At 63.8% G+C, this 57,671-nt stretch carries 48 protein-coding genes (2 of these 48 only partly in view); 35 read left to right on the forward strand and 13 right to left on the reverse strand.

Features of this window, described 5'->3' with window-relative positions:
- From LZC95_33600 to LZC95_33615, 4 genes are all read left to right on the forward strand, one after another.
- Positions 1-584, forward strand: the 3' end of a protein-coding gene (locus LZC95_33600) for an acyltransferase domain-containing protein (GenBank protein ID WXA91379.1). It extends 2,356 nt beyond the left edge of the window; 584 of the gene's 2,940 nt are visible here — the last part of the coding sequence; its start codon lies off the left edge, out of view; it ends in the stop codon at positions 582-584.
- A gap of 9 nt (positions 585-593) precedes the next feature.
- Entirely contained in the window at positions 594-6,443 is a 5,850-nt protein-coding gene (locus tag LZC95_33605) for an amino acid adenylation domain-containing protein (GenBank protein ID WXA91380.1), read from the forward strand.
- Positions 6,444-6,597: 154 nt separating this feature from the next.
- Positions 6,598-7,755 carry an acyl-CoA dehydrogenase family protein gene (locus LZC95_33610; GenBank protein WXA91381.1) on the forward strand — a complete coding sequence of 386 codons (1,158 nt, stop codon included), beginning with the start codon at positions 6,598-6,600 and terminating at the stop codon, positions 7,753-7,755.
- Entirely contained in the window at positions 7,752-9,851 is a 2,100-nt protein-coding gene (locus LZC95_33615; GenBank protein ID WXA91382.1) for an FkbM family methyltransferase, read from the forward strand. The genes LZC95_33610 and LZC95_33615 overlap by 4 nt, the downstream gene beginning before the upstream one ends.
- Here the strand turns inward: LZC95_33615 and LZC95_33620 are convergent.
- Positions 9,794-10,642, reverse strand: coding sequence for a phosphodiester glycosidase family protein (locus LZC95_33620; protein ID WXA91383.1), 849 nt, complete (start codon positions 10,640-10,642; stop codon positions 9,794-9,796). The two genes, LZC95_33615 and LZC95_33620, sit on opposite strands and share 58 nt — an antisense overlap.
- A gap of 948 nt (positions 10,643-11,590) precedes the next feature.
- Between LZC95_33620 and LZC95_33625 the strand changes: the two genes are divergently transcribed.
- Entirely contained in the window at positions 11,591-12,139 is a 549-nt protein-coding gene (locus LZC95_33625) for a hypothetical protein (GenBank protein WXA91384.1), read from the forward strand.
- A 3-nt stretch (positions 12,140-12,142) separates the two neighbouring features.
- On the opposite strand, the gene LZC95_33630 is transcribed toward LZC95_33625, so the two are convergent.
- Positions 12,143-12,937, reverse strand: coding sequence for a thioredoxin family protein (locus LZC95_33630; protein WXA91385.1), 795 nt, complete (start codon positions 12,935-12,937; stop codon positions 12,143-12,145).
- A 229-nt stretch (positions 12,938-13,166) separates the two neighbouring features.
- Here LZC95_33630 and LZC95_33635 point away from each other — a divergent pair, with 229 nt between their 5' ends.
- The 3 genes from LZC95_33635 (at position 13,167) to LZC95_33645 (ending at position 15,295) form a co-directional block, all read left to right on the forward strand.
- Entirely contained in the window at positions 13,167-14,030 is an 864-nt protein-coding gene (locus tag LZC95_33635) for a hypothetical protein (GenBank protein ID WXA91386.1), read from the forward strand.
- A gap of 108 nt (positions 14,031-14,138) precedes the next feature.
- The gene (locus LZC95_33640; protein WXA91387.1) at positions 14,139-14,528 is read left to right on the forward strand and encodes a MarR family transcriptional regulator; all 390 of its coding nucleotides are present in this window, start codon (positions 14,139-14,141) and stop codon (positions 14,526-14,528) included.
- Positions 14,525-15,295 carry an enoyl-CoA hydratase-related protein gene (locus LZC95_33645; GenBank protein WXA91388.1) on the forward strand — a complete coding sequence of 257 codons (771 nt, stop codon included), beginning with the start codon at positions 14,525-14,527 and terminating at the stop codon, positions 15,293-15,295. The genes LZC95_33640 and LZC95_33645 overlap by 4 nt, the downstream gene beginning before the upstream one ends.
- On the opposite strand, the gene LZC95_33650 is transcribed toward LZC95_33645, so the two are convergent.
- The 4 genes from LZC95_33650 to LZC95_33665 form a co-directional block, all read right to left on the reverse strand.
- Positions 15,292-16,449 carry a phytanoyl-CoA dioxygenase family protein gene (locus LZC95_33650; GenBank protein ID WXA91389.1) on the reverse strand — a complete coding sequence of 386 codons (1,158 nt, stop codon included), beginning with the start codon at positions 16,447-16,449 and terminating at the stop codon, positions 15,292-15,294. The genes LZC95_33645 and LZC95_33650 overlap by 4 nt on opposite strands.
- A complete protein-coding gene (locus LZC95_33655) occupies positions 16,442-19,066 on the reverse strand; it encodes a protein kinase (GenBank protein WXA91390.1) in 2,625 nt (874 codons plus the stop codon). Before LZC95_33655 ends, LZC95_33650 begins: the two co-directional genes overlap by 8 nt.
- A gap of 121 nt (positions 19,067-19,187) precedes the next feature.
- Entirely contained in the window at positions 19,188-19,430 is a 243-nt protein-coding gene (locus LZC95_33660) for a hypothetical protein (protein WXA91391.1), read from the reverse strand.
- Positions 19,427-20,149, reverse strand: coding sequence for a DUF899 domain-containing protein (locus tag LZC95_33665; GenBank protein WXA91392.1), 723 nt, complete (start codon positions 20,147-20,149; stop codon positions 19,427-19,429). The genes LZC95_33660 and LZC95_33665 overlap by 4 nt, the downstream gene beginning before the upstream one ends.
- A 58-nt stretch (positions 20,150-20,207) precedes the next feature.
- On the opposite strand from LZC95_33665, the gene LZC95_33670 reads away from it, so the two are divergent.
- Together LZC95_33670 and LZC95_33675 are read left to right on the forward strand one after the other, a co-directional pair.
- On the forward strand, positions 20,208-21,440 hold the full coding sequence (locus LZC95_33670; GenBank protein ID WXA91393.1) for a helix-turn-helix domain-containing protein: 1,233 nt from the start codon (positions 20,208-20,210) through the stop codon (positions 21,438-21,440).
- 10 nt (positions 21,441-21,450) lie between these two features.
- A complete protein-coding gene (locus LZC95_33675) occupies positions 21,451-22,092 on the forward strand; it encodes a PQQ-binding-like beta-propeller repeat protein (protein ID WXA91394.1) in 642 nt (213 codons plus the stop codon).
- Here the strand turns inward: LZC95_33675 and LZC95_33680 are convergent.
- Entirely contained in the window at positions 22,067-23,686 is a 1,620-nt protein-coding gene (locus LZC95_33680) for an inorganic phosphate transporter (GenBank protein WXA91395.1), read from the reverse strand. The genes LZC95_33675 and LZC95_33680 overlap by 26 nt on opposite strands.
- A gap of 113 nt (positions 23,687-23,799) precedes the next feature.
- On the opposite strand from LZC95_33680, the gene LZC95_33685 reads away from it, so the two are divergent.
- Positions 23,800-24,387, forward strand: coding sequence for a GNAT family N-acetyltransferase (locus LZC95_33685; protein WXA91396.1), 588 nt, complete (start codon positions 23,800-23,802; stop codon positions 24,385-24,387).
- Here LZC95_33685 and LZC95_33690 read toward each other — a convergent pair.
- Positions 24,336-24,941 carry a TetR/AcrR family transcriptional regulator gene (locus tag LZC95_33690; protein ID WXA91397.1) on the reverse strand — a complete coding sequence of 202 codons (606 nt, stop codon included), beginning with the start codon at positions 24,939-24,941 and terminating at the stop codon, positions 24,336-24,338. The genes LZC95_33685 and LZC95_33690 overlap by 52 nt on opposite strands.
- A 41-nt stretch (positions 24,942-24,982) precedes the next feature.
- Between LZC95_33690 and LZC95_33695 the strand changes: the two genes are divergently transcribed.
- The 5 genes from LZC95_33695 to LZC95_33715 all read left to right on the forward strand — a co-directional run bounded on the left by LZC95_33695 (position 24,983) and on the right by LZC95_33715 (position 30,657).
- Complete coding sequence (locus LZC95_33695; GenBank protein ID WXA91398.1) at positions 24,983-26,005, forward strand: alpha/beta hydrolase family protein; 1,023 nt, start codon at positions 24,983-24,985, stop codon at positions 26,003-26,005.
- Entirely contained in the window at positions 26,002-26,808 is an 807-nt protein-coding gene (locus LZC95_33700; protein WXA91399.1) for an SDR family oxidoreductase, read from the forward strand. Before LZC95_33695 ends, LZC95_33700 begins: the two co-directional genes overlap by 4 nt.
- Positions 26,809-26,829: 21 nt before the next feature.
- Complete coding sequence (locus tag LZC95_33705; GenBank protein ID WXA91400.1) at positions 26,830-27,201, forward strand: nuclear transport factor 2 family protein; 372 nt, start codon at positions 26,830-26,832, stop codon at positions 27,199-27,201.
- A 570-nt stretch (positions 27,202-27,771) separates the two neighbouring features.
- On the forward strand, positions 27,772-29,289 hold the full coding sequence (locus LZC95_33710; GenBank protein WXA91401.1) for a hypothetical protein: 1,518 nt from the start codon (positions 27,772-27,774) through the stop codon (positions 29,287-29,289).
- Between the two features lie 21 nt (positions 29,290-29,310).
- On the forward strand, positions 29,311-30,657 hold the full coding sequence (locus tag LZC95_33715; protein ID WXA91402.1) for an outer membrane protein transport protein: 1,347 nt from the start codon (positions 29,311-29,313) through the stop codon (positions 30,655-30,657).
- Here LZC95_33715 and LZC95_33720 read toward each other — a convergent pair.
- Positions 30,654-31,655 (reverse strand): serine/threonine protein kinase, encoded by a 1,002-nt coding sequence (locus LZC95_33720; GenBank protein WXA91403.1) that lies wholly within the window; start codon positions 31,653-31,655, stop codon positions 30,654-30,656. The two genes, LZC95_33715 and LZC95_33720, sit on opposite strands and share 4 nt — an antisense overlap.
- A 351-nt stretch (positions 31,656-32,006) precedes the next feature.
- Positions 32,007-32,549, reverse strand: a complete 543-nt coding sequence (locus LZC95_33725; GenBank protein ID WXA91404.1) for a TetR/AcrR family transcriptional regulator — start codon at positions 32,547-32,549, stop codon at positions 32,007-32,009.
- Positions 32,550-32,711: 162 nt separating this feature from the next.
- On the opposite strand from LZC95_33725, the gene LZC95_33730 reads away from it, so the two are divergent.
- The 12 genes from LZC95_33730 to LZC95_33785 all read left to right on the forward strand — a co-directional run bounded on the left by LZC95_33730 (position 32,712) and on the right by LZC95_33785 (position 49,644).
- Positions 32,712-33,317, forward strand: coding sequence for a 2-hydroxychromene-2-carboxylate isomerase (locus LZC95_33730; GenBank protein ID WXA91405.1), 606 nt, complete (start codon positions 32,712-32,714; stop codon positions 33,315-33,317).
- Positions 33,314-34,015, forward strand: a complete 702-nt coding sequence (locus LZC95_33735) for an SDR family NAD(P)-dependent oxidoreductase (GenBank protein ID WXA91406.1) — start codon at positions 33,314-33,316, stop codon at positions 34,013-34,015. The genes LZC95_33730 and LZC95_33735 overlap by 4 nt, the downstream gene beginning before the upstream one ends.
- 34 nt (positions 34,016-34,049) lie before the next feature.
- On the forward strand, positions 34,050-34,376 hold the full coding sequence (gene hxsD, locus LZC95_33740; GenBank protein ID WXA91407.1) for a His-Xaa-Ser system protein HxsD: 327 nt from the start codon (positions 34,050-34,052) through the stop codon (positions 34,374-34,376).
- A 116-nt stretch (positions 34,377-34,492) separates the two neighbouring features.
- Positions 34,493-35,833, forward strand: a complete 1,341-nt coding sequence (gene hxsB / locus LZC95_33745) for a His-Xaa-Ser system radical SAM maturase HxsB (protein ID WXA91408.1) — start codon at positions 34,493-34,495, stop codon at positions 35,831-35,833.
- 2 nt (positions 35,834-35,835) lie between these two features.
- A complete protein-coding gene (hxsC, locus tag LZC95_33750) occupies positions 35,836-36,996 on the forward strand; it encodes a His-Xaa-Ser system radical SAM maturase HxsC (protein ID WXA91409.1) in 1,161 nt (386 codons plus the stop codon).
- Between the two features lie 87 nt (positions 36,997-37,083).
- On the forward strand, positions 37,084-37,632 hold the full coding sequence (locus LZC95_33755) for a PEGA domain-containing protein (protein WXA91410.1): 549 nt from the start codon (positions 37,084-37,086) through the stop codon (positions 37,630-37,632).
- 5 nt (positions 37,633-37,637) lie between these two features.
- The gene (locus tag LZC95_33760) at positions 37,638-39,914 is read left to right on the forward strand and encodes a hypothetical protein (protein ID WXA91411.1); all 2,277 of its coding nucleotides are present in this window, start codon (positions 37,638-37,640) and stop codon (positions 39,912-39,914) included.
- Positions 39,915-40,237: 323 nt separating this feature from the next.
- Positions 40,238-40,708 (forward strand): hypothetical protein, encoded by a 471-nt coding sequence (locus LZC95_33765; GenBank protein WXA91412.1) that lies wholly within the window; start codon positions 40,238-40,240, stop codon positions 40,706-40,708.
- An 844-nt stretch (positions 40,709-41,552) separates the two neighbouring features.
- Positions 41,553-41,993 carry a CBS domain-containing protein gene (locus LZC95_33770; GenBank protein ID WXA91413.1) on the forward strand — a complete coding sequence of 147 codons (441 nt, stop codon included), beginning with the start codon at positions 41,553-41,555 and terminating at the stop codon, positions 41,991-41,993.
- An 87-nt stretch (positions 41,994-42,080) separates the two neighbouring features.
- Positions 42,081-43,937, forward strand: coding sequence for a dihydroxy-acid dehydratase (gene ilvD / locus LZC95_33775; protein ID WXA91414.1), 1,857 nt, complete (start codon positions 42,081-42,083; stop codon positions 43,935-43,937).
- 74 nt (positions 43,938-44,011) lie between these two features.
- Positions 44,012-49,057 carry a C39 family peptidase gene (locus LZC95_33780; GenBank protein WXA91415.1) on the forward strand — a complete coding sequence of 1,682 codons (5,046 nt, stop codon included), beginning with the start codon at positions 44,012-44,014 and terminating at the stop codon, positions 49,055-49,057.
- Positions 49,058-49,059: 2 nt separating this feature from the next.
- Positions 49,060-49,644: a hypothetical protein gene (locus tag LZC95_33785; protein WXA91416.1), complete on the forward strand. Its 585-nt coding sequence runs from the start codon at positions 49,060-49,062 to the stop codon at positions 49,642-49,644.
- Here LZC95_33785 and LZC95_33790 read toward each other — a convergent pair.
- Positions 49,641-50,552 carry a LysR family transcriptional regulator gene (locus tag LZC95_33790; GenBank protein ID WXA91417.1) on the reverse strand — a complete coding sequence of 304 codons (912 nt, stop codon included), beginning with the start codon at positions 50,550-50,552 and terminating at the stop codon, positions 49,641-49,643. The genes LZC95_33785 and LZC95_33790 overlap by 4 nt on opposite strands.
- A gap of 96 nt (positions 50,553-50,648) precedes the next feature.
- Between LZC95_33790 and LZC95_33795 the strand changes: the two genes are divergently transcribed.
- The 3 genes from LZC95_33795 to LZC95_33805 all read left to right on the forward strand — a co-directional run bounded on the left by LZC95_33795 (position 50,649) and on the right by LZC95_33805 (position 52,471).
- A complete protein-coding gene (locus tag LZC95_33795) occupies positions 50,649-51,563 on the forward strand; it encodes an NAD-dependent epimerase/dehydratase family protein (protein ID WXA91418.1) in 915 nt (304 codons plus the stop codon).
- Between the two features lie 27 nt (positions 51,564-51,590).
- Positions 51,591-52,007, forward strand: coding sequence for a MarR family winged helix-turn-helix transcriptional regulator (locus LZC95_33800; GenBank protein ID WXA91419.1), 417 nt, complete (start codon positions 51,591-51,593; stop codon positions 52,005-52,007).
- Positions 52,008-52,072: 65 nt separating this feature from the next.
- Positions 52,073-52,471 carry a 4-oxalocrotonate tautomerase gene (locus LZC95_33805; protein WXA91420.1) on the forward strand — a complete coding sequence of 133 codons (399 nt, stop codon included), beginning with the start codon at positions 52,073-52,075 and terminating at the stop codon, positions 52,469-52,471.
- A 60-nt stretch (positions 52,472-52,531) separates the two neighbouring features.
- On the opposite strand, the gene LZC95_33810 is transcribed toward LZC95_33805, so the two are convergent.
- On the reverse strand, positions 52,532-53,989 hold the full coding sequence (locus LZC95_33810; protein ID WXA91421.1) for a hypothetical protein: 1,458 nt from the start codon (positions 53,987-53,989) through the stop codon (positions 52,532-52,534).
- Between the two features lie 351 nt (positions 53,990-54,340).
- Positions 54,341-54,550: a DUF1918 domain-containing protein gene (locus LZC95_33815; protein WXA91422.1), complete on the reverse strand. Its 210-nt coding sequence runs from the start codon at positions 54,548-54,550 to the stop codon at positions 54,341-54,343.
- A gap of 159 nt (positions 54,551-54,709) precedes the next feature.
- Between LZC95_33815 and LZC95_33820 the strand changes: the two genes are divergently transcribed.
- The 4 genes from LZC95_33820 to LZC95_33835 form a co-directional block, all read left to right on the forward strand.
- Positions 54,710-55,402: a hypothetical protein gene (locus LZC95_33820; protein ID WXA91423.1), complete on the forward strand. Its 693-nt coding sequence runs from the start codon at positions 54,710-54,712 to the stop codon at positions 55,400-55,402.
- 422 nt (positions 55,403-55,824) lie between these two features.
- Positions 55,825-56,790 carry a hypothetical protein gene (locus LZC95_33825; GenBank protein ID WXA91424.1) on the forward strand — a complete coding sequence of 322 codons (966 nt, stop codon included), beginning with the start codon at positions 55,825-55,827 and terminating at the stop codon, positions 56,788-56,790.
- Positions 56,791-56,914: 124 nt separating this feature from the next.
- Positions 56,915-57,391, forward strand: coding sequence for a hypothetical protein (locus tag LZC95_33830; GenBank protein WXA91425.1), 477 nt, complete (start codon positions 56,915-56,917; stop codon positions 57,389-57,391).
- A gap of 209 nt (positions 57,392-57,600) precedes the next feature.
- Positions 57,601-57,671 carry the start of a fatty acyl-AMP ligase gene (locus LZC95_33835; GenBank protein WXA91426.1) on the forward strand. 1,618 nt of this gene lie beyond the right edge of the window, so the window shows 71 of its 1,689 coding nt (coding positions 1-71); its start codon is at positions 57,601-57,603; its stop codon lies beyond the right edge, outside the window.

Genomic DNA, 57,671 nt, shown 5'->3' on the forward strand with positions numbered 1-57,671 from the left:
GGATCCTCCTCGAGGTGGGCCCGGGCCGGACCTTGTCCTCGCTCGTCCACCCGCACGAGCGCGGCAGCGAACAAGTCATCCTCGCATCGATTCCCTCCGCCAAGGCGAACACCGAAGCGGAGTCGATGCTGCAGGCCCTGGGCAAGTTGTGGGCGGCTGGCGGCGCCATCGACCGCCGAGCCATTCTCGGGCACACCCGCCGCTCCCGCCTCGTCCTGCCGACGTACCCGTTCGAACGACAGCGCTGCTGGATTGACGCCGAGAACACGCTGGAGGAGCCGCCCATTGTGCCTCGAGAGAGCCCCGCCTTCGTGGAGGCGACGGAGATCAGCGACTCCCAACGAATCATCCTTCGATTCTGGCACGAGCTGCTCGGCACACCCACCATCGACCTTCATGACGACTTTTTCGACCTCGGTGGCAATTCTCTCTTGGGAATTCAATTGCATACGCGACTCAAAGAGCAATTCGACGTCGAAATCTCGCTCAAAGATCTTCTCGAAAAGACGACCGTCGCCGGCATGGCCGACCTGGTCGAGCTGACCATCCTCGAAGAAATCGAATCCCTGCACGTCCACGAATAGGTACCCGCCATGCTCGACCAATCCAACCGCATCGCCCAGCTCTCTGCCGAAAAACGCGCCCTCCTGCAGAAACGACTCTCGGGGAAGAAGCCTCCCGCGGCGAAGATCCCGCCGCGCGCGCAGCGCAATGTCGCTCCGCTGTCGTTTGCCCAGCAGCGACTCTGGTTCCTCGAACATTGGGATCCCGGTACGGCGGTCTACAACGTCAGCATTCCCTTGCGCATCTCCGGGCCGCTCGACGTTTCGCTTCTGGAACGCGCGCTCAACAAGCTCATCGAGCGGCACGAGGTGTTGCGCACCTATTTGCTCTCCACGTTTCGCGGAGAGCCGAGCCAGGTCATTCTGCCAAAGCTCACTGTGCAGATCCCCGTCGTGCCCATGTCGCTTCCGGAGAGCGAGAGGAATGCCTTTTTGGAGAACCTCATCGACGAGGAATCCAAGAACCCGCTCCCGCTCGACCAGGCGCCGCTCTTTCGCTCCCGCGTTTACCGGTTCGGTCCCGACGACCACGTTCTCTTCTTTCTCATTCACCACATCATTTACGATAGCTGGTCGCTCGGCATCTTTCTCCGGGAGTGGTTCCACTATTACGATGCCTATGCCCGCGGGGAAGAGGGCTCGTTGCCCGAGCTACCCTTTCAATTCGGCGACTTTGCGGCCTGGCAGATCGAGCAGATTGGCAATGAGCAGCACCGAAAGCAAGTTGCCTATTGGACGCGCCAGCTCGCCGATCGCGAGAACGTGCTCGAGATCCCCACGGATCATCCGCGCCCGGCCCATCTTACCTACCACGGAAAACTGCATCGATTCGTGATTTCGCCGGAGCTCAAACAGGCCATCAAAGATCTCGGTCGGGCGGCGGGCACCACGTTTTACATGACGACCCTCGCAGCCTTCAGCGTGCTCCTCTACCGGTGCACGGGCCAGACGGATGTCATCGTGGGCACACCGGTGGCGCATCGCCCGTATTCGGAAACGGAGCCGCTGATTGGCTATTTCGTGAACACGCTGCCTGTGCGCGTCAAGCCGCAGGGGCAGCTCACCTTTCGAGAGCTGCTCCGGCAAGTGCAGCATACCTTGCTCGGTGCGCTCGACAATTTGAGCCTTCCCTTCGAGCGGGTCATCGACGAGTTGCACCTCGAACGCGATACCAGCCGCTCGCCGCTTTTCCAGATCTTCTTCGCCGCCCAGAAAAGCCATATGCCTCCGTTTCATACGGAGTCGCTCACGTTCGAGTCGTGCCACCTGGACAATGGCACCTCGATGTTCGAGTTGAGCGCTTTTCTCTACGAGGAGGGCGATAGCGACGTTTTGCAATACAACTCGGACCTCTTCGACGAAGAGACCATTGCCATGATGGCCGAGCGCTTTCTCGTGATCCTGCGCGCGGTCACCGAGGATCCGTCGAAGCGTCTCGACGAGCTGCCGTTCCTCGCCGAGGGCGAGCGCGAGCTGCTGCTGCAGTGGAGCCATGGGCCGCGCCTGGATGTACCTGCAACATGCATCCATCGTTCGTTCGAGGAGCAGGCGGCCCGCACCCCCGAGGCGACGGCCATCGTTTGCGGTCGCGAATCCTGGACGTATGCGCGCCTCGATGCGCAGGCCAATCGCCTGGCCCGCGCCCTGCGAAAACGCGGAGTGGGCCCCGAGACGCGGGTTGGACTTTGCATCGAGCGCTCGCCGTGGTTGCTCGTCGGGCTCCTGGGCATTCTCAAGGCGGGGGGCGCGTACGTGCCGCTCGATCACGAATACCCACGGGAGCGTCTGGCGCTGATGCTCGAGGATGCGCAAGTATCGCTGCTTCTCGTCCAGGGGCACTTGCGGGACGCGCTGCCGGAGTGCGGGGCGCCCGTGATGCCGATCGAGCTCATGGCCGAGGAGAGCCCCGAGCCCATCGAGGATTTGAGCGCGCCCGAGCACCCGGCGTACGTCATCTACACCTCGGGGTCGACCGGCCGACCCAAGGGGGTCGAGGTTCTGCACGACAATGTCGTGAACTTCCTCGCCAGCATGCGCGCCGAGCCCGGATTGAACGCCGGCGATCGGCTCGTGGCGGTGACGTCGATCTCGTTCGACATCGCGGGGCTGGAGTTGTATCTGCCCCTCGTTTGCGGCGCCACGGTCTGCATCGCCACACGCGAACAGGCCACCGACGGCTACCTGCTCGCGGAGCTTCTCGAGAGCACGGCGGCCACTGTGCTGCAGGCGACGCCGGCCACGTGGCGCATGCTCCTCGACAGCGGGTGGACCAACGCGCAGGGCATCAAGATGCTCGTGGGCGGCGAAGCGCTGCCCAAAGATCTCGCGGACCGATTGCTGGCCACCGGTGGCGAGCTATGGAATCTCTACGGCCCCACCGAGGTGACGATTTGGGCCACGGCCGCGCGCATTCCGGCGGCGCCGGAGAGCATCACCATTGGACGCCCCATTGCCAATACGACGGCGTACGTGCTCGATCATGCGCTGCAACCCGTTCCCATTGGCGGCGTGGGCGATTTGTACCTCGGAGGACGCGGGGTGGCGCGCGGGTATCTGCATGCGCCCGAATTGACGGCGGAGCGCTTCGTGCACGTCCCTTCGGGCGAGCGGCTTTACCGCACGGGGGACCAGGCGCGGCTTCGACTCGATGGGAACCTGGAATTCTTGGGCCGCAAGGACCAGCAGGTGAAGTTCCATGGCTATCGCATCGAACTGGAGGAAATCGAGATTGCTCTGCGCGAGCACCCAGCCGTGCGCGAAGCTGCAATTGCACTGCGCGAGGATGCCCCGGGCGAGGCGCGCCTGGTGGCGTACGTGGTACCCGATTCTGCCTATTCACCGGACGAGCAGGCCACGCACCAGGAGCACGTCGAGGGCTGGCTTGCCCTTTACAATGAAGTTTACCAGCAGGCCGTTCCCGCGCTGAATACCATTGGTTGGAATAGCAGTTATACGGGGGACCTCATTTCGGCCGAGGAGATGCGTGAGCAGGTCGAGCACACGGCCGATCGCGTTCTCGCGCTTCGTCCTCGACGCGTGCTCGAACTAGGGTGCGGCGCCGGTCTGCATCTGACACGCATTGCCCCGCACACCGAGTATTACTTGGCCACGGATGGCTCGGCGAGCGCGCTCGCGTCTCTGCAAGGCCAGACGGATTTGCCTCCGCACGTGGAGCTGCAAGAACGGCAGGCGCACGACATCGCGGACTTGAAGGCGTCGCGCTTCGATTGCATCTTCATCAATTCCGTCATTCAGTATTTTCCGGATGTTCGCTACCTGCTGAACGTGCTGGAGCAGGCCGCGCATACGGTGGTGCCCGAGGGCACCATCGTCGTGGCCGACGTGCGCAATCGTCAACTCTTGGAGGCGTACCATACGTCGGTGCAGTTCCATAAAGCCCCCGACGCGTTACCGTGCGAGGAGCTACGCCGGCAAATCAAAGAGCAGATCCGCTTGGAGAACGAGTTGCTCGTCGCGCCGGACTTTTTCGAGGCGCTGCGCGAGCAGGTTCCCGCCATCGGGAGCGTGGAAATTCAATTGCGCCGTGGCCGCGTGCACAATGAGCTAACCCGTTTTCGGTACGACGTGTTCTTGCGCATGGGGCAAAGGCCCGTTGCGGAGAGCGGCCCCACGTGGAACTGGCGGCGCGATGCGCTGACCTTGGCGGGGCTTCGCGAGCGCCTGCAGGAGCAGTCGCCTTTCACCGTCGTGCACTTGGAGCACGTTCCCGACGCGCGTCTCGCCCGCGAGATGCGGATCATGGCGCTCCTTGCGGGCGGCACGGAATTGCAAACCGTGGGAGAGCTCCGCGCGCGGCTTCAGGCAGATCCACCGGTGGCCGTCGATCCGGAGGACATCTGGGCACTGGGAGCGCAACTCGGGTATGACGTGAGCATCGGCTGCTCCTCCCCGGACGAGGGCGCGAGCGGTACGTACCACGTGACCTTGCGGCGCACCCGCTTGCAATACGAGGCCGTGACACAGCCGAGTGACGCACCGGCGCCGCGTCCAACCTCGTTCTGGCAAGGCTTTACGAATCCGCCGCGGCAACTGCCCTTCGCGGAGCTCGCCCCGCGGATTCGCCATCACCTTCAGCAACGTCTCCCTGCATACATGGTTCCGGGCACCATCGTACCCATCGACGCGTTGCCGTTGACCCCCAATGGCAAATTGGACCGGCGCATGCTGCCGCCGCCGGAGAAGCTCCAGGAGACGCTGCAAACGATGTATGTCGAGCCCCAAACCGAGGACGAGCGGCGGCTCGCGCAAATCTGGGGCGAGGTGTTGCGCCTCGAGCGCGTGGGCCGCGATGACGACTACTTTGCACTGGGCGGCGATTCGGTGCGCAGCATCCTCCTGATTTCGCGGGCTCGGGAGGCGGGCTTCGTCTTCAGCTCCAAACAGCTGTTCGAGTTTCGCACCGTGGCGGCGCTTCTCGAGGGCATGGGGCACCGCGAAGAGGCTCCTCGGCAAGAGGCGGCTGGGGATCGCCTGCCGGGGCTCGAAGACATCGCGGGGCTCGTTCCCAACTTGGACGAGGTCGAGGCCGTGTACCCCACGACGTCGTACCAGCGATGGGGAATACGTCGCTACCAGACGCTCCAGGATCCCGCGCTGTACCTTACGCAGCCGCACTACCGCATTCGCAACGAGCAATTCGACCCTGCTCTTTTCGCGCAGGCCTGGCAGCAAACGGTGGCACTCCACAGCGCGCTGCGCACGGGGTTTCTCTGGGAGGGTCTGCCCAAGCCGGTGCAGGTCGTTTTCAAGCGGGCAACCCCCGAGGTCAACCAGGTTGACCTGAGGCATCTTGCATACGATGCGCAACAAGACGCACTGCAAGCGTTTCTCGCGGAGGACTTTCAGCGCGGGTTCGACTTCCACCAGGCGCCCCATGTCCGTATCGGCCTGATCCGACTGGACGAGGACGACTACGTTTTCGTCTACACGCTGGACCATTTGCTCCAGGACGGCTGGTCGATGTCCATGTTCTTGCGCGATGCGCTGCTGCATTATGCGGCGCTGCGGGAGGGGCGCCCCGCCGAGCTGAAATCGCCGCGGCCCTACAAGGACGTGCTCGAGTGGGCCTGGCAGCAGGATCGCAGCAAGGCGCACGCGTTCTGGCGCAACATGCTCGAAGGGTTTTCCAAGCCCAATCGACTCGTCACCTACGATGCGCCGTTCGAAGCGGAAAATGAGGCGCTTTGCCGAGAGGTGTTCCTATCGCCCAAGTTGTCGAGCGGGCTGTACGATCTATGCAAACGCCACCAGATGACGTTTTCGAACTTCATCGCGGGGGTTTGGTCGCTGGTCGTCTCCGCGGAGACCGGCGACGACGATGTGGTATTCGGCCTGGTCGTCTCGGGGCGTCCCGCCCACATGGAGGGCATCGAATACACAGTGGGCAATATGATCAATCTGCTGCCGCTGCGGCTGCGCGTCCGTCCGAGCGCGTCGTTCCTTTCCTGGATGAAGGAGCTGCAACCGGTCCTTTGGGAAATGAAGAATTACGAGTACGCCGAGGCGCTGACCATCTGGGAAGAAAGCCAATTGCGTGACGAGCCGCTCCCCTTCCAGAGCTACATCACGTACCAGAGCCAGCCACTCGACACCTACGCCCTCACCGTCGGCCGCCATTGGGCCCAAGGAAATATGAAGACCGCGCGCACCGGCATCCCATTGAAGCTGGAGGTGCTCCCCATCGCCCAAATTGGTCTTCGCTTTCAATACTACCGCGATTGTTTCGACGCCGACACCATCCCGCGCATGGCCGAAAGCTTCGCCTTCTTGCTCCAACTCATTCACGACAACCCCCGCCGCACCCTCACGGAGCTAAAAGAGCAACTCCGCCGCAAATCGAGCAACGGCAAGGCGGCCTAAAAAAAATATAGAAATTTGAACATGAAGGCGGGAAGACGGGAAGGGTTTGAGATTTTCAAATAAACACCTGAGACCCAATCAAAATACCTTCCCGCCTTCCCGCCTTCATGTGAATTCTCTCTAGCCGTTCCACCGCGCAGCACGTGGAGATTCTATGGTTCCGGACTTTTTTCACATTGATGATCTTCTCACCGAGGAGGAGCGCGCCGTCAGGTTGCGGGTGCGGGCGTTTTGCGACCGGGAGGTTTTGCCGGTGGCGGGGCAGTATTGGGAGCGCGCGGAGATGCCCGTGGAGCTCCTGGCGAAGCTCGCGGACTTGAAGCTCGCGGGCGGCAGCATCAAAGGATACGGGTGCCCTGGCCTCAGTCCCACGGCGGTGGGGCTCGCGGCCGCGGAGCTTACGCGTGGCGATGGCAGCTTGAATACGATTTTCGGCGTGCACTCGTGGTTGGCCATGGCCACCATCGACCGATGCGGCTCGGAAGCGCAAAAAGACCGCTGGCTGCCGGCCATGGCCCGGCTCGAGAAAATAGGCGCATTTGCCATGACGGAGCCCGAGCATGGCTCCGACGTCGTTCTCTTCGAGACGAGCGCTCGCCGCGACGGCGAGGACTGGGTACTCCACGGCGCGAAGAAATGGATTGGCAACGCCTCCATCGCCGACGTGGTCATCGTGTGGGCGCGCCTGAATGCCAATCAGGTGGGCGCGTTCCTCGTCGAAAAGGGCACCCCCGGGTTTCATACGAAGGTCATCACCGGAAAGGTCTCCCAAAGGGCCGTGCTCCAGGCCGAAATCACGCTCGACAACGTGCGCGTTCCGGGAAGCCATCGCCTCGCCCACGCCAACACGTTCAATGATTTTACGCACATTCTGACCAACTCACGCTGCCTGGTCGCCTGGATTGCGCTAGGCCATGCCATGGCCTGCTACGAGCATGCGCTGGCCTATGCACAGAAGCGCGTTCAATTCCGAAAGAGCATTGCGCACTTCCAATTGGTGCAGCAAAAGCTCGCGCGGATGCTGGCCGAGGTCACCAGTATGCAACTGCTCTGTCTTCGTATGAGTCAATTGATGGACTCGCCCCGAATGACCGCGGGCATCGCAGCCATGGCCAAGATGCAGGCGTGCTTGAAGGCGCGGCAGGTTGTGGCCGACGCGCGCGATTTGCTCGGCGGCAATGGCATTTTGCTCGATTACCACGTGGCCAAGCACCAGGCGGATATGGAAGGCATCTTCACCCTCGAAGGAACGGACCATATGCAATCGCTGATCGTTGGCCGAGAAATAACCGGGGTTCAGGCGTTTCTATGAGCTCGCGCATCGCATTCCTCTTTCCCGGGCTCGGCGAGCAGTACGTCCACATGGCCGCGGAGCTTTATCAGACGGAACCCGTATTTCGCGGGCAGGTCGACATCTGCTGCGACATCGTCAAGCCGCTTTTGGACATGGATTTGCGCACGGTGCTCTATCCGCCCCGGCGCGAGCCACCGCCCGCGTCGCCCAAGCTGGATCTGCGCGCCATGCTTCGCCGCGGACCATCCACCAACGTTGCGCTGGATCGAACCGATGTGGCGCAGCCGGCCACTTTCGTGATCGAGTATGCGCTGGCGCAACTTTGGATTTCGTGGGGCATTCAGGCGGACGCCATGCTGGGGTACAGCATTGGCGAATACGTCGCAGCATGCTTGGCCGAGGTCCTCTCGCTTCCCGAGGCGCTGCGGCTCGTGACCCGGCGCGCGCAACTCATTCAACGGCTTCCCGAGGGTGCGATGCTCGCGGTGCCGCACTCCGAGCGCGAGATCGAGCCGTTGTTGGGCGAGCACCTCTCCCTGGCCGCGGTCAATGGCGAGTCATTGTGCGTCCTCGCGGGAACGACGCACGCCATCGAGGCCGCGCAGGCGCGCCTGAACGGCAGCCAGCAGCCGGCCGTGCGCATTTCCACGACGCATGCGTTTCACTCGCGAATGATGGATCCTGCGGCGGACGAATTCCGTAAGCTGCTCGAAGGCTGCTCGCTCCGTGCCCCGCGCATTCCGTACATTTCGAATGTCACGGGTACGTGGGTCACCGCTGCCCAAGCAACGAACCCCGCGTATTGGGTCGAGCACCTCTGCAAGCCCGTCCGATTTGCCGCCGGCCTCGAGGTGCTTCGGCATGCCCCCGGGCGCGTCTTTCTGGAAGTGGGCCCGGGGCGCGCGCTGAGTAGCCTGGCCATGCAACATGGCCCGGCGTTTCCATCGCTGCGGGCTTCGTACGAGGGCATCTCCGACAAGGAGCTGCTGAAAACGACATTGGAACGACTCCGTTCCATGGACCGGCCGCAACCTTCGGACCATGCTCCCGCACGGGACGAACTGGAGCAGCGCCTCGTTGACGCGTGGCAAGAGGTGCTCAAGGCGGAGCGCGTCGGCATTCACGACAATTTTTTCGAGTTGGGCGGGCACTCGCTGTTGGCCATTTCCATTCTGCAGCGACTGGAGAAGGCGTGGGGGATTCAGGCTAGCTTGGGCCTCTTTTTCGAGCACCCCACGATTGCGCAGTTTGCCAAAGCCTTGAATTCAGGGCTCCCGCCAGACGCGCAGAGTGGGCACTCTTTGCCGTATCGCTTGCCGAACGGGCTCGAGATCGTTCACCAAAACAAGGCGGAAACGGACCACTTCTACGAGGATATCTTCGAACATCGTACCTACGTCCGTCATATTGGCGATCTGCCGGAGAACGCGTGCGTGTTCGACGTGGGGGCGAACATCGGCCTATTTTCCCTCTTCGTTCATGGCCTCCGTCGAAATGCGACGGTGTATGCCTTCGAGCCGTCGGCGCCCACGTTCGATATTTTGCGCCGCAACCTCACCAGGCACGGCGTCCGCGCCCGATTGTTCGATATGGGATTGTCCGATACGGAACGGACGGCCGACTTCACCTTTTATCCGCATTCCTCGGGCATGTCGTCCGTCTACGGCGACGCGAACGAGGAGAAGGCTGTTCTGCGTGCCATTCTGCAAAACCAGATGGATCACGACGCCGCGGGTATGAACGACGTCATGGCGCACACGGAAGATCTCCTCACGCAGCGCGTGAAGGGTCAACGTCTCACCTGCCGGCTGCGCACGCTGTCGAGCATCGTGCGCGACGAAGGCATCGAGCGCATCGATCTTCTGAAAATCGATGTCCAAAAAAGCGAGCTCGATGTCCTCATGGGCATCGAGCCCGCCGATTGGCCCAAGATTCGCGCGCTCGCCATCGAGGTGCACGACATCGATGGCCGTGTGCAGCACATCGAGCAGCTGTTAATTCGTCACGGCTACGACGTGACGACCGTGCAGGACGAGCTCTATCGAGGCTCGGGCATCTATCTGCTGTACGCGCAATGTGCTGCAGGTGCGTCGTCGACGAAGACGCCCCAGTGATTGGCCACCGCGCGAGAGCGGCCGTCGGAGGGCGCGCTGATCGTGCCGCGCCCCGCGAGCCACATTTCCGAGGAGCCGCCTCCATCCAGGTTGAAAGCCTGCCATGCGCCGAGCTCCTCCATGAGCTCGGCGAGCTCGGTGCCGTACATGCCCGCAGAGACACTGGAGCGCCCATCGACCACGGCAAATACGATGATGCTGCGGTCGAACGATAAGCCCATCGCGGTGCGCGGATTGCGCGTGCGCATGTCGGCGCGATCGGGAAAACAGGTGCTCGCCGTCGGGTTGGCGCACGTGTAGCGCGTCCCTTCGGTCACCAATTCGGGAAAGCCGCTCACCAGCGCGAGGGTCCCCGGCGGTATATCGTGGGTCATCGTCCGCGGCATGAAGCCGTGCGCGAGCCCGAGTTCATCGGCATGCGCCTTGGCCTCACCGGTATGCGTAAAGTCGACCCACCCTGGCCCCACGGCAATCCATCCAAAGTGGTCGTAATACCATTCACCGGACACGTCCGGGTCGATTCCCATCTTCTCGATGGGCCATTCGATGCCGCCGCCCACGGCAATCCCATAAACGCGCGGCGCCGGTTTGAAAAAGTCGCCATTGAGCGCCAGCTTGGCCCCCACCCGCGTGGCCCACGATGGAACCGTACGCAGCGCCGTCGGCGTGGCCGTCGCATCGAGACGAATCCCGCTCGCGCACAGCGACACGATGCTCGCGTGAAACGCACTCGCAGGCGCACGAGTCTTCCCTTCAACGAGCAACACGCCCGGAAAGGGCCGGCTCGTCATTTGGCTTTCAATAATCCCGGCCTCCGCGTCCCGCGCAACAGACGTCACGAGACCCAGCGAAGCGAGGAGTGCAGCAGCTAAAACCCCTGGACGCGTGGAAGTTCGAAACATGGTGAGAGCATGCTCGCACGCTTTCTCGCCAATACAGAGCCACCGCCACATTGGCGGCACGATGTCCCCCGGGAGCCGATGGCGCACCGCGCACTAGCCACTCGTTCTTCCGCCGTACGCGTGTGCAAACGAGGAAGAAGGAGCGAGAAAACCGCCAAGGCGCCAAGAATGCCAAGATGGATTGATGTGCTGAAGCACCCACACGCCGCCCCAATCTTGGCGCCTTGGCGGTTCCCTCTCACTTCCCCAGTTCGAGCGCCCGGCCGGCGACGAGGTCGAGGGGGGTGCGATGGATTCGCGATTCGCGAATGCCGGCCGTCGGGCCACCGTGCGACGGGCTAATCAGCGAGCACGATCCTCGAACAGAGGTGGAAAACCGCCAAGTCGCCAAGGTCGCCAAGTTCCACTGATGTGCTGAAGCGCCACACTCCCTCACAATCCTTGGCGTCCTTGGCGTCTTGGCGGTTCCCTCTTCCCCAGTTCGAGCGCCCGGCCGACGGCGAGGGCGAGGGGGGATCCGATGGATTCGCTATTCGCGATTCGCGAATAGCGAATGCCGGACATCGGGCCACCGTGGAACGGTCTAATCAGTGAGCACGACCCTCGAACAGAATTGGAAAACCGCCAAGTCGCCAAGGTCGCCAAATTTCATTGACATGCTGAAGCACCGCACGGCCTCCCAACTCTTGGCGGCTTGGCGGTTCCCTCTCCTCGGTCCGCGACAATGCTGACATACCCCTGTCAGGGGGTACTGCTTTCATCGGCATCCATCGATCCCAAGCAGGTTTCCTCGGAGCGTGCCACGGCGCAAGCCTGGTCACGAGAAAAGTGACATCGATGGCACTGCACATGCTTGCCCCGCATCGCCTGGGTCTCCTCTTGGTGGCGGCGGCGGCCGTCCTGTGGAGCACCGCGGGCTATTTTACGCGGGCCGTGCCGCTCGATATTGCCGCATTGCTGTTCTGGCGCGGCCTATTCGGTGCGATGACCAGTTTCGTCTTCATCTTGGCGAAGGAACGGCGCGACACCTTGCGCGCCTTTGCCGCGATGGGGCGCATTGGGCTCTTATTCTGCTTACTCTCTAGCTGTGGCATGGCCTGCTTCGTGGCCTCGCTCACGCTAAGTGGTGAGCCTGCCCTTTGTCTCCGGCTGGCCGGCGAACGGACAGGACGTGGCGACGCTCATTGCTTTCGGCGTCTCCAAGCCGCGCAGACGGCACTGATCGGAGCCCTCGAAACGGCGCTCGCTCCTCTCTGGGTTTGGCTCGCGTTTGGCGAGACGCCGCAGGGCGCTACGATGCTCGGCGGCGTCTTGGTGTTGTGCGCTGTCATCGGCAGCGTCGTGTGGGAGCGTCGTGGGCGCGAGGCATGTCTCGAGGTGACGTGAACGTCATGCTTTCGTGCTCGCGGACTCCTTTCGGAACGCGGCCTCGCCGGCGGACGAGATTTCGACCCATTTCTTGTCGGGCGGTGCGTCGGCGACGTAGCTGTCGTGCCAGTTCCACCATTTGTACGTGGGCGTCTGAGGATAGCCCTCGGGCGAATCCTCCCAGACCTCCTGCCGGCCCAGCGGCGTGATATCGAGGTAGTTCCAGGTGCCTCCCATCTGCTCGTCGCCGCGGTTGTTGATGAAATAGGTGCGGAATATGCGGTCGCCGTCGCGGAAGAACACGTTGGTGCCGTGCCACTCGTCTACGCCGAAGTCGGCATCGAAGGTGTCCGTAATGGTGAACCACGGGATCTTCCACTCCATCCGCGCCTTCACCCGGGCGATGTCCGCCTGGGGTGCACGCGAAACGAAGACGAGCGTCGTGTCCCGCGCATTCAGATGGGCGACGTGGGCGACCTGATCGGCCACCATCGAGCAGCCGCGGCAAGCGTGTTCGGGCCAGCCGAAAACGCCCGGCTCGAGAAATGCGCGGTACACGATGAGCTGCCGCCGGCCCTCGAACAGGTCGAGCAGGCTCGCCTTGCCCCCAGGCCCATCGAAGGCGTACGCCTTTTCCACGAGCATCCACGGCATTCGCCGGCGCTCGGCGGCCAGGGCATCACGGGCACGGGTGTGAGCCTTTTCCTTCACGAGGAGCTGTTTGCGAGCCTCCTCCCACGCTTGCGGCGACACGACCGGGGGTGTCTTCATGGCGGGCTGTTCGCCTTTTCGTCCGCTCTTGTCTGAAGTCGTCATGGCTTGAAAACCTCCTTGATGGAGCGCATTGCTGCGCCTCGAGGGCTGAAGCGCGATGGCCATTGCTGCTCATCGCTCGTGGTGGGGCGTGAGATAGTCTTGGCACCGAAACTCGACGGGCGGGAGTAACACCTGTGACGGGATCCGCACCAACCAGGCTCCGCGTCCGAGTCGCGCTCTCGAGCGAGTCTGGACTTGCAGAGCCATTCGTGTACGAAGGATCGTCGCCATGCGTGCATCCTTCGACCGAATTGCCCGTCACACCCGCACGTCCGAGGCGCCGCCCGAAACGGAGACCGAGCGTTTCTGGTACGGCGTCGCGCAGCCGTTCCTGGGCATGCGGGTGCTCTGGGAGCAGCCATTGCTGCGCAAGCGCGCGATCGCGCCGGCGCTGTTGGTGCTCGCGGCGGCCGCCGTCATGGTGATGCTCAAAAGGGACCCGACCCCGCAGCATCTGATCTTTCGCTACTACGCAACCATCGTCGGATTGGCGTCGCTTCCCTCGGTGCTGTTCGCCAACACCTACGAGCGCCTGGCGGCCGACACCATGAGCGTGTTTGGCTTCGGCGAGGGGGAGCCTCTCCTATCGCGCCTCCATTCGCGCATCGTTCGGATGGTCCAAGCGGCCATCCTGGTGGCCCTCGGGGCCGCACCGTTCCTGTTCGTCTTGCGCCAGGTGCCTCTCACCGGGGACGTCTTTGCCTTCATCGCCTCGGGCGCGTGGAGCGTGCACTGGATTGTCGTCGAGGCCTTCGACGGCGCACGTGTCGTCGACCCGACCGAAGGCGAGACGCGCCTGCCCTGGTTTGCCGCTTGGACCGCATTCCCTATTTGGGAATCGACGCCTGCGTTGCTCCGCCGCATCGTGCACAAGTTCGGCAAGGTTCTCACACGCCTGTCGAAGCCGTGGGGCGAGGAAATCGCGCTCGTCGCTCGTCACCCGGGGCTTGCCGTAGGCTTCGGCCTTGCAACCGCCGCACTCCTGGCGGTGCCCATTGCGAATCTCTTTTTGCGCCCCGCCGTCCTCGTGGGAGCGGTGCACGTGCGCGGACGCCTGGCGAGCGCGTCGGGGGCTTTGCAGCGCCAAAAATAGTACGCATGCGCACTATTTATTGCGCATGTGAACCATTTCTGTCAGTGTCTTCATGTGGCGCTGGACCGGAGGCTCTTTTTTCTTCTGCCGCGAGCGGCCCGTGTGGTCATGGCGCGCGCCAATGAGGCGACGATTCGCGAGCTCGGGGTGTCGTCGTCCCAATTGGCGACATTGGCCTATTTGGCCAAAAAACCGGGGGCCACGATGACGGATGTGGCCCATTTGTTCGATTTGAACAAATCGGGGGTCAGCGGCATGGTGGCGCGGCTCGAACGGGCGGGGCTCGTGAAGCGGGAGCCGAGTCCGCGCGATGGGCGGGCCACGCTATTGTCGCTGACGCCAAAGGGCGAGTCGGTGCGGGCGGAAGCCATGCCGCTCATCCGGCGCGCCACCGCGGAGATGACCGAGGGCTTCACCCCGGAAGAAGTGGACGTCGTTTACCGATTCTTGAATGCCATCATCGACAAATGCGCCGATGCCAAGGAGGAAGAACCATGAGCGATATCATCGTGACGCAGACTTCGAATCTTCTCGAGCTGACGCTCAATCGTCCCAAAAAGAAAAATGCCCTGAGCTTTGCCATGTACGAAGCCCTGGCGGAGGCACTGCAAGCGGCGCAGAAGAACCCCGACGTACGCGTGGTGCTCTTGTCGGCGTCGGGTGATTCGTTTTGCTCCGGCAACGACATTCATGACTTCCTCTCCGGCACCGGCCTCGACCCGACGTCTGCGCCGCCGATTCGCTTCATCGAGGCCCTCGTCGCACTCGACAAGCCGCTGCTCGCGGCGGTGCAAGGGTCGGCCGTGGGCATTGGCACGACTATGCTCCTGCACGCCGATCTCGTCTATGCGCACGAAAGCGCGCGCTTCTCCGTGCCCTTCGTCGGCCTTGGCCTCGTGCCCGAGGCGGCGTCGAGCCTTCTGCTCCCGCGCCGCGTGGGCCAGGCCGCCGCGAACGATCTCCTGCTCCGTGGTGCGGTCATCGATGCGCAGCGGGCCGCCGCCATCGGCCTGGTGAACGAAGTCGTGGGCGCCCCCGACGACCTTCTCGCCGTGGCGCGTGAGCGCGCCCAGGAGATCGCGGCCAAACCGCCGCGCGCCGTGCGGCTCACCAAGGCGCTCACACGCAGCCCGCAAGCCGAAGTCCTCGCCCGCGTTCACGAGGAGGCAAAGCACTTCGCCGACCGCGTCACCTCCGACGAAGCGCGCGAAGCCTTCACCGCCTTCATCGAGCGGCGCCCGGCCAACTTCGCGAATTTCTCTTAAGGCTCCGTGCGCTCCCGGGCCGCCTCGAGCTCGCTGCGCAGTCGCGCCGGCGTCCACCCATCCTCGAGGGCTCGTGAGACCAACTCGGCCTGCGACGCGGGCGCAAGCCCCCCAATCGGCGGATCGCGATCCAGATTGGTGGGAAAAGGATAGCCCTCCGCCGCGGCCGCGATGACATTGGGCAGTGCACCGTCCCCCTTGCGCTGCAAAAGCACGGGATAGAGCGCATTCACCATGCGCTCCCGATTCACGCTCTCCATGGCGCGCCCGAAGGCCGACGAGATCTGCAGCAGGTTCGCCATGCGCCGAGTATCCGCCGTGCGATTGTGCCCTGCCGCGTGGAACAAGGCCGGATTGAAGAACACCGCATCCCCCTTTTCCAAAGGCCATTGAGCCTTGTGCTCATCGAAGTAAGCCCGAAACTCCGGCCGGCGCCATGCGAGATACCCCAACTCGTATCTCTGCGAATAAGGCAAATACAGCGTGGGCCCGCTCTCCAACGGCATAGGTCCATGGGCCACCGCTCCCTGCAGCGTCAGCACGGGGGAGAGGCGGTGCACGTGCGGGGGGCATCGCGCGGTAAAATCATCCGATTGAAAACCGAGATGGTAATCCCGATGGGGAAGCTGCGCTTGCCCGCCGGGATTGACCACGTTGACCTGCGACGTTACCTGGTAATTCGGCCCTAGCCACGCCAGCGATACGAGCGCCAACATGTCGTTCGCATAATAGTCGGCGAAAACCTCGGGGGCCGACACCGCCAGCTTTTCCAGCGCATTCCAAACGCGATCGTTTTCCCCAGGCTTGGCGAAGTGATCGCCCGAGGCCGCGCCGCGGGCGCGTTGCTCGGCAATCATCGCGAAGAAGGACTCCGTGGCCCGGTCGACAACCGGCCCATGAAATGCGCCACGCAACAGAATGAGCCCTGGCCCGTCGCTCAACGCGGAAACCCATTCGCGCGCCACGCCTTCGCGTCCTGCAGCCGTTTCCAAGACGCCACGTAACCGCGGGCAGTCGTACACGATGCCCTTCTGCGCGAAACCATCCGCGTGCGGGTAATCGCGCGGATCCGGCGTTTGCTCGACCAGCGCGCGAAACTCGTCCAACTTGCATGCATCGTCGGAAAACCAGCGAATGTCGGAGCGATCAGCCATCCTTGCAGCCTAATGCCACATGGCGCTTTTTCGCTTCGCTCGCCGTCACCGATCGCGGACTCGTGCCCCACCGCGTGAGCACGACGCGGTATGCAGCACACGCGCCCGCCGCATCGCCGGATTGCTCCTTCGCCTGCCCCAGCCAAAGGTGCGAGAGGGTCGTCGTGAACGGGCGCTCCAGGCAGTCACAGCTTCGCGTCGCCGACTCGAGCAGACGGATCGCCTCCGCGGATTGCCCCGCCATGAGCGCGAGGCGGCCTTCGTACATCTCGGCAAGTTGACCTCCGTCCGCCGACGAAGGCGCCACTTCCGCGGGACGGCGGCTCCAAGCATCGAGCGCCACCTCGCGCGTCTCGCTCGCTGGCCCCCAATGCAGCGCCCACGCCTCGCGCGCGGTCATCGTCGCACGCGCCCGCGATTCCCAGCGGTCTGCCGCGAACCCCCACTGCTCGCGCGAAATCTTGCCGTGCTGCAGGAGCATCGCCAAGAGAACCGGCTCGTACGGCCCCGCGCCCGCACCGCCCTCGACCCACGCGTCCTTGCGCCGCACGAATTGATCCACGAGAGCGGCCGCCTGCGCCCCCTTGCCCGTCTCGTTCATGAGGTTCACCAAGGTGAGTGACGCGTGCAGCTGCTCGTAGGCCATGGGCGAATTTTTCAGTTGCCCAAGCAACTTCCCGGTGAGCTCCTCCGCGCGGCCGAAGTCCCCCGTCAGGGACGCCAGGAGCGCGCGGTAATACGTGTATCCTGCATCGCGGCGGTCCTCGGGGCCATTGGCTCGAAATTGCTCGAGCGCCATGTTCACCGATTCCGCAGAAGCGCCGTCTGCCGCCAGCGCATTCGCCAGCTCCAAATACGCCGCGGCGCTCGTGGGCACGTTGGCCAGCCAGCGTCGCGTGGTGGCGACCGCCTCGGTGCACTGGCCCGTTGCGCGCTGCCGCCGGCTCCGATGCGCGAGGCACGCGGCCGATCCCGGCGCATGGTCCAGGCATCGCTCGATGGCCGCCGCGGCCTCGTCGAACTGCCCCATCGCTTCCAGCGCCCGAGCCTGCAGCTCCCAACCGCCCGCGTACGCCTCATCACTTTGCACGGCGCGCCGCCCGAGCTCGAGAGCCCGTTCGAGGCTCGGGCGATCGCTCGAGGCGAGCAGCGCACCGCCCGCGAGCTCGAGCAGCTGCGCATCCAGCGGAAAACGCGCCACTGCATCATCGAACCGGCGCGCCGCCTCCGCGCGATCCGCCGGCTCCGTGGCCACCAGCGGCCCCAACGCATCGAGCAGCGCACGATCGCGCGGCCCCAATCCATCGCGCAGCGACACGGCACGGTGGTACTGCTCGCGCTCCAGGCCAATCGAATACCCCAAATTGTGCCACGTCACCGCGAGCTGGAGCTCGACCTCCGGGCACGCCGGATCGATCGCGTTGGCCTTTTGAAACGCGCGAAACGCAAGCTCCGACGTGGCCTCCCGCGCTGCACGCAGGCCCTCGCGAAACGGCGCCTCGACCTCCCGACGGCACGAGGACGAAAGCGGCAATGCCGCCAGGGTCACCGGCGCCGCGGAAGCCGAGGCCGGCGTGCCCGACGCGACAGGGGCCGCCGGCGCCTCGCGGGGATGCACCATCGCGCGCGAAACGACCATCGAGGCCACGATTGCCATCACGAGACCGGCCACCCACGCCGGCCGAGGAATGGCACGCGCACGCGCGCGCAGCGAGAGCTCCCCGGGCGAGTCGTCCATCGCCGACACGAGCGCCGCCATCGAGGGGTGCCGCTCGTCGGCGTTCTTCGCCAGCGCACGCTGAATGGTGCGGGCCACCGGCGAAGGAACACCCGTGAGCAACGGCGGATCCATCGCCAGGGCCGCGGCCATGATGCTGACCGCACGCGGCCCCGTCACCCATGGAAGCTTGCCGCCCAGCAACTCGTACGCGGTGACGCCCCACGCGAATTGATCGGCGCGGGCATCCACGATCTCTCCGCGAATCTGCTCGGGCGCCATGTACCCGGGTGTGCCGGCCAGACGAGACGACGTTTCGGACACGTCCGCAACATCGAAGGACTCGAGATCGCCTTCCGGCGGATTCGTGCGGTGGTGCGCAATCCCGAAATCGAGCACCTTCACGACGCCGTCGTCGCCAATCATGATATTTTCAGGCTTGATATCCCGATGGACCAGCCCCTTCTCGTGGGCCGCCTCCAGCGCGCGCGCCACGTCGGTCATCCATCGAATGCGCGTTTCGATGGGCGGCTCCGGCGCGCCAATGAGGTCGCGCAGCACTTTGCCCTGCACGTACTCCATCGCAATGAATGGAATGCAGTCGCGCTCCCCCACGTCGTGGATGGCGACGACATTCGGATGGCTCAGCGCCGCGGCGGCACGTGCCTCCCGGAGAATCCGCTCCGCCGGCTCGGATGCATACCGGTCGCGGCGCAGCATCTTGAGAGCCACGCGCCGTTGCAAACGCACATCGAAGGCACGGAACAGCTCCCCCATTCCCCCGGTGGCAATGCGCAATTCGAGCCGGTAGCGCTCTGCGAAGAGCATCCCCATTCGGACGGACGCAACGGCATCTTGCGTCTCGGGCGCCTCGCGGCTTTGGGGTGCTTCGTCGCGCATCGGGCCGGGTCCAAAAGATGAAGCGTACCGATCGCTCTACCATTCGGCAAGACGCACACGGCTCCGCCACAATCGTGCAGTGCAACCTGGAGTTGCTCGAGGAGCGGAATGGCTGCTCCGTTCAAGGTTGGCGCGCGCGAGCCAATTTGGCGCGATAGATACCAAACATCGCCACACTCGCCACGAGAAAGGCAATTCCCATGGGCAGAAGAAGCGGTGCGATCGAGCGCGCCGCCGTGCTGCCAAACCCCAAAAAGGCCAGATAGCCCGCCAGGCAAAGCGGGCACTTCGGCGCAATCATGGCAAGGAGGCCCGTCGCGAACGCCGCACGCGATCCGGCCTTGCAAGCGCACTTGGCATTCATCGCTCGTACCGATCCCGATAGCGCAGCCACGACATGGCGCCGTCCGTTTCCTCGTCACGACCTTTGGGGACGAGGTCCAAATAGTGGTAGGCGGTATTCATCATATCGATTCCGCGTGAATACGTGGAATACGTGTGAAAGACGGCATCTGTCGCGTCTGTCGCGTCCTTGTAGAAGACGCTGATCCCCGGCATATCGACGCCGTACGCGCGATGGGTGTCGTTGTAATTGTACTTGAAGTGGCCTCTTGCCACGTCCTCGGGGGAGAACGAAACGGCATAATCTTGGTTGAAGGTGTTGCCTCCGGAGGAAACCCACTCGAAGCTCCACCCGAGCTGATTTCGGAAGGCGAGGAGCTTGGCCAGCGGTGCTCGCGAGATGGCCACGAAGCGGACGTCGCGGTGCTCCAGGTGCGTGACGATGCCGTTGAAGTTGTCCGCCCAGAAGGAGCAGTTCGGGCACCCTCGTTCGGCCTCCGGCCGGAACATGAAATGGTAGACCACGAGCTGGCTCTTTCCCCCGAAGAGATCGGCCAGCGTCTCCGGCCCGTCGGGACCCTCGAAGACGTAGTTGGTCTCCACACGCTCCCAGGGAAGCTGCCGCCGCGTTGCACTCAGCTCGTCGCGCAGCCGCGTGAACTCCTTTTCCTTCGCCAAAAGCGCTTTGCGCGCCTTCTGCCATTCATCTCGCGATACGATTTCGTGTTGGTCGATGTCCATGCGAAAGGCTTAGCGTCGTGAGCTCGAAGGAGGGAGTTACAAGGGTGGCGGGATTCCGATGGACTCGTTGATCACGGCGGCGGCGCTGGCGCTTTCGGCGGGCGATGCGCTCGGTGCATTGCAGCGCGTCGCCCTGCGGGACGATCCGCCCGCCCTGGCGCTGCGGGGCATTGCGATGGCGCAACTCGGCGAGCTCGCGCGCGCCAAGGAGCTCTTGCGCAAAGCGGCCCGCGGCTTCGGCCCGCGGGAGGCCGTGGCGCGGGCGCGCTGCGTGGTCGCCGAGGCTGAAATTGCGCTCGCCTCGCGCGATCTCGTGCGCTCGCCGGCCACATTGCGCGAGGCACGGGCCACCTTGGAAGCACACGGAGACCGCATCAACGCCGCGCATGCGCGGCAGCTCGAGGTGCGTTGGCTCCTGCTCACCGGGCACGTGGACGAGGCCGCGCGCGCTCTCGAAGCCATCGCGCCACCGGGCTTGCCCCCTGCGATGGGCGCCGTTCACGAGCTCTTGGCCGCCGACATCGCCATGCGCCGCCTGCGGGCCAAGGACCTGCGCGCCGCACTCGAGCGGGCCCGAACCGCAGCGACGCGCGCGCGCATTCCGTCGCTCCTCGCGGAAACGGAAAAGGCTTTTCGCATTCTCGACCAGCCCGTGGCGCGCCTTTTCACGCGGCGCGGGCCACGCGTGGCATCGTTTGCGGAAGTGGAGGCCGTCCTCGCGTCGAAGGCACTCGTGATCGATGCGTGGCGCCATGCCGTTCGGCAAGGCCGCACGGTGGTCGAGCTCGCGCGCCGCCCGGTGCTGTTCGGCATTGCGCGCGCTTTGGCGGAGGCGTGGCCCGACGACGTGGCGCGCGAGGATCTGCTGTCGCGCGTGTTCGGAGCAAAGCGCCCCAACGAGTCGCATCGGGTGCGCCTCCGGGTCGAAATGGGCCGCTTGCGCCGCCTGCTCGCGGAGCTCGCCGAGGTTCGCGCCACGGCGCGCGGGTTCGGGCTCTCGCCGCAGCAACCGACGCGCGAGGTGGTCGTCCTGGCGCGTGATACCGATGGAGACGACACCGTCGTGCTGGCGCTGCTTTCCGATGGTGAATCGTGGTCGACCTCGTCGCTCGCGCTCGCGCTGGGAACGAGTCAGCGCACCGTGCAGCGTGCCCTGGGCACGTTGGCGGCCGCCGGAAAGGTGCAATCGCTGGGAAGCGCGCGGGCCCGCCGCTGGACGGCGTCTCCCCTCGCCGGGATTGCCGGATTCACGCCGCCCTTGTTACTCCCCGTTCGTTTGCCCATCGATTAAGACTATTCTCATGAAACGACAAACTGCAGAAATCGTCCGCGAGTATGGCCCTTTCGAGGGCTCCCCCAAAGTGCACGGCGTCACCTTCGACGGAGAACGCGTCTGGTTTGCCGCCGGCGACAAAGTGACCGCCTTCGACCCGCAAACTGGACGCGAAGAGCGGTCCATCGGCGTTCCCGGCAGCGCAGGGACCGCCTTCGATGGACGGCACCTTTATCAGATTGCCGAAGACCGCATTCACAAGATCGATCCCAAAACGGGTAACGTCCTTTCGAGCATTCCCGCCCCCGGCGGCGGTGGCGACTCGGGGCTCGCCTGGGCCGAGGGCACACTCTGGGTCGGCGAATACCGCGCGCGCAAGATCCATCGCGTCGACCCGGAGACGGGCAAAGTCCTCCGCACCATCACGTCCGATCGCTTCGTCACCGGCGTCACCTGGGTCGATCACGATTTGTGGCACGGCACCTGGGAAGGCGACGAAAGCGACATTCGCCGCATCGACCCCGAGACCGGCGAGGTGCTCGAGCGCCTCGACATGCCGCAAGGCACCGGGGTCTCGGGCCTGGAGTCCAACGGGGCCGATATGTTCTACGCCGGGGGCGGCGCCGCAGGAAAAGTGCGCGCGATCAAACGCCGCCGCCAAAATGGCTGAAGGCCCAGAACAGCGTCCCGGAGAGCGCAATCGAGATGGGCAGGGTCAGCACCCAGGCCATGAGGAGATTGCGAACCGTGGAAAGCTGCAAACCGGATTTGTTCGCGGTCATGGTGCCCGCCACGCCCGACGAAAGCACGTGGGTGGTGCTCACCGGGAGCCCGAACATGTCGGCCGCACCGATGGTGGCCATGGCCACCAATTCCGCCGACGCGCCCTGGGCATAGGTGAGATGGTCTTTGCCGATCTTCTCCCCCACTGTCACGACGATGCGCTTCCACCCGACCATGGTCCCGAGACCGAGGGCCATCGCCACCGCGACCTTGACCCAGGTTGGAATGAACTTCGTCGCATCGTCGATATGCTTCTTGTAGTTCTTTAGAACGGCGCGATCGCGCGCAGTGATTACGGGCTGCCCATTCTTCTCGAAAAGGCGCAGCGCCTCGCTCACCAGGTACATGTCATTGCGGAAGTTGCGCGTCTTGTCGGCGGGTACCTTTGCCAATTCTTGAAAGACGGCCATGTCCGACGAGATATCGCCCACCAGCTTTTGCGTCGCCGAAATGGTGGTGGGGCCGAGCTTGCGCGTGCGAATGTAACTGGCCACTTCACCGCGCGCATCGTCGACGGCGGCATCGACCGGCGCATAGTGCTGCAGGGTTTCGACGGCCTGGTGCGAGACGGCGATGAAGTCCTGCGTGTGGCTCGCGGGAATGGCATGGTTCAAGGCGTACGCGGTGGGCACCGTGCCGATGAGGATCAACATGATGAGCCCCATGCCCTTTTGCCCATCGTTCGAGCCGTGAGCGAAACTCACGCCGGTGCATGTGAAAAGGAGCAAGGCGCGGATCCAAAACGGCGGAGGCTTGGTGCCTTCGGGGGCCTCGTAGAGGCGGCGATTCTTGACGAGGACCTTCATCAGAACGAGCAGCCCGGCGGCACATGCAAAGCCGACGAGGGGCGAGATGAGCAGCGATTGCCCGATGTTCTTCGCCTGCCCCCAATCGACACCGCTGGTGCCGCTCCGATGGCCCATGAGCTGATTGGCCACGCCCACGCCGATGATCGATCCAATGAGCGTGTGCGAGCTCGACGAGGGCAGGCCGAAATACCACGTACCGAGATTCCAAAGAATGGCGGCCGCAAGAAGCGCAAACACCATGGCAAAGCCCGCGCCACTGCCGACTTGGAGAATGAGCTCGACGGGCAAGAGCGAAATGATGCCAAAGGCCACCACGCCGCTCGAGACGAGCACCCCAATGAAGTTCCAAACGCCGGACCAGATCACGGCCGCGTGCGGGGGCAAGGTATGCGTGTAGATGACCGTCGCCACCGCATTGGCGGTATCGTGAAAGCCATTCACGAATTCGAAACCGAGCGCAATCAAGAGCGCGATGCCCAGGAATACGAAGGAAACGATGGACGACGATCGTACCCCCGCGAGATCGCCGACCAGCTGCGCGAGCACGTAGGTGGCCCCGCCCACGAGGGCCACGGCAAAGCCGATGGCGCCGGCCCTGCCGGGGCCTTTCGAGACCTTCAACTTCGATTCGAGTGTCGAGTCGACGAATTCTTCCGGTGCCGAAACGGCCATGACGTGCCTCCCAATCGCGAAGGGCGGAGCATGGCGCGCATTCGCCGCAGTGCGCGGTGGCAAGTGTGTGAACTCTGCACCACCTCGAGGCCGCTTGGGCGTAAGAATGGGACATGAAGCTCGAGATACGTCCCGTGACACCGGATTTGTGGCCTGCCCTGGAAGATCTCTTCGGAAAGAGCGGCGCCTCGAATGGTTGCTGGTGCATGTATTGGCGCATCGGCAGCCTCTATCGGCAGAGGCCGCGCGAGGAGAACAAGAAGGCGCTTCGGCAAATCGTGAAGCGCGGGCCACCGCCGGGGCTCCTTGCCTTCGACGGCGAGACGGCCGTGGGCTGGTGCCAAATCACGTCGCGGGACGATCTACCGTGGCTCGATCGCGGGCAGTTCGCGCGGGTGGACGAGATGCCCGTCTGGGCCATTTCCTGCTTTTACATCCGCCGTGGCTACCGCAAACGCGGCGTGACGGGCCTGCTCATCGAAGCGGCGCTCGAGGCGGCGAAGGCCGCGGGCGCGCCCGCCGTCGAGGCTTACCCTTGGGATGCCTCGAAGTCGACGCAGTCCGATCCTTTCACCGGGTTCATGTCGACCTTCGAGCGATTCGGCTTTCGAGAGGTCGCGCGGCGCAAACCGGCGCGGCCGGTCATGCGCTACGATTTTCGCTTGCGCGGGCGCAAGCCGTCGAACATCAGCGACGTGTAGCGCCGGGCCAGCGTCTCCGGCGACGAGACATCGAGCCCGACCCATTGGGCCAGGCCGTCGAGCACCAACACCGCGAGGCCATGAATGGACGACCATGCCACCATGGCCAGCTCCTGAGGATCGCCCGCCGCCACCTTTCCTTCCCGCTGCGCCGATGCAATGGCATTGACGGCGATGGCGAAGACAGCCGCTTCCGCCGCGCGGATGGCCTCCGTGTGGGCGGCCTTTCCCGCGGCCTCCACGCCAAACATCACGCGAAATTGCCCGGGGTGTGAAAAGGCGAAGGTGAAATACGCCACGCCGAGGGCCTGAAAGCGCGCCAGCGGATCGTCGCCCGCATTGGCCTGCGCCTCCATGGTGCGCTCGAGAAGCTCGCGAAAGCCTTCTTCGGCAACGGCGGCCACCAAGGCCTCGCGGTTTTCGAAATGCCGGTAGGGGGCGCCATGCGTGAGCCCCGCCCTCCGCGCCGCCTCGCGCAAGCCAATGGCACCTACGCCGTCTTCCTCGGCAATTTCGATTGCGGCCTGAAGCAGAGCTGCACGGGTTCGTTCCATGAGTTTACACTGTCTACTTTCGGTGTATACTGTATCGCACTTTGATCGACATCGCGTGGAAATTATCCCGAAAACCTGCAGATGACACTGTCATCAACGGGCACATCGTCGACCGCTTGTATGCGCGGTTCGGACGGCGCCGCGCGGGCCTCTTTGCGCACGGCTGGGGCGACGACGCCGTCCTCGCGCGGCTGACCAGTGCCGAGGTGTTTCGCCCCTCGCCGGTGAAGCTCGCGATCACCTGGGAGGGTGACGCAGGTCATTTCGAGTCGCCGCTCGCCCATGCATTGCCGGAGGCGGTGCGCACGGCCCGGGTACGCCGGGTGGGCTCCACGGGTTCGAAGAGGCGGACGGCGTGCGTCCTCCTGGCGGGCTCACGCGAGGAAGGCTTCGCGCTGCGCGAGTCCATTTATGGTCCCCTTACGGCGGACGGCATCGATCTGGTGCTGCTCGAGAATCCCTTTTACGGATTGCGCCGCCCGCCGGGGCAAGATGGCGCAAACCTGCGGACGGTGGCGGAGCACGCGCTCATGAACATTGCCATCGTCGCCGAGGCGCATGCCCTGCTCGAAGCGCTCCGCGCCGAGGGTTACGAGCGGCTCGGCATCGCGGGCTACAGCATGGGCGGTTACATGGCCGCGCTCACGGCGGTGTTCACGGAGGCTCCTCTGGCCGTGGCCGCACTGGCCGCCGGCTCATCGCCAGCGCCGGTGTTCACCCGCGGTGGGTTGTCGCACTCCATCGACTTCGCGAGGCTCGGCGCATCCATGCTGGACGACGCCGCCGCGCGAAAAAAGCTATTCGCGCTGTTCGATATGGCCCGCATCACCCAATGGCCTGCCCCCGTGCACGCGGAGAGCACCATCTTGCTGGCCTGCCGGCGCGACGGGTACGTCCCCGCCAGCGAGACGCGGGCGCTTCATGCCCACTGGCCCAAGAGCGTGCTTCGCTGGGTCGACGCCGGGCACATTTCCGCCTTGTTCACCGAGCGGCGAGCCCTTCGCGCCGCCGTCCGCGACGCATTCGCACGCCTACCCAACGACACGAGGAGCACTGCCACATGACGAGCACACAAAGCGTATTTCGCGACGGACTGTTGGCCGGCCAATCGGCCTTCATCACCGGCGGCACCAGCGGCATCAACCTCGGCATTGCATGTCGATTCGCCGAGGCCGGTGCCAATGTCACCATCCTGGGGCGCAACCCGGAAAAGGCCGCACAGGCCGCCGAGGAAGTGCGCGCCTTCGGCTCGAAGGTGCTCGCCGTCACGGCGGACGTCCGTGATTACGCCGCCCTGGAAGGCGCCATCCGCACCAGCGTGGAAGCACATGGCCCCATCGATATTCTCATCAATGGCGCCGCGGGCAACTTCCCCGCCCCCGCCGTGGGGATCTCTTCGAACGGATTCAAGGCCGTCGTCGACATCGACCTGGTTGGCACCTTCAACGCCTGCCGCGCAGCCTTCGAGCACCTTCGCAAGCCGGGTGCGCGCGTCCTCTCCATTTCGGCCACGCAAGGCAGCGTCGCCTCGATGATGCAGGCCCACGTGTGCGCCGCCAAAGCGGGTATCGAAATGCTCACGCGCGTGCTCGCACTCGAGTGGGGCGCCGCCGGTGTTCGCGTCAATGCCATTGCGCCGGGCGGCGTCGAAGACACCGAGGGCATGCGCCGCCTCGCCCCCTCGCCGGCCATCATGACGAAGCTGGCCGAAGGTGTCCCGTTGAAGCGCTTTGCGTCGCGCAGCGAAATCGCGGAGGTCGCGCTCTTTCTCGCGAGCCCCGCGGCCTCGTACATCCACGGCGCCGTGCTCGCCGTCGACGGCGGGCACGCGCACGCCGGATTCGGAACCTCGGCCGTCCTCGGATAATCAGAAAAGGAGTTTTCATCCATGAAACGATTTCGTGAAGCCGTCGAAGCCTCGGACATCGAAGCCCTCGTGCAAACCCTCTCCCCGGACATCGTCTTTCATAGCCCCGTGCGTTTCCACGGTTTCGAGGGCCGCGAAACGGTGGGCACCGTCTTGCGCGCCGTGATGCGCGTCTTCGAAGATTTCCACTACACCGGCGAGCTTCACGACGGCAACGACACCGCACTGGTTTTCCGCGCCAGGGTCGGCAAGCTCGAACTGGAGGGCATCGATCTGGGCACCGTCGACCCTTCGACGGGGCTGGTCAAACACCTCACCGTCTTCGTCCGCCCGCTGTCCGCCGCCCAAGCCCTCGCCGCCGCCGTCGGCAAAGAGCTCGGCCTCACGTCCTAGCGCTTGTGCGCGAAACCGCACCGCTCGGTGACGCTCGCCGACCCAATCGAATTTCGGGACAGCACTCCCCTCTACATCAGCGAGCGCGATCCTTGAGCAGCGTCGCGAAGAGAAGAAGAAACCGCCAGGACGCCATAAGAGAGGCGCCAGGATCGCCAGGTGAACCAACAATAAACTCTCATTTTTGGGATTTATTGTTGGTTCAGTTGGCGATCCTGGCACCCCTGGCGTCCTGGCGGTTGCCTTCTTCCTGTTCGAGGATCGTGCTCGCTGACTAGCGTAAGCACATGCCAAACCGTGTCAGGTTTGCCTGATTCGTCGGTTATCCATCCGGATTGACCTGCGATCCACCTGATCACGGTACTTTTTCGATTCGAGCGACGCCGCCGCTCCTTTCGGCCCAAGGGTCCATGTCGCAAGACTCCCTCTTAGCGGGACAGGCCCTTAGTTGAATGTGGTTTTCAAGTGGTATGCTTCGTGCTGATCGGCTGGCCGAAAAGGGCGCTTTTTCAATAGAGCCCAACCACGCACATGCAGTCGTCAGGTCGCTCCCGGGGGCGTAGGGGACTCATGACATTTCGTCATTTCATTCTGGTCTTCTCCGGGGCACTCGTGGGGTTGGCCGTCGGCGTAGGTATGGGCTCGATACGCGGAAAACCTAGGGCGCGCGCTCGCCTATCGGTCGCACCGGATGCGAGCCTCGCGAATGACTCGACGGCGCATTGCCAGGAAGAGCTTCTCGAAAAGACATCGAACAATGCCTGCTTGCTGGAGTTTCTCCAGGAGGGTGACGCGTCCACCTCGGCAAAGTGCCAATCGTTCACGTGCACGCGCATCCAGGCTCCCGAAGACATCGCCGAGCCCACCTTGGACGAATGGAAGGCGTTCGCGAGGCAGGAGCACGTCCAATTCTATTTGCCATGCCCCGTGCGCGAAGATTGGATTCCCGACGACCGCGACCGCGCCGAGCTTGGGCTTTCCCCCGCGGAGACGCAAGCGCTGGGCGAGTTGTACCGAGCCTCGGGCGTGCGGCTTTGGAGCAAGGTAAAACCGATTTGTGCCGAGGCCTTGAACATCGACCCGAATGCGGCAGAGCGGCTCGGCCTCACCCATTGCTCCGAAGTGCTCGACGCGCGAACGCGCGAAGATGCCGACCTCCTGCGTTACGTGGCGGAGGTTCGCGGCCGCATCCCCTCGGAAATGGCCCCGGAGTACGTCTCGGCGCCCGGGCGCTACGTTCTGGCGCGGCTGGACGAAGCCAATCGCTTCGAGGCCGACCTCTCGCGCCGCATTGGGAGCGACACCGCCCGCATCGTCGCGCGTGCCGGTTCGTTCTGCGCCGGTCCCCGCAATCCCCACCCGCGCCGGTACACCTCCCCCTCCGCCACGGAGCTCGCACTTCGCTGCCGCGACCAGGTGATGGAGGCCGAGGCCGAAACGAGGCGCCTCTCGAGAAGGCTTTATCGCCGCATCGGCCGGCCCGTAGACCCCTATGTCGAATACAAATGCCTTGCGCGGGATACGACGCCAAAACGGCCGCCGACCCTCACCGAGGATCGCTCCGATCTCCGACCGGAACGAGAAGAATGGAAAGCACTCGCCGAGCAGGGCACGCTGAAATTCGGCGTGCCCTGCCGCATGCCCGATGGATTCACTCCGCCGGCCGACGAGGCCATCGTCCGCGAAGGATTGACGAAGATCGATATACGCAATCTGGGGGATGCGTACAAACGGTCGACGGCACGCATTCAAAGCATGGAGTCGACGGCGTGCGCCGAGGTTCTCATGATTACGTTGGACTCCGCAAATCGCATTGGAAGCAAAACGTGTTTGGCCATTCTCGAAGAGCAATGGCTCCACGAAGACCCGAGCATCTTCCGCGTGATTGCCGAGATCCGCTCCGGTGAGCGCGCGCGCGAGCCCGTCACCCTTTCGCCACTCGCCCGATACTACTTGGGCCTGACCGAGGAAATGGACAATTTCGAAGCCGATCTCGCGCGCCTCGGCGGAATCGAGCGCGCCCGCAAGATCATGGCCTCACCCCTTGCGTGCTTCGACCGCGTGGAACTTCCTCCGCACAAGGAATGAAAGAATGATATCAGAGACATCGTGAGCAGGCGATTCGGCGCGGCGGTTGGGGTGTGGGGCCCGCTTCTCATCACGGTGTTCTTCGCGGGCAGGCTGCATGCGCAGGAGCACGATCATCAATTCTTCTTCTCGGACGACGCGGCGCTTGCCGGTGGGTCGGTCGCGGCAACGGCCGACGATTCGGGGGCGATTTATTACAACCCGGCCGGGCTTGCCCTCAACCGGCGCTCGCATGCCGATCTCAATGCATCGGCACTCGGGGTGCGCATTCGGTCGATCGATCCCATCATGACCAACCGTCTCGTAGAGGGCACTCCGTCGGTCAAGCTTCGCACCGTGGACATCATTTCCACACCCCACGCCGCGGGCATCACCCGCCGTTTTGGCGAGCATATGTCGGCGGGCTTTGGCATTTACGTCATCGATTACGACATTCGCACGGGGGAAGATACGACGACGCAGACCAATCCGCATAGTGGGAATTCTCTTCGGCATCACGTGGATCTCGATCTGCAACGAAGCAAATACCTCGTTGGCCCGGCCATCGGATGGCAGCTCGTGCCCGGGCTTCGTTTGGGCATTGGCATTTACGGAACGTACGCCAGGGCATCCAGCGGCGGGCGCATCTTCCTCGATGAGTCGCAGAATTCCCAAGTTGGATATCTCTTCTTTCACTCCCGCGGAAGCCTTTCCACCGTGGGCGCGCGCGCAACGGTGGGCATGCAGTGGGACTTTCTGCCATCGTGGACCCTTGCGGCCGTCGTCCGCAGCCCTGAACTGCAACTCGTCGCGTGGGGTTCCCAACTGAGCGTGGTCTCGACGGGCAACTCGCTTCCGAACGAAGGCTCGCCGCCGAGCTTCGCCGTCACGGAGGAGGAGGCCGACAGCTCGATCACGTTGAATAGGCCACCGCATTTCCTTGCATCGATTGCGCGCAAATTCGAGGGCGGGTTCGTTTCGGCCGAGGTCGACGTGCAGCCGCCCCTGCGCATCGTGTCGCAGGGGATCGACCGCGAGACGACGTTCAATGCGCGGATCGGGGGCATCATGCCGGTATCGTCGACGATGTCGCTGGGCGCGGGCCTTTTCAGCGATCGGGCGATGAGCCCATTGGCCCTGGGTCTTTCGGCCGATCGCGTCGATTATTATGGGCTCACCGTCGGCGGCCAAATGCGCACCTTCATCGGCATGACCGGAAAAACGGAAAAGGAGCCCCTGGTGCTGACCACGACCCTCGCCATTCGCGCGGCGGTCGGAATTGGCGAAGCCCGCACGTACGATATCGATGCATCAGGTTTCGCGCCCAGGTCGGCGGACGTCGTTTTTTACGAGCTCGTTCCCTATTTGGGGTCGGCCATCGTTTTTTAAGGGTCGAAAACGTGGCTCAAAAAGAGCACCACGGCCACGAGACCCAAGGCAGCGGCCGCAAGGCCGACGTGCAGGAAACGCCCCCTCCTTCGCGCGAGCCGGGTCGGAGTCGTCGGCGTCAGGCGACCCGAGCTCTGATCCATCCTGAGGATGATCGCATCGAGGGCCTCGTAGATTTCCGACATGGTGGCGAATCGCGACGACGGCGCCTTCGCGAGAGCCTTCATGACGATGGCCGCAACTCCGTCGGGAAGACGGGGCGCCACCTCGGACAGCGGCCGCGGCTGCTCGCGCAGGATGACGAATGCGACGGGAAGACGGCGCGGATTGTTGGTCGTCGTGGGGTGAATTCCGCCGCTGAGAAGCTCATAGGCCAATGTCGCCCAGGCGAATTGATCGCTGCGCCCATCCACGGCATCGCCCAGCGCTTGCTCGGGGGCCATGTAGAGCGGCGTGCCCATGACGATGCCGGTTCGCGTCTTCTCCCCCATCGGATCGGTCGCGTTGGAGAGACTCGCAAAGGGGGTCATGCGCTTGACCACGCCGAAATCGAACAACTTGATTTCGCCGCTGTTGCACACCATCACGTTTTCGGGCTTCACGTCGCGGTGGACGAGCCCCTGCCGGTGGGCGGCATCCAACCCGCGCGCAATTTGCGCGAGCCACGAAAGGCGCTGCCGAATACCCACGCGCTCGTCACCGATGAAGGCGCTCAATTGATGCCCCGAGACGAGCTCCATCACGATGTACGGAACGCCCTTGAAGGACCCAACGTCGAAGATGCCGATGGCATTCGGATGATTGAGCGACGCGGCCGCGCGACCCTCGCGCATCAACCGGGTGGCCGCCGCCGTCTGCGCAACTTCCGGCCGGACGACCTTGAGCGCAACCTGACGACGCAGCATGGGGTCGTAGGCTTGGTACACGAGCCCCATCCCGCCTTCTCCGAGCTTACCCTCGATGCGAAAGCGGTGGAACGTGTCGCCGGCCAACAACATGGTGGGCTGGGCCCCCCCTTCCTAAGACCTCCTCGTCCGCACGAGCGGGAGGGGTTCGAATCTATGCCAGATGATGCACTTTACATCATCTCCTCTCAGGAAGCTCTATGACCGCGCAAGGCTTCTCTCGTGTGCCTCCGTGCGCCATTTTCGCGCGAACCCCATCCCGTGGGGGCGGACCTTTCTCGCTTCACGGTCTGGACGAATTTGGCTGGAGCACCAGCTACACCCGACGACACCGCTGTCAGGTGTAAGAGCCCCCGCTCGACGGGATTCGTTCGGCGGAAGAAAGAGGGAACCGCGAAGACGCCAAGAACGCCAAGGGTTTTTCTCCTCTGGTTTGATTTGAAATTACTTGCGCCGTTTTGCAGCAAACAGCGATTTCAATTCGCCGCGAACGGTGTCGAGGATTTCGGACGACAGTTTCTTGTCGTTGACAGCCCTAGCCAGAGTGAGGGCGCCCACGAGGGCACACCAGATTAAAATGGCGTGCGCGCGTTGCTTGGGCCCGCCGGGCAGCACGTCCGCCATGCGCAGCAGCGCCTTTTTCGTTCGCAGGGAAAAAGCAGTGCGCGTACGGGCGTGGCTTCGCGCCACGTCGCCGGCAAGCGCCGCGACGGCACACCCTTCGGCCGGCGCGTCCCGATGCGCCTCGGCGAGGTATGCATCGACCCACCGCGAAAGCGTCACCTCGTCCTCGGCCGGCCGCGGCTCGATGCCGATGCGATCGTCGCCTTCGTCCAACGCGTGAGCGATCGCCTCGGCCACCAGATCGTCGCGCGATTCGAAGTGCCGGTAGAAACCGCCGTGGGTGAGCCCGGCCTCCTTCATGAGATCGGCAACGCTCAACCCTCCGATGCCTGCCTGCCGAAAACGCGCCGCGGCAATCCGCACGATGCGTTCATGGCTTTCGACTTTCTCCGCTTGCGAGTGGCCCATAGGACGTTGGAGCAGACTACCACGAAAATTTCATTCGACATCAACAGGATGATGATTAACATCCTGGTCATTCAGGATGACGTTCGTCATCCTGACATTTTTGGAGGCATTTCCCTCATGCATGTCGAATTCCTCTTCGATTACACGAGTTCGTATTCCTACTTGGCGAATGCTCGAATCCGGCAGCTCGGCATTCCCATCGCGTACACCCCGGTCGACGTTCGGGCGATCATGAGCGGGGCGCGCAACCCCCCGGCCTCCAGCGGATCGGCGAAGCTACGGTATGCATCGCTGGATTGTGCACGGCTGGCCGCGTCCTACGGCGTTCCGTTTCGGTGGAATCATCATGTCCACGCCTTGGTCGAGGATGGCACGTTGGATGCGCAGCTCCTACTGCGAGGGGCCGCGGTGGCGCAGGAGTTGGGCGCATTCGAGCGGTACCACGCTGCGGTGTTCTCGGCGATATGGGCGGACCCGCGTGATCTCACATTGAAAAAAGAGCGGACCGCGCTCTTGGAGGAGCATGGCATCGGCGTGCCCGATCTTTGGGAGCGCGCAGCCGACCCGGCCGCGGTGCGCGCCCTCGCGCGTCGAAACGAGGAAGCCATCGCGCGCGGAGTTTTCGGCGTGCCGATGTTCTTCGTCGATGGAGAACCTTTCTTTGGCAACGAGCGCATCGAATTCGTTCAGGCACGCATCGCGGGCCAGGGAGCAGCGGCATGAGCAGGCGACTTGCACTGGTGACGGGGGTTGGGCCTGGAACGGGGGCATCCATCGTCCGGAGGCTTGCGCGCGGTGGGTACGAGGTGGCCATGCTCGCGCGCAACGAAGACCGGCTGCTCGCACTCGAAAAGGAGATTCCGGGTACCCACGCGTTCGCGGTCGACATTGGCGATGAGCACGCCTTTCACGCGGTACTCGATCGGATCACGGGCACGCTGGGTGCGCCGGAACTGGTCATCCACAATGCCGTTGCGGCGACATTCGGGAACTTCATGGAGGTCGAGCCGGCGGCTCTGGAGCAAAACCTTCGAACCAACGTGATGTCCCTGCTGCATCTCGCACGCAAGACGGCACCGGCAATGGTCGAAGCCGGGCATGGGGCCATCATCGTCACCGGAAATACATCGTCCTGGCGCGGCAAATCCAATTATGCGGCGTTTGCCCCCACCAAGGCAGCCCAGCGCATCCTGGCAGAATCCATTGCGCGCCAATTGGGGCCGAAAGGCGTGCACGTAGCATACCTCGTCATCGATGCCGTCATCGATCTCGGGTGGACCCGGGCCAAGCATCCCGACAAGCCGGACGACTTCTTCATTCAGCCGCGCGACATCGCCGAAGAGGTCTGGCACGTCGCCCATCAGCCGCGCGGCTCATGGTCGTTCAACGTCGAGGTCCGCCCATTCGGCGAATATTGGTGACGCGGCCCCGCCGTCCGGGGCTAAAGTCCATCGGGTGGACACCTTCGAAGGGGCGGACGGTTCAATCCGGCTAACCTTGGCGCTGGGCAGCTACCGGCTCACGGCCATCAAGAAAGCCGCGTATCGGCTTGCGGACCGCTGCACCATCGAGCTGGGCGCGCCCAACGAGCTCACCGTCGACGTCACACTGCACTTCAAGCCCAGTGTGACCACGCCGCAGAAAGACGAAGTCACGCGAGCCTTCTTCCAGGAGCTCCTCGATCAAGAACTGCGCGAGCTCGTCGCGGAAGAAGTCGGCCCCGTGCGAACACTCATCCTTGCGCACGCATTCTCCAAAACGAACCTCGTTCGCAGCGAATGAGCTCCCTCGCGCCACGATTCCATGGGCGAGAGGCATTCACGCCGAGGTCGAGTTACCGGCTGCTGCCATTTCGATTTGGGCGCCTCGACGCAGACCGATACATCGTAACCAATGATGTGGCGGAATACGTCGTTCTCTCCCGTAACGAATTGGCCGCGTTCGCACGGCGCCAGCTACCGCCTTCGTCGGAGGTGTACCGCGCACTCAAAGTGCGTCATTTCCTCTTCGACGCGGATTCCGAGTGCGCGCTCGACCTCCTCGCCCTCAAATACCGCACACGCGCCGCAGCGATTGCCGAATTCACCGGCCTTCACATCTTCGTCGTCACGCTGCGGTGCGACCACTCCTGCCATTATTGCCAGGTCTCGCGGCAAACGGAGAACAAGCATGCCTTCGACATGCGCCGCGAGCACGCCGACCGCGCCCTCGAGCTGACCTTCCGCAGCCCCGCACGGTGCATCAAAATCGAATTTCAGGGCGGCGAGCCCCTTCTCAACTTCGACATCGTTCGATACGTCGTCGAGCGCGCCACCGCCCTCAACGCGGAGCATCGCAGAGACCTGCAATTCGTCATTGCCTCGAACCTCGCGAAGCTCACCGACGATATTCTCGCCTTCTGCAAAGCCCATCACATTCTTTTCTCGACCTCGCTCGATGGGCCCGCCGATCTGCACGACGCCCATCGCCACGTTCGCGACGGAAGCAGCCATGCACGCACCCTCGAGGGGATCGGGCGCGTGCGCGCGGCACTCGGTCATGAGGCCGTGAGCGCCCTCATGACCACCACGCCGAAAAGCCTCGACCGCGTCGACGAGATCATCGACGAATACGTCCGTCAGGGCTTCCGAAGCGTTTTCTTGCGAAGCTTGAGCCCTTATGGATTCGCCGTGCGCACCAGTTTGGTGCGCCGGTACAACGTCGAGGATTGGCTGGCGTTCTACCGGCGTGGGCTTTCCCACATCCTGGCCTTGAACCTACGGGGCACCGAGCTTCGTGAGGATTACACATCCGTCATTTTGCGAAAGCTCTTTTCCCCCCAGGGCTCGTCGTACGTCGATCTGCAATCCCCCGCCGGTATTGGTATTGGGGCCATCGTTTACAACTACGATGGCTCGGTCTTCGCCTCGGACGAAGGGCGCATGCTTGCTGAAATGGGCGATTTCACCTTCAAGTTGGGCCACCTCGATTCCGACGCGTACGAGGCCTTGCTGACGGACGAGGTACTCGTGGGCACCCTTCACGATACGTTGCTCGAAAGCAGCCCGATGTGCAGCGACTGCGCGTTCTTACCGTATTGCGGTTCCGATCCGGTCTTTCACAAGGCCACGCTCGGAGACGTCGTCGGCCACAAAGCGTTCAGCGCATTTTGTGCCAAGCAGATGGGTGTCGTCCGCCACGTCGTATCCTTGTTGGAAGACGATCCCGAAGCGCGCCGTATTTTGCTCGAGTGGGTTTAGCCATGCTTCTCGAATTGCAGGGGCGACACCTTCGTCCAATCACCGCGACGTCACGAGAATCGTTCATCGGCCGCATTTGCGAGCAGACGGAGCCGTGCCCCTCGACATCAGGACGGGAAATTTTCCTGCAGCGCACGCCGAGCGAAACGTTGCCTCCAGGCTACCGCGCTTACCTCTTGTGCCATGACGCTCCGGCGACGTCCGAACATCGGGACGTCTATCGGCTTGCCCGCCCGATGCACTACCTCGCGCACGAAGACGTCGTGCGCCTCGACCCGCAGCGCGGGGCCATCTACGCACTTTATCGTCGCACATCGTCCTATAATTCGTTGTTGGTCACGGAGCAATGCGACAACTACTGCGTCATGTGCTCCCAGCCACCCAAGGCGAAGGACGATGCGTGGCTTCTCGACGAGCTTCGCCAGATCGTACCCCTGATATCGCCGGAAACGCAGGAGCTCGGCATCACCGGCGGCGAACCTGCGCTGCTGGGCGAGGGTCTTGTCGAGCTCTTGCAGTTGCTCGAGCAACATCTTCCCCGAACGGCCATTCACGTCCTTTCCAATGGGCGCCGATTCTCCCGGGCGGACTTCGCACGGGGGGTGGCCAAAGTCGGCCATCCAGATCTCGTTTTTGGCATTCCCTTGTATTCCGACGTGCCGGAGGATCACGACTACGTCGTTCAGGCGCGCGGAGCGTTTTCGGAGACCATTCGGGGCATACTCAACCTCAAACGTTACCGCGTGGGCGTCGAAATTCGCTTCGTGGTGCACACCGAGACCTATCGCCGGCTCCCGGATTTCGCGCGGTTTCTCGCGCGAAATCTCTTGTTTGCCGATCATGTGGCCATCATGGGCCTCGAGCTCATGGGGTTTGCGCGTGCCAACCTGGATGCCCTCTGGATCGACCCGATCGACTACCAGGGACAACTCGTCGAAGCCGTAACCACGTTGCACCGGGCCGGCATGGCCGTCTCCATTTACAACCACCCGCTCTGCCTGCTCGATCCGTCGCTTCACGGCTTTGCACGAAAGAGCATTTCCGACTGGAAGAATACGTATCTCGAAACTTGCAACGCCTGCGCCCGAAAGAGCGACTGCGGAGGCTTCTTCGCATCGTCATCGTTGCGTCGGAGTCGCGGCGTTCGGCCCCAGATGTCCTGACGGACGTCCGCCGGACAGCTCTTGCGTGGCTATTTCTCATTCTGCGCGATTGACGAGATCTCGATGCGCGCCCAAAGATGGGCGGACATGCCCGTGCGTCGGATCCTGGTTCCTTTGAGCACGGCCATCCTTGCTGCGCTGTCGAGCGCCGGAGCCTCCGGGCTGCTCGCCACGGACGCCGCCGCCCAGGTCGCACGTCGCCCGGAAGAGGAGGATGACGCCGACGCCCCACTCGTGTTGGCCGTGCCCCACACGCATGCCACCGGGATGTTGCTCGCGCATCGTTCGCACAGTTCCCATCGTTCGCATTCGTCACATCGAAGCCATTATTCTGGCTCTGGCAGCGGGTCGCACTATTCAGGTGGGTACGCCACCGAGCCAAACCCCGCACCGGAGCCTCCGGCCCCGCGACCGGCGCCGCCGCCGCCCGCCAAACCTGCCTCGGTGTCGTTCGTGGCCTTTCCGGGTGGCCGCATCTCCATCGACGGCGTGGCAGTGGGGACCGACGCAACGGGCTCGTTGAGCCTGAAGCCCGGCACGCATACCGTGCGCATCGAGAACCGTTTTCTCGGGGATCATACGACGACGGTGGTGCTCAGCGAGGGGCAAACCGGCGTCGTGAACATCGATTGGTGACAAGGATGTATCCAAAGTACAACGGCACGACGCGGGCACTCTGCCCGATCTGCGGCGCCCGTCGCGAGTCGCACGATGGGGCCTGTTCCTTCTGCCGCGGGCCCAGCCAAGACGGTTCCGGCCGCCCATCGGTCACGCGAAGCGTTCACGATGCAACGGCCGCGTGGGGCCAAACCGTTTTCGGAGCTCCACGTGGGCTCGACCAGCTCATCACGGCCATCGATGTCCAGGACGAGGTGTTCGAAAGGCTCGCCACGGAATACATCACGTGCCCTTTGCGCGAAGAGCGTGTTCCCACGAAGCAGCGAGGAGCCTCGGCCCCGCGTGTCGATCCGCGCACCGTGGATCCATTTCGCACCACGCCTTCGCAGCTTCGCGCGGAGAGCGAATACGTTGCCCCCTGCATGCGATGCAACGGTGCGGGCACGGCCCCGTGCCATGGTTGCGGCGGCACGGGAAGGGCACCCTGCGCCGGCTGTGGAGGCAGCGGAAAAGAGCTAAAACATTATCAGCGAAGCAGCCGCCTCATAAACTGCAAGGCTTGCCGCGGACGGGGAGACGCACGCTGCGTGGTTTGCAGCACGCGTGGCCATACGAGCTGCAACATGTGCCTTGGGAGCGGCTACCAGCTTGCATGGCTCACGTACGAACGGCAAACGCGTTGGTCCATCGTCATTGCGCCAAATGAGGTAGTTCGTATTTATCCACACCTCGCGGAACATCGCTTTCTCGTCAAAGGCGATCTCGTATCGTTTCAGGTCGTCGCCGAGGAAATATCGAATGGCCGAATCCAAAGCGGGGGGGTATCCAAGGAGCTTTTGCGCGCCGCGGAATCGACATCGCACACGGAGCGGATCCATCGTCAGCAGTACATCAAATTCGTCATGGTGAAACGCGAAGTGCGTTTTAGCCTATCGGGAACGACAGGGGCCCTCGTCCTGGCCGGCAACGATCTTCGGCCGAGTCACTCCGGACGCGCGCTCGGGGCCATTCGCGCGCGCATGTACGCGTGGGTCGCCATGGGCGCGGCGCTCGCCGTGCTCACGGGGGCGCTCCTGAGCGAATTGCGCGGCTCCGGGCCGTATTATGCTCGAAGCAATGATTGGCTCGTCATCTTGTGGCTCGTGGCGATGGCCGCGACCCTGCCCCTGCTCGGTGCGCTGCTTCGTGCGGTCGGTCCCGGATTTCGATTTCGTGGACTGCGTCGATTCGAGAAATGGCTCGCAGCCTTCGTAGGCCTCGCCTTCGCAGCCCTCATCGCCGTTGGGTTGGCAGCGCGACCGCGCAGCGGAGAAGTCTCGCGCGACTTGGCCAATGGTAACGTGGCGCACGCGCGGCTGGTCATCGATGCCCTGAAGGCGCTGCGTTCCGGCGCAGCCGACGTGCGCGAAGCCGAGGACGCCGTCGTGCTCGCGGAAGCCCAGACCGCGCAGGGCGAATCGCGGTGGAAAATGCTCGGCGACGTGGCCGCGCGGAATGGGTCTCGCGCGACCGAGGCGGCGAAGATGGTTCGTGCGGAGCGTCTCGCGGAGGCACGACGTCTCTTCGGGGAGCCGGCTTCCGCGGTCGCCGCGATCGAGCGGTGGTTCCCATCGGCGGGCAAAGGCGATCCCGAGATTGCCGAAGCGCTCGCCTCCGCGTACGAGCACGCCGGCGAACAATGTGCGAACGATGCATGCCGGCTGCAAGCGGCGTTGCAGGCCGAAGATGCCGCGAGCTCTCCGCCGCGCACGCAGCGCATCGCCGAGGCACGCACGCGCCTTCTCGCGTCGTTCCAGCCCGCCGAAGCTCCCGGTGAGGGCAAGCTGGCGCGGCTTCGAAGGCTCCGCGCCATGGCCGAAAGCGCGACGCGCACGCTCGAATTCGCGCGAAACGACGAGGAACTCACCCGCCGCGCCAAAGAAACGCAGACGTGGGCATCCGCGGAACGCGCCAAGGTCGCCGTTCTTGGGTCCGATAGGGCGATTGCCGAGGAGCTTTTCGAAAAGGCCGCATCGTCCGATGGCAAACACGTTTGGATTCCGCAAGAAGAGACGCGCATTTATCTATCGCTCGATGCAACCGGCACATGCCGCGGCCTTTATGTCGTCGGTGCAACCGAGAAGTCGCGCGCCATCGAAGGGACGGCTTGGACGGCGGAGCGCATTCTCGCTCGAGCCATGGGACGCCCATCCGCGGTGAAACGCCCGGCCGATGGCGCCACGTCGATCCGTTGGAACGAATCGACGGTGCCCGTCGTGGAGGTCGAACTGCGCATCGGCGATGCCAACCCCGCCATGTAGGAATATTCGATACCGAGAGCGGGTCGAGGGGTGCGATGAAACAGGAAACGACGAAACGATGGCTTATACCCCTATTCGCGGGGTGCATGGCCGCCCTGTCGCTGGCGTGTGCGCCTGCCAAGAGCACATCGGCCCCCGCGTCTGCGCCAAAGGCTCCGCCGCGGAGCGAGGCCACGACAACGGCCCCCATCTTCGAGGTGGTGCGCGTCGATGACGAGGTCGATCCGCTCGCCAATGTTCAGAGTACACCCAAAGGAATCGAGATTTTCAACGAATCATTGCCGAAGCGGGATGGCGCACCGCCCACGACCCACTTTGCTCGCGTGGAGCTGCGCCCAAGAGAAACCGTCGCCGCCGCGAAAACACGGGTGCAGCCATGGCTCGATTCGATTCCCTTGCCTGCCGGTACCCGCCTGGCGCTCATGGAACTCGACGACCACGATCCGGATACCGGAAGAACGACCATCTTGGGATTGCGCACTGTCCTGCTGCGAGGCCCCGCCATTGTCGGCACGGGCGACGTTTCTCAGGCGCTGGCCGAGCAAATCGAAGGCAACGATTTCCTCAGCATCACCTTGACGCCCGATGCGGCGCGGCGCTTCGAAGAGGCCACCGCCGAATGGCAGAAACGCCGTATCGCTATTCTCATCGACGGCGCCGTCGATTCGGCCCCTGTCGTTCTATCGAAAATCTCGCGCGGAAAGATTCGCCTGACCCCAGGCGCGAATCCCGAAGAGCGAAGGGCGCTCGTGGCACGGCTGGCCGACCGCTTGACTCATCCCGCCGCAAAATAACGCCCGCAAAGATCGCTGCCCGTACTCGAACAACGTCGCGTCCCCGGCCGAGATCAGTTGAACGTAATGGGAAACCCTCGACACGATGGGCAATCGCGAACCACGGAGTTGCCCGGTACCAGTTGCCCCCCACGGCCAAATTCAAGAGGATATAATGGGTTGGGCGTCCTCGCCTTGCGTGGGCGCCGAACACCCGAACGCGTTCGTGCCCAGTACGAAAAGCCCTACCCACTTCACGTATGGGATCGAATCCAAGAAATATTTTCTCATTCGTTCTTCCGTTTCCGGGAAAGGGACACGGGCAGTCATATTTCGGATATCCTGCCGATCGAGCGCGGCGACCCAACACGGTATCCGTGCGTTCGCTTTGCTATGTATTAACTTCGATCGGGAAACAAATTAATTCTACCCTGCCTGCCGTTAGGCCAATACGGATATTCGTCCTACCGCAAACGCTTGCGTCGATGTCGAAATGCAATGACCCGTTTTCTTCGTTCGCGCGATGCCGCGGAGCGGCACTATGCACGACCATATCCAACTTGGTCTGGGCGGTTGCGACCGAATCGAAACGATCGCGCCGATCCATAACGCGAGACAATCGCGTGCAGAACGCATTCGTCCACGTCGAGTCGCGATCATCCTCCGGACCGCAGGTCGACGGTTCTGCGCGCAAGCTCACGCGTAGTGCACGCCCCCGTTCATGCACCGCGTCAGCCATGAGATCGCCGGTTTCGAGCAAGGCGCCTCGACCGTTCTACCCCGCAGAAGGCAGACGCCCGCGAGCTCTTGTCCATCGCCACCGGCGCTTCCTGGCTATACTGAACCAACACAAAGGGGGTTCGCGATGAGCACCACCGTTGGACAGATTCTCCAGACCAAGCCGGACTCGGGCCGCACCGTCTACACCATTTCCAAAACGGACTCCGTCTACGAAGCCATCAAGCTCATGGCGGAAAAGGGAATTGGCGCACTGCTGGTCTTGGACGGCGACACCGTCGCGGGCATCGTGACGGAGCGGGATTATGCGCGCAAAGTCGTGCTGAGGGATCGCTCGTCCAAGGACACACGGGTCGAACAGATCATGACGGCCTCGGTGCGTTACGTGAGCCCGCAGCAAACCAGCGACGAATGCATGGCGCTGATGACCGAGCGCCGCATGCGCCATTTGCCGGTCATGGACAAGGGCCAGCTGGTGGGCATCGTATCCATCGGCGATCTCGTCAAAAGTGTGATCGCCGACCAGCAATTCATCATTAGCCAACTCGAACATTACATCCACGGCTGAAACCGAGGTAAGCGAGCTCGTGCGGGCAGTCGATGCACTTGCGGCGTCCACGCGCGGCAAAATGGGCTAGTTTGTACTCAACCCGACATGCCCCAATACCGATCCCGTACCTCCACCGCAGGCCGCAACATGGCGGGCGCACGCGCCCTCTGGCGTGCAACCGGAATGAAAGATGACGACTTCGACAAACCGATCGTCGCCATCTCCAATTCATTCACCCAGTTCGTTCCTGGCCACGTGCACCTACAGGATCTCGGCCAACTGGTCGCTCGCGAGGTGGAAAGGGCGGGCGGCGTCGCCAAAGAGTTCAACACCATTGCGATCGACGATGGCATCGCCATGGGCCATGGCGGCATGCTCTACAGCTTGCCCAGCCGCGACCTCATCGCCGACTCGGTCGAATATATGGTGAATGCGCACACGGCGGACGCGCTGGTGTGCATCTCCAACTGCGACAAGATCACACCGGGTATGCTCATGGCTGCGCTGCGGCTCAACATCCCGGTGGTGTTCGTCTCGGGCGGGCCCATGGAGGCTGGCAAGGTGAACTGGGGCGAAAAGACCCGGCACCTCGATTTGATCGACGCCATGATCGATGCGGCGAACCCGAAGGTGAGCGATGCCGAAGTCGCCGCCGTGGAGCGCTCGGCGTGTCCGACGTGCGGATCGTGCTCGGGCATGTTCACGGCCAATTCGATGAATTGCCTCACCGAAGCGCTCGGGCTTTCGCTTCCGGGCAATGGTTCGATGCTGGCCACGCACGCCGATCGCAAGGAGCTTTTCTTGCGCGCCGGCCGCCTCGTGGTGGAATTGGCCAAGCGCTATTACGAGCAGAATGACGAGTCGGTGTTGCCGCGCAACATCGCCACCTTCGAGGCTTTCGAAAATGCGATGAGCCTCGATGTCGCCATGGGCGGCTCGACCAACACGGTGCTGCACCTGCTCGCCGCGGCGTTCGAAGGGGGTGTGCCCTTCAAGATGGCGGACATCGACCGCATCTCGCGCCGCGTGCCCTGCCTGGCAAAGGTCGCTCCCGCCACGCAGAAGTACCATATGGAGGACGTGCACCGCGCCGGCGGTGTCATCGGTATTCTCGCCGAGCTCGATCGCGCGGGCCTCCTGCACCGCGATGCCCGCACCGTCCATAGCGCGTCGATGGGTGCTGCCATCGACGAGTGGGACGTGATCCGGCAAGCGACGGATTCGCCCGCGGTGACCTTCTACCGCGCCGCCCCGGGCGGGGTGCCGACGCAAACGGCGTTCAGCCAATCGAGGCGCTATCCGACGTTGGACACGGACCGCGCGGGCGGATGCATCCGCAACAAAGAGAACGCCTATTCGCAAGACGGCGGCCTGGCCGTGCTCACGGGCAACATCGCCGAACGCGGCTGCATCGTGAAGACCGCCGGCGTCGAAGAATCGATTCTCAAGTTCGCCGGACGCGCCCGCGTCTACGAGAGCCAAGACGCCGCCGTCACCGCCATTCTGTCCGACGAAGTGGTCGCCGGCGATGTCGTGGTCATCCGCTACGAGGGCCCCAAAGGCGGCCCGGGTATGCAGGAAATGCTTTATCCAACTTCGTATTTGAAGTCGAAAGGGTTGGGCAAGGTCTGCGCGCTGCTGACCGATGGCCGCTTCTCCGGCGGCACATCAGGACTATCCATCGGACACGCCAGCCCCGAGGCCGCGGAAAAGGGCGCCATTGCCTTGGTCGAAGAAGGCGATCGCATCGAGATCGATATCCCGAACCGCACGATCCATTTGGCCATCTCCGACGAAACCTTGTCGGCCCGCCGCGCCGCCATGGAGGCCAAAGGCCCCAAAGCCTGGAAGCCCGTCCATCGCGATCGCATCGTGAGCCCCGCCCTGCGCGCCTACGCCGCCATGACGACCAGCTCCGACACCGGCGCCGTCCGCGACGTCAGCCAGGTGGAGCGAAAATAACCTTAGATTCAACGAAACAATCGCGCTGGGAGGGTCGATTTTACATCAGCATGCCCCTCCCAAGCTTCGAGCGCGTGGCCCTCCTCTATGATCGGGCGCTCTTTCTCGATGCCTATGCGTTGCTGACCGAATTGGGTGCGCCGGAAGAGCTGCCTGTCGGGCGCGAGAGCGTCGTGGGGGCACGCCTGGTGCATCATCTCGGGGCGCCAAAGCGCGCGCGACGGCTTTTTCTTTCGGCCTATCGGCGCAACCCGCGCGATCCCTGGGCACGCGTCGCGGTCGAATACATTCGCGGAGAGCTGCGGGGGTCGTGGGCGATACTCGAATCGCTGAACGCCCGGCCCCTCGACGGCGATGGGGAGCACCTCGTCATTCCGCGAGGGGATGCCCTCGAACTCGAGGTTCTGACGAACATCGAATACCGAGACTTCGCCGCCGCCGAGGCCGGATTCGCGCGCTGGGCCCAGCTCGAGGGCGAGGCCAATCCGGATTGGCTCTACGCACGCGCCCACTGGCTCGAGCGCATGGATCGGCTCGAGGAAAGCCTCGAGCTTGCACGACGTGCGCGTCTTGCGCACCCCCAACATCGGCGCCTCCTGCTCTACACGGGGCAGCTTCTTGCCCTATCCGGCCGGCCCGACGAAGCACTCGCGCTGTTCACGGGCGCGCTCGACACGATGCAATCCTCCGACGTGGCCCAGATGACGTACATGGTGGCCATGGCGCTCGAAGCCCATTCCGAAGCGGTGCGCGCCGCCCGGCGATGGGCCGAGCTCAGTCCATTGGCCGAGCCCGACGTGGCTGCGGCGATCCAGCGCAGGCTCGAGGAAGCCCAGAGTCGCCTAGATGGGTCAGGCGAGGTCCGCGCGCAAAAATGCCGGCTCGATGTGCCCTTCGTCCGGCAGCATCACCTCACGTGCGCGCCGGCCACACTCAGTGCACTGTGCACCTTTTTCGACCGCCCCGCCGAACACGTCGAGGTGGCCGACCGTATCTGTTACGCCGGCACGCCGGCCCATGCCGAACGTGCGTGGGCGGAGGAGCACGCATTCGTCGCGCGCGAATTCACCCTGACTTGGGAAACGGCCTGCGCCCTTTTGGACCGCGGCCTCCCGTTCCAGGTCTCCACCTTCGTTCCGGGATCCGGACACGCGCAAGCCGTAATGGGCTACGACGCGGGCGCGCGCACCCTGGTGCTGCGCGATCCGACGATTCCTCTGCCGTTGCACGTGGACGCACCATCTTTTCTCGAGCGGTTCCGCCATAGCGGCCCGCGCGCCATGGTGCTCGTTCCGTCCGAGCAGGCGAACCGGCTCGAAGGCATCGCGCTCCCCGATGCTGCCCTTTACGACGAGCTCCATGTGTTGGAACGCGCGCTCTCGAAGCAAGATCGCGAGGCGGCCCACGCATCGTGTGCACGCATGAGGGACGCGGCGCCGGGCCATCGGCTCACGCGTGCGGCGCGGCGGGCCATCGCGAACTACGATGGCAATGTCGCGGAGCTGCTCGGCATGGCCAAGGAAGCCTTCGCCCTCGATCCGACGAATGACCTCGCGCGCTTCGACGTGGTGAGCACCTCGGGCACGTTCGAAGCTCGCACCGAGCGCATCGTTCACCTCACGGAGGCGGCGCGCGATTGCGGCACATCGTACGCGTTTCAACTACGCCTCGCCGTCGAGCTGGCGGCGGATTCGCGCGAGCATGGGCGGGCACGCCGTGCCCTGCGGGAGGTGCTCGCGCAGCACGCCGAGTCGGCCGACGCGCTGGACCTTCTCGGCCAAATGGCCTGGACGGAAGGGCAAACGGCGCGCGCGCTTCACCGCTTTCGCCTGGCCGCATGCGTGGCCCCCACCGACGATGCGCGGGTTCGAAACTACGTCATGGCGACGCAACGCGCAGGGCGAGCGCACGAAGCGCTGCCCATGCTTCGCGAACGCGTCGCCCGGTTCGGGCTTCGATCGACCGAGCCCGCGGTGCTCCTGGCCGAGCTCCTCGAGTACGGCCAAGAGCCCTCCGAGGCGCTGCGCGTGCTCGAAGCCGCGGAAAAAAGCCGTCCCGACGATGGAGAGGCCGCCCTGGCAGCCGCACGCCATCACGCGAAGTTGGGCCGCAGGCAAGAGGCACGCGCCGCCCTCGAGCGTGCCCACGGAAAGACGGATCGCATCTCATGGCTTCGCTCGGCCGCGTTGACGTCGGCGAGCCTCGGCACACCGGCCGAGAAGCAGGTCGCACTCTGGGAGGAGCTTGCGCAATTGGCGCCGCTCGACGTGCAAGCGCACATCACCCTGACCACGCTGCTTCAGCGCACACGCGGGCGGGAGGCGGCCATCGAGCACCTTCGAGCGCACCTCGCGCGCTTTCCGCACCACGTCCCGACCGCGCATCTTCTGCTCGAGTGGGTTCGCGACACGGATCCAGAACGGCGGGAAAGCGCCATTCGAAAGCGGCTCGCGACGGAACCCAACGATGCCTGGGCGCACCGAGAGCTCGCCCTGGCGTTGGCCGAGCGGCAGCGGTGGGATGAAGCGCGCGCCGCCATCGAGAAAGGCGCCTCCCTCGAACCGCGTTCGCTCTCGCTCGAGCTCACCCGCGCGTTGCTCGAGGACAAAATGGGCCGCCACGACGAAGCGCGCGCGGCCTACCGCGCAGGGCTCGACATCGATGCCGATGCGCCGGCAGCCATTTCGCGCTTGGTGTTGCTGACCCCCGTGGAGGAACGCGAAGCACTCCTGCGCGAGCTCTTTCAGGTGGCCGCGGCAGGGGCCATTGCCAGCCAGACGTTCTCGGTCCTTTACGAGATGGCACGGTTGAACCTCGCCCACGGAACGCTCGCCGAGCTCCTCGATGGCCTTCGTGAACGCCGCTCCGACGTGGCCGTCGTATGGGGGCTCTCGGTGCGCCACACGCTGGCCGTGTCGCCATCCAAAGCGGGCGAGCTCGCCGAAGAAGCCTTGTCGCGCTTTCCTCACGTGGACGCCATTCACCTGGACGCCGCGCGCGTTTGGGAGGGCGACCGCAAACTCGCGGCCCTCGAACGAGCCGTCGAGCTGGGGCCACAGAATGCGACGGCCGTGCTGCGGCTGAGCGAAGCGCTCGAGGCCCGGGGCGACCGCGAGCGGCTCGATGCCGTGCTCGCGCAAGCATGCCACCGCTCGAGTTTCGACCCCACCGTCGTCTTGCACGCCGCGCGTGTGAAGGCGCGCCGGGGCGAGGTGACCGAGGCCGTCGACGAGTTGGCCCGCGTTCTTGCACGCGATCCGGAGTGCGAGGTCGCGTGGGATGCCGTGCAGGAGTTCGCATCGTTCTCCGCCGAGGAGGGCATGCGCGTTCGTGAGATGGTGCAACGACTCGCCTTCGAGCATCCGTACAATGCGCACGCGCAAACGGCGCATGCCGCATTTCTCGCCTTCAACGGTGCCCCGGACGATGCGTGCGCCGTGCTGGAAGCCGCCCGCGAACGCATCCCGGGGACCTTCTCCCTGCGCGACGAGGCCGCGCGGATTCTCGCGCTGGTGGGACGAACCGACGACGCCTTGCGGATGTGCAGCCCGCTGAAGGACGAAGCGCGTTTGCCGGCTTCGCTTCGGGCGCGCGCGGCGTGGGTCCGTCTCGTGGCCGGCGACAAGATTCGCGGCATCAACGAGCTTCGCAATGTCCTTCGCGAGGAGCCGTCGTTGACGGGCGCGTGGCGCTGGCTCATCGATGCGCGGCTCGAGTTGCGGGCGCATCGGAACGCGCTCGTATCGGCGAGGAAGCTGGCGGCCATCGCGCCCTTCGAGCCGGGGGTGCAGGCCCGGCTCGGGCGGGCGCTGTTGGGCATGGGAAAGCGCGAGGAGGCCAAGGCGGCCATGCGGCGCGCGCTGGGGGCGGACCCCACGGACATGCGCATGGCGCTCACGCTGTTCCACATCGGCGTGGAAGATGGCGATCGCGATGCGGCATCGTTTGCGCTCGACCTGCTGCGGGTCCGGGTGCCCGAGGAGCGGCTTCTGAACTGCGAAGTTCGCGCGGCCATCGCACGCGGGGACGATGCCGATGCCGTGGCGCGTTTTCGCAGCGCGTGCCGCGATCCCCGCGCCCGGCCGAACTTCGTCGCTGCGGCGTACAGCACGTTGCTCGCGATGGGGCTCGGCCCCGACGCCAATCGGGCGCTCGAAGAAGCCGTGCTCTCGGGTGGAGACGTCAACGCGGCCACCGGGCGTCTCTGGGTGCGCACCCAAGCGCGGCGGCACGGCCTGGCGGTGGCGGAGCGCATGACCAGCCTTCCGGCATCGAGCGGCGCGGGACGGAGCACCGCCATGGCGTTTTGCGATCTCCTCGCCGAGTATTCGCAGCGCGATGTTCTGGCGCAATTGCGGGCCCACGGCGAGTGGCTTCGCGCCGACGACGTTGGCTGGAGTGCCGCCTTCACGCCATTGCTCGCGCACCGGCGCTTCGTCCGGGCGCTCCTCTGGTCTCGGGGCTGGCGCGACCGAAGGCAGGCGTCCCCCGAGCATTTGCACGATTTGGCGCTCGCATTGCGGGCGCTCGGCTTTCGCGGAAACGCCATCGCCGTGAGCCGGGCCGCCCTACGCCGCGACGACTGCGAGCCTCGAGCACTCACCGGCCACCGCGCATGGCTCGCCTTCGAAGAGGCCGTGGCCAAACGGCCGTCGGAGGCGAATTCCCTATTGGCGGCCATCGACGACGCGGTCGAAGAAGGCGTGGACGATAGCGCGTACCCCGCCATTTCGAGGCAGGTCGCCCATCTCGCCCGGGCGCTGGTCGACGTGCAAACCGGCTCGGCATCGGACCGATCCAAAAAGATCACATTGGCGCGGGAGGCGATTCAATCGCTCACCGGGAATCCGCGCACGCGCACCTTCGTATCCGGCGTCGCGAGGCGGGCACGTTTTCACTTGGTGTGGTACGGCCAATTCGGCGCCCTGTTCGACGGCCACGTTCCGTCGATTCGCTCGTTGAAAAAGGGCTGGATCCCCATCGTCATCGTGCTCCTCACGGCGATTCGCTTGTCCAACGATGACAACAAGTTCCGTCTGGTCGCGATTGCCCTCTTGGGCCCCATCATGGCCCTCGTCGTCCTTTTCCTGGCGGTCCGCGCCATGTTTGCGAGGCACTGAGCATGTCGCGCCTTCTAGAAGCCACACGCAAGCGCTTTGGGGCAGCTCCCCGTTCTCTCTCCCTCCGCGTAGGCGCGCCTACATGGCTCGGCGAAAACGACGCCCTGGCCACCGCCCATCGGCAATATCCAAGGCTCCTCAGCGAGGGCCATATCGTACTGGGCTACGTGGTCATGGCGAACGTCGCCATGTTTCGACTCGGCCCCGACTCCCTTCCAGGCTTCGTCCTCCATCCGCGCGATCCAGCCCTGGTCGTCGAACTCGACGAACTCGAGCGGGCCGGCGAAGCCATCGCGGCGATTCGAGACTTGGAGCCGGTCGACAAAGACCTGGACCAACTGGCCAGCCTCCTCCGAGCTGGTCACGAGCGCTTCTTCTCCCTTCCCGTACCACCGGCATTGACACAGGGGCGCCCGCTGTTCGTCTCCAGTGCCCTTCTCTACCGCGCCCACCTGCCGATACCGCGATTGGTGGCAAAACTATTGCCCATGCTCGTCTGCAAAGGCCTCAAGGAAGTGGCGCCTCTCCCGGCCTCGTGCTGGGCACCGGACCTGCTCGACGCCTGGAACGATATGGCGGCCATTTAGGACGCCAATAGAGGCCTTACGAGCTCGATGAGGGCCTGGCGCAGCCAGCGGTGCAGTGGATCGTCCTCCGAGCGCACGTGCCACACCAAGGACAAATCGAGTTGGGGCGTGGGCAATGGCGGCGGGAAGAGGTGGAACCGGCCGTCGGCCGCGGCTCGTTTGGCGGTGCGCGTGGGCAATGTGGTGACGAAATCGGTATTTGCAATCACCTCGGGGGCGATGAGAAAGTGCGGCACGATGGCAGCGACGCGCCGGCTCAGGCCACGTTCGGCGAGCACGGTGTCCATCATGGCGGGCCCCCGGCCCTGAGGGGAAACGAGGACATGGCCATACGAGATGTATTCGCGCACCGTGGGCCGTTTTTTCTTGGCCAATGGGTGCCCTCGACGAACCATGCCGGTCATCGTATCCACGAAGAGCGGGGCCACGCGTAAACTGGAATCCGCTCGTACGAAGGGGGCCAATACGACGTCGGCATCGCCCGAATTCAGGTGTTCGGCGACATCCGAGACCAGCGGTTGCACGCGCACGGTCACGCCCGGCGCACTCGATGCAAGCTCCCGAACGAGGGCCGGCACGAGCAGCATTTGCGTGTAATCGCTGGTCACGACATTCCACGTCAGCAATGCCGACTTCGGATCGAACTCGGAGCCGGCGAGCAACGCGCGCACGCCATCGAGCATGGCCTCGAGACGGCCGCTCATGGCGAGCGTTCGCTTCGTGGGCACCATGCCATCGCGCGTGCGCACGAACAATGGATCGTCGAAGAGCACGCGAAGCCTACCCAGCGCCGAACTCGTGGCCGACTGCGACAGGCCCACCCGCCGAGCCGCCCGCGTCACATTTCGCTCTTTGATGAGCGCATCGAGCACCGTGAGCAGGTTCAAGTCGACCGCGGATATATTCATCGATGCAATAGTATCATACCATTATCCACGTGGTAGATAAGTGAGATTCATTCTATGGTTTGGACTCATACGGCACCGCTCCCTAGACAGAAGCTCATGAATGTCTTTCTGACCGGGGGCACGGGTTACATCGGCGGGGCCGTGGCGGGGGAACTCGAACGAGCCGGCCACCGCGTCCGACCCTTGGTGCACCGGCCGGAAAAAGTGAGCGAGCAGGGTGCGCTGGGACGCGAGGTCGTCGAGGGAAGCCTCCACGATCCCGTGCTCCTGGAGACCGCCGCGCGACGGGCGGATGCCGTCATCCACACCGCGTCCACCAATGGTCCCGACGCGGGCGAGGTGGATCTCCTCGCCGTGCGCGCGATCCTCGCCGGGCTCAACGGCACGGGTAAGCTGTTCATCTACACCAGCGGTTCCTGGGTCTACGGAAACACCGGCGAAGCCATGGTGGACGAGACCTCGCCCTTGGCCCCCGCGGCACTCGTCGCATGGCGGGTACCGGTGGAGGACGAGATCCTCGCCGCCGCGCGCGAGCGCAATGTTCGGGCGGTGGTCATTCGCCCCACCATCGTGTACGGACGCGGAGGCGGCATTCCAGGGCTGCTGGTCGCCAACGGCCGTCGAGACGGTATCGTGCGCCACGTTGGCCCGAGCACCACGCGCTGGTCGCTCGTTCACGTCGACGATCTCGCCTCTCTCTACGTCCGCGCCCTGGAGCGCGCCCCCGCGGGCATCGTCCTCACGGCGGCAAGCGACGAGCGGCTCTCGGTGGGCGACATCGCACGCGCCGCGAGCGAAGCCGCCGGCTACCCGGGCCGCGTCGCAGAGTGGCCGCTCGAGCGCGCGCGCGAATCCATGGGCCCCTTTGCGGATGCACTTGCGCTCACGCAACGGGTCGCCTCACCCAAGGCACGTTTGCTGTTGGGATGGGCGCCAAAAGGCCCTTCCCTTCTCGAAGATCTGCTGCGGGGTTCGTATCGCACCCGCGGGCCAGAAAAATTGATTGCATAGCTAACCATCTACGCTAGACTGGTCCCCATGTTCGAGCACTGCCTCTACTTCAACACGACCGCGCTGGCGCGCGTGGTCGAGCGGGAGTGGGCAGCCGCGTTCAAACCGTTCGACCTGACCCCGCCGCAGGCGTTCATGCTCCGGCTGGTCCTCTCCCGACCCGGCCTGTCGCCGCACGAACTCGCCTCCGAGCTGACCATCGCGCGCCCTACGGCCACACGCCTGCTCGATGGCCTGCAGAACCTCGGCTTCGTCGAGCGGCGTCAGGCCGAGTTCGACGCGCGCCATTGGGAGGTGCACCCAACGGCCGCCGCGCGAAAGATCCAAACCGCACTCCATGCGGCGAGCGGGGAGGTCACGCAGCGCATCCAGCGTGAAATCGGAAAAGAGCACTTCGCAGACACCGTTCGCAAGGTGCGAGACGTCTGCTCGGCCCTCAAATAGGGGCTGCCTTTTTATTTACCCATATGATTGCATAGCTAACTATTTACCACCCGCCGGAGATCGTCATGCCCATTCTCACCGTCAAGGTCAGCCAACCCGCGAGCCCTTCTTTGAACAAGGCCATTTCGGAAATGCTGCTCGAGCGCACCACCCGAATCCTGCGCAAGAAGCGCGAACTCACCGCCATCGTCATCGATTACGTGCCGCCCGAAAATTGGATCGTGGGAGGCGCCACCTTGGCCGCGCAGGGCAAAAACAGCTTCTACTTCGACATCAAGGTGGTCGATGGAACGAACACCAAAGACGAAAAGGCACAGTACATCGCCGAGTGCTTCGAGGCCTTCGGCGAGCTTCTGGGGCCTTTGCACGAGGAAAGCTACATTTACGTCCAGGAGGTGTCGGCCGACGCCTATGGTTTCGGCGGGGCGACACAGGAATTTCGCTACATTCGCTCGAAGAGTTGAGCCCCCGTCGGACGTCGAGGGCATTCTCTTCTCCCCCTCGACGTCCGAGCCTTCACATCTTCAATTGTTGACGCTACCTCCACCGCCCCCCGGCGTCGTGGGTCCGGTCGGTAACCCCGGGAACCCGGGGAAGGACGGCAAGGACGGAGGAACGGGCGTAAACCTATGGCCACCACCTCCGACGGGGCACGAATTGGTCACCTTCAGGTAACCGGAGAACGTCGCATCGAACGAGGCATTGAGCTTGCCCTCGGCCGCCACCGAGAGTTTGCCATGTTCGAGGTCGACGCTCAGACTCCCCACCACGTCGAGGGATGCTTTGAAATCCGCCTGAAATCCGGCTTCGACCTTCAGGCAAAGCCCGAGCGAGGCTTCGAAGCTGCCCTGGATGCTCGCTGCATAATCCAGCGCAAACCCGCCAATGAACTGCAAGTGCGCATTCGCATTGAGGGTGTCGAGGAATTTGATCTGCGCATCGAGGATCCCTTTCGCATCGACGGCGACGTTGATGTCCGTCTGGAGCTGAATCCCGGCGCGGGTGACCACGTCGATGGAGGCCGCGGGAGCGTTCTTGGCGGCCAAGGCACTCGAAAGGGTGCTCACCGTGGCATCCGCTTCCACTTTGGCCGCCTTTTGCACGGCAAGAAAGACACCCTTCTTGGCCGTCACCTGAATATCGGGCTTGGCGGTGCCGATGGCCGCATCGAATGACGCGCAGAGCGCCGAGTCGAAGACCAGCGACGACTCCGCCTTGGCATTGGCGTGGATGTCGACCGAGGCGCCATAACGGACATTGGCATTCAGAGAAGCCGTCGCCGCGGCCTGCGCATCCAGACCAAATGTGGTATCGAGCGATTCATTCAGCGATACCGCAGCATCGATCTGCGTTTGCCGAATGGCCCGTGCATCGACGCTGACCTTGGCATTCGCGAGAGATCGCGCCTGCGCCTTGTGGGCCATGAGTCCCGCTTTGGCAACGGAGTGCACCAGTGTGCTCGGGTCGATTCCTGCGTTGGCGGCAGCGGCAATTCGCGCTTCCACGTTGGCATCGACGAATCGATGCAAGATGGCGGCGACGGAAACGGCCTCATCGCCGGAAATGGCACCTGAAATCGCGAGATCGACAAAGGCTTTTGCCTCGATGGAGCTCTCGGTCGAAATGGGCGCCGCGGTGATGGAGCCATCGGCTTCGTGCGAAATCGTTTCGAGAAGGGACGAGCCGACCACCTGACCCGAGGCATCGAGGGCCTCGACCACGACGATATCCGCGTTCGAATTCGTAGGAACGCGGATCGAATAAGAGCCATTGGCGGTCAATTCCGCACTACCTACCACGCGGAATTGACCGCCGACGAACGCCGACGCCCGCACCGACTTCGTCACCCCCAGTGTGCCCTGCCCGGCAAGGCCCGACGGCGTGCTTCCCGATCCTTGCGCCGTTACATGGCCCGAAATGGTCGAAAGAGGCAAAGCGCTCTTTCCCGCGTCATCTGCTGAATCGCCGGACGAGCAACCCATGACCAGTCCGGTTCCGACAATCGATGCAAGTACACCCCATCTCCTCGCCATCCTTCGCATGGCAGGCCTCCTTCGTTATTCATTCGTTGGGTCACGAACCGCGGCGCACGTGCGCTCGGGCAACCTTCGCGGGCCGCCAAAGCCAAATGTCGGTTCCTGATCTTCGAATGGCCACGATGGGTTGCCACTGATGTCGAAAAGCTGACGACCCGCCAAATTGGTGAGACAGGCGTCTCCCCGGGTAGGTCGCTGAATGTGCCGATTCAGCCGACTTTTCGGTCGCAATGAAGCTGTGCTGCGAAGGATGGGGCGGTGCCCTGCGAGCTGTAAAATTCCTCGATTCGGGTGTATTCAGACGTCCCAGCCGCGGTGCGGGCTATCGCGTTGCGGGCCGTCGAACTCCAGCCGTGGTGCGACGAGGGCCTCGTGCCCATCGTCGAACCTCACCCAATACGGAGGCGCGCCGTTCTCGCCGAGCACCTCGACGACTTCCCCGACACGCTCCGGCCGCCCCTGGCCCGCAGTCTTGACCCGGACCCGTTCCCCTCTACTGACCTGCATACTTCTTCATCTTGGACGTTGCAGACACCGCCATCGTTTCTCCCCAAACCACGCCGCCTCAACCTTGCCTCCGGCAGATTTTCACACGCCATGCGCAGCCGATTTCACGAAGGGCCCCTTCGACGACTTTCCATCGAGTACGTGCGCGATGACGCAGCCATGGCGGCGCTGCGGATGCGTGAGGAGGAACTCCGTATTTCGCTGCCTGCGTCATTCGTCGAGTGGTACGGCATGCAAGGCGGTATCGAGTTATTGCAACGTAATAGCAATTGCGACAATCCCGTCTTCATCGAGAGGCTTGGCGCGCCATTGGAGTGGCCCCGGGACGCCCCCACCGACTGTGTGGCCGGAGGACATCTCGTTTTCATGGTCGAGAATCAAGGTGTATGCATTTGGGCCGTCCAGCTCGGTCGACTCGATGATCCACCGGTGTTCGTCGCACGCGATCCTGATTGGGAATGGCGACCCTGTGCAGAGACATTCTCGGCATTCATGGAGTGCCAGGTCTGGGATCATGCGGAGATCTTCGCGGATGCGCGAATTTTGATTCAAGCGCAAGATGCGCCATTGCAAAGCGACGATTTGGCGTTTCTGCGCCGAAATTTCACGGAACGCACCGCCACGCGGGGATGGCCCGGCGACATTCAGTACCGTTTCGAACATGGCGAGACACGCCTGCTGCTCTGGGACGGCGAAGATCAGGCGGATTGGTGGATTTGCATGCAGACGGGCGAAAACTTGACAGAAATCGTCGAGAAACTTTGGAACTGCGGCGACCTGCGCACATCGCTCTGGAGCAACGATCCGCACGCGGAGGACGCGATCCAGAAGGTGCGCGCGTCGAAGCGGTAGATTGTTTCGTATCCGATTCGTGATGCGGTGTTCGAGAAACACCACCGCGACCGATGACTCCATTGCGCGCACAATATGGCATTGGCGTCATCGGCACACTGAACCGGTTGAGCCGAAATGCGATCCATTCATGCGATGCACGCAAATCACAGTGCGGCATTGATCATATCCATGTCGCACGACGTTGCCGCACTGCGTTCTCCGATCGCGATTGGGTGGCATGTCAATGTAGTATTGCTGCGCGAGCACATCGAATTGGGCAATCGCGATAAATCATTCTTCGAGCTTGACCCCAGAGCGCCAAACGATCAAAGTCACCGCGCCCACGTAACCCGTCGGGCCAGGTGCAATCGTCCGGTCAGTGAGAGTGGCGACTGAGCCATCGGCCTCCGACAATCCGATTCGACATCAAGGAGATTGCAATGGACAAGAACGTATTTCGTGGCTTGGCTGGCGTGGTTGCGGTCGTTGGACTTGGGCTCGTGAGTGCGAGCGCCGCGGGACTCCCCGGCGGTTCGACGCGCGAAATCTCCTTCATGCCCGACAACGATCTCGATCAAGAGGACAATCTCTTGGCTCCCACGGGCATCACGGAGCAGAAGTTCAATGAGGTCATTGCGGCGGGCCGCGCCCTCTACAACCCCATCGTGTCCTCGCTGGGTGGCCGCTTGGTCATCAACGCGCTTTGGACCAACAACACCGTCAACGCCAACGCTTCCCGCAGCGGCACGACGTGGACCGTCAATATGTACGGCGGCCTCGCGCGCCGCGCCGAGGTCACGGAGGATGGCTTTGCCGTCGTTCTCTGCCACGAGATTGGTCACCATCTCGGCGGCTACTTCTTCTACAGCAGCACCGACTGGGCCGCTGCCGAAGGCCAATCGGACTGGTACGCGACGCAGGCGTGTACGCGCCGTCTCTGGGTCAACGAGACGGCGAAGAATGCCACCTTCCGCAACACGGCCCCCGCCATCGTGAAGCAGAAGTGCGATGCCGAATGGGACACGACGGCGGAGCAGGACCTCTGCTACCGCAACGTCGTCGCCGGCAAGTCCGCGGCCGATCTTCTCGCCGCGCTCGGAGGCACCACGGCGAACTACAACACGCCCGACACCACCGTCGTCACCCGCACCAACACGGCCCACCCGCGCGCCCAATGCCGATTGGACACGTACATGACGGGCGCGCTCTGCACCGTGCAGGCCAATTTGAACGTGATCCCGGGCCTCAATGCCAGCGGCGGCCGCAACTCCGCCAACGCCGAGCGCGATGCCGCCAAGACCCGCTGCTTGCCCGCCAGCGCGGGATTGGGCACGCCGGGCTACAACGGCAAGAACGTCCCGACCTGCTGGTTCAAGCCGCAAGTCGCCGCCTTCGACGTCGAATAGTCTCTGCAACGAGTACGCGCGCCTCGGAGCTCTTGCTGGTCGAGGAGCCTGGGGCGCGCGGCTGCACTTCCTTCGAGTAGAATGTCGTAGCAACTTCGCGGTTCAAGCGCCCGATACATCGAGCATGAAATTCATCTCGATGGTTCTATTGAGCTCGTCGTTGGCGCTCGGCTGCTCTTCTTCTTCCGACGACCATGCGGATTGGCCGAAGAACATCGGTTGTCGTGCGCTCTATGGGTTGGATGGCGACGGGTGGACCGGGCCCGGGGACTGCTCGGACGGGCTCGATCACTGGAGCAAGTGGGGGGTGGACATGCAGGTCCAAGCCGGCCACACGACGAAGTCGGCCGAGGCCCTCGCTTCCGAGAGTTATGCGCTCTTGGCCGCTCGAGCAACGGATTCTACGCACTTCTTTTTCGAGCCAAGGCCGTTTCCGTTTGGGTCGCACGGAGGCTATTGGTTCGCCTGGTACGATTCGGGGCGCGCCACGTGCCTCTACTTTCTTGTCGAGCACGGCGTGCTCGTAGAAACATCGATCACCACGGGCGGCTTCTCCGAGGCCGAGAGCGCGAAGATGCTCTCGAGCATTCGCGTCCTTTGAGCGGAGTCAGTGGCCGTACCCGGCGGGCGCCAAAGCGGCCGCTGCAGCCGTGGGTTGGGGGGAGGACATCCTGGGATTCACTGCAGAAATCGCGGGGCACTGCGCGTAGGCGCGCTGGCATCAAGTGTCCGTGCTCTTGGCATCCCCTGTCCTTGTTCGAGTGAGGGCCGCGAACTAACACATCTGCCGTCTACGTGACGACGGGTGGCATGGAATCATTCACTCTCCTCGATCATCTCGCGAGGACGGCAAATACGCACTCCGATAAAATCGCCTATCA

It is taken from the genome of Sorangiineae bacterium MSr12523 (assembly GCA_037157775.1).
Lineage (GTDB): Bacteria > Myxococcota_A > Polyangia > Polyangiales > Polyangiaceae > Pendulispora > Pendulispora brunnea.

Coding starts and splice junctions, on each gene's coding strand:
- LZC95_33635 (WXA91386.1), top strand. CDS start 13,167: ATGCGTGCATCCTTCGACCGAATTGCCCGTCACACCCGCACGTCCGAG.
- LZC95_33670 (WXA91393.1), top strand. CDS start 20,208: ATGGACTCGTTGATCACGGCGGCGGCGCTGGCGCTTTCGGCGGGCGAT.
- LZC95_33620 (WXA91383.1), bottom strand. CDS start 10,642: ATGACGAGCCGGCCCTTTCCGGGCGTGTTGCTCGTTGAAGGGAAGACT.
- LZC95_33685 (WXA91396.1), top strand. CDS start 23,800: ATGAAGCTCGAGATACGTCCCGTGACACCGGATTTGTGGCCTGCCCTG.
- LZC95_33785 (WXA91416.1), top strand. CDS start 49,060: ATGTCGCGCCTTCTAGAAGCCACACGCAAGCGCTTTGGGGCAGCTCCC.
- LZC95_33805 (WXA91420.1), top strand. CDS start 52,073: ATGCCCATTCTCACCGTCAAGGTCAGCCAACCCGCGAGCCCTTCTTTG.
- LZC95_33675 (WXA91394.1), top strand. CDS start 21,451: ATGAAACGACAAACTGCAGAAATCGTCCGCGAGTATGGCCCTTTCGAG.
- LZC95_33760 (WXA91411.1), top strand. CDS start 37,638: ATGTATCCAAAGTACAACGGCACGACGCGGGCACTCTGCCCGATCTGC.
- LZC95_33605 (WXA91380.1), top strand. CDS start 594: ATGCTCGACCAATCCAACCGCATCGCCCAGCTCTCTGCCGAAAAACGC.
- LZC95_33645 (WXA91388.1), top strand. CDS start 14,525: ATGAGCGATATCATCGTGACGCAGACTTCGAATCTTCTCGAGCTGACG.
- LZC95_33815 (WXA91422.1), bottom strand. CDS start 54,550: ATGCAGGTCAGTAGAGGGGAACGGGTCCGGGTCAAGACTGCGGGCCAG.
- LZC95_33680 (WXA91395.1), bottom strand. CDS start 23,686: ATGGCCGTTTCGGCACCGGAAGAATTCGTCGACTCGACACTCGAATCG.
- LZC95_33830 (WXA91425.1), top strand. CDS start 56,915: ATGAAATTCATCTCGATGGTTCTATTGAGCTCGTCGTTGGCGCTCGGC.
- LZC95_33655 (WXA91390.1), bottom strand. CDS start 19,066: ATGCGCGACGAAGCACCCCAAAGCCGCGAGGCGCCCGAGACGCAAGAT.
- LZC95_33705 (WXA91400.1), top strand. CDS start 26,830: ATGAAACGATTTCGTGAAGCCGTCGAAGCCTCGGACATCGAAGCCCTC.
- LZC95_33640 (WXA91387.1), top strand. CDS start 14,139: ATGGCGCGCGCCAATGAGGCGACGATTCGCGAGCTCGGGGTGTCGTCG.
- LZC95_33825 (WXA91424.1), top strand. CDS start 55,825: ATGGACAAGAACGTATTTCGTGGCTTGGCTGGCGTGGTTGCGGTCGTT.
- LZC95_33700 (WXA91399.1), top strand. CDS start 26,002: ATGACGAGCACACAAAGCGTATTTCGCGACGGACTGTTGGCCGGCCAA.
- LZC95_33795 (WXA91418.1), top strand. CDS start 50,649: ATGAATGTCTTTCTGACCGGGGGCACGGGTTACATCGGCGGGGCCGTG.
- LZC95_33610 (WXA91381.1), top strand. CDS start 6,598: ATGGTTCCGGACTTTTTTCACATTGATGATCTTCTCACCGAGGAGGAG.
- LZC95_33770 (WXA91413.1), top strand. CDS start 41,553: ATGAGCACCACCGTTGGACAGATTCTCCAGACCAAGCCGGACTCGGGC.
- LZC95_33755 (WXA91410.1), top strand. CDS start 37,084: ATGCCCGTGCGTCGGATCCTGGTTCCTTTGAGCACGGCCATCCTTGCT.
- LZC95_33615 (WXA91382.1), top strand. CDS start 7,752: ATGAGCTCGCGCATCGCATTCCTCTTTCCCGGGCTCGGCGAGCAGTAC.
- LZC95_33720 (WXA91403.1), bottom strand. CDS start 31,655: ATGTTGTTGGCCGGCGACACGTTCCACCGCTTTCGCATCGAGGGTAAG.
- LZC95_33710 (WXA91401.1), top strand. CDS start 27,772: ATGACATTTCGTCATTTCATTCTGGTCTTCTCCGGGGCACTCGTGGGG.
- LZC95_33665 (WXA91392.1), bottom strand. CDS start 20,149: ATGGACATCGACCAACACGAAATCGTATCGCGAGATGAATGGCAGAAG.
- LZC95_33790 (WXA91417.1), bottom strand. CDS start 50,552: ATGAATATATCCGCGGTCGACTTGAACCTGCTCACGGTGCTCGATGCG.
- LZC95_33730 (WXA91405.1), top strand. CDS start 32,712: ATGCATGTCGAATTCCTCTTCGATTACACGAGTTCGTATTCCTACTTG.
- ilvD (WXA91414.1), top strand. CDS start 42,081: ATGCCCCAATACCGATCCCGTACCTCCACCGCAGGCCGCAACATGGCG.
- LZC95_33810 (WXA91421.1), bottom strand. CDS start 53,989: ATGGGTTGCTCGTCCGGCGATTCAGCAGATGACGCGGGAAAGAGCGCT.
- LZC95_33660 (WXA91391.1), bottom strand. CDS start 19,430: ATGAATGCCAAGTGCGCTTGCAAGGCCGGATCGCGTGCGGCGTTCGCG.
- hxsC (WXA91409.1), top strand. CDS start 35,836: ATGCTTCTCGAATTGCAGGGGCGACACCTTCGTCCAATCACCGCGACG.
- LZC95_33625 (WXA91384.1), top strand. CDS start 11,591: ATGGCACTGCACATGCTTGCCCCGCATCGCCTGGGTCTCCTCTTGGTG.
- LZC95_33690 (WXA91397.1), bottom strand. CDS start 24,941: ATGGAACGAACCCGTGCAGCTCTGCTTCAGGCCGCAATCGAAATTGCC.
- LZC95_33650 (WXA91389.1), bottom strand. CDS start 16,449: ATGGCTGATCGCTCCGACATTCGCTGGTTTTCCGACGATGCATGCAAG.
- LZC95_33820 (WXA91423.1), top strand. CDS start 54,710: ATGGCGGCGCTGCGGATGCGTGAGGAGGAACTCCGTATTTCGCTGCCT.
- LZC95_33735 (WXA91406.1), top strand. CDS start 33,314: ATGAGCAGGCGACTTGCACTGGTGACGGGGGTTGGGCCTGGAACGGGG.
- LZC95_33630 (WXA91385.1), bottom strand. CDS start 12,937: ATGACGACTTCAGACAAGAGCGGACGAAAAGGCGAACAGCCCGCCATG.
- LZC95_33800 (WXA91419.1), top strand. CDS start 51,591: ATGTTCGAGCACTGCCTCTACTTCAACACGACCGCGCTGGCGCGCGTG.